The 57,671-nt window shown below is 40.9% G+C and carries 53 protein-coding genes, 1 tRNA gene and 7 pseudogenes (1 of these 61 running past the window's edge); 35 read left to right on the top strand and 26 right to left on the bottom strand.

Annotated elements, in window-relative coordinates; all coding sequences use genetic code 11:
* From groL to NWP25_RS08620, 7 genes are all read left to right on the top strand, one after another.
* A protein-coding gene (groL, locus tag NWP25_RS08650; protein ID WP_280652786.1) for a chaperonin GroEL crosses the window boundary here: on the top strand, positions 1-1,172 show its 3' portion. 466 nt of this gene lie to the left of the window's left edge; only the last 1,172 of its 1,638 coding nucleotides appear in the window; its start codon lies off the left edge, out of view; its stop codon occupies positions 1,170-1,172.
* Positions 1,173-1,578: 406 nt separating this feature from the next.
* Entirely contained in the window at positions 1,579-1,704 is a 126-nt protein-coding gene (locus NWP25_RS08645) for a hypothetical protein (RefSeq protein WP_280656569.1), read from the top strand.
* A 12-nt stretch (positions 1,705-1,716) separates the two neighbouring features.
* Complete coding sequence (locus NWP25_RS08640; protein WP_280652784.1) at positions 1,717-1,950, top strand: hypothetical protein; 234 nt, start codon at positions 1,717-1,719, stop codon at positions 1,948-1,950.
* A gap of 213 nt (positions 1,951-2,163) precedes the next feature.
* On the top strand, positions 2,164-2,697 hold the full coding sequence (locus NWP25_RS08635; RefSeq protein WP_280652783.1) for a MinD/ParA family ATP-binding protein: 534 nt from the start codon (positions 2,164-2,166) through the stop codon (positions 2,695-2,697).
* A 536-nt stretch (positions 2,698-3,233) separates the two neighbouring features.
* Positions 3,234-4,073 (top strand): urease accessory protein UreD, encoded by an 840-nt coding sequence (locus NWP25_RS08630; RefSeq protein WP_280657057.1) that lies wholly within the window; start codon positions 3,234-3,236, stop codon positions 4,071-4,073.
* 22 nt (positions 4,074-4,095) lie between these two features.
* Positions 4,096-4,398, top strand: a complete 303-nt coding sequence (gene ureA / locus NWP25_RS08625; RefSeq protein WP_280652781.1) for an urease subunit gamma — start codon at positions 4,096-4,098, stop codon at positions 4,396-4,398.
* A 21-nt stretch (positions 4,399-4,419) separates the two neighbouring features.
* Complete coding sequence (locus NWP25_RS08620) at positions 4,420-4,725, top strand: urease subunit beta (RefSeq protein ID WP_280652780.1); 306 nt, start codon at positions 4,420-4,422, stop codon at positions 4,723-4,725.
* A gap of 174 nt (positions 4,726-4,899) precedes the next feature.
* Here NWP25_RS08620 and NWP25_RS18530 read toward each other — a convergent pair whose 3' ends face one another.
* The gene (locus NWP25_RS18530; RefSeq protein WP_313959011.1) at positions 4,900-5,133 is read right to left on the bottom strand and encodes a GxxExxY protein; all 234 of its coding nucleotides are present in this window, start codon (positions 5,131-5,133) and stop codon (positions 4,900-4,902) included.
* Between the two features lie 13 nt (positions 5,134-5,146).
* Here NWP25_RS18530 and ureC point away from each other — a divergent pair, with 13 nt between their 5' ends.
* The 3 genes from ureC to NWP25_RS08600 all read left to right on the top strand — a co-directional run bounded on the left by ureC (position 5,147) and on the right by NWP25_RS08600 (position 10,070).
* A complete protein-coding gene (gene ureC, locus NWP25_RS08610) occupies positions 5,147-6,853 on the top strand; it encodes an urease subunit alpha (RefSeq protein ID WP_280657056.1) in 1,707 nt (568 codons plus the stop codon).
* A gap of 573 nt (positions 6,854-7,426) precedes the next feature.
* Entirely contained in the window at positions 7,427-8,539 is a 1,113-nt protein-coding gene (locus NWP25_RS08605; protein ID WP_280652778.1) for a hybrid sensor histidine kinase/response regulator, read from the top strand.
* 148 nt (positions 8,540-8,687) lie between these two features.
* Positions 8,688-10,070: an aldehyde dehydrogenase gene (locus NWP25_RS08600; protein WP_280652777.1), complete on the top strand. Its 1,383-nt coding sequence runs from the start codon at positions 8,688-8,690 to the stop codon at positions 10,068-10,070.
* A gap of 209 nt (positions 10,071-10,279) precedes the next feature.
* Here NWP25_RS08600 and rpmF read toward each other — a convergent pair whose 3' ends face one another.
* Positions 10,280-10,453, bottom strand: a complete 174-nt coding sequence (gene rpmF / locus NWP25_RS08595; protein ID WP_280652812.1) for a 50S ribosomal protein L32 — start codon at positions 10,451-10,453, stop codon at positions 10,280-10,282.
* A 126-nt stretch (positions 10,454-10,579) separates the two neighbouring features.
* Positions 10,580-11,077 carry a hypothetical protein gene (locus tag NWP25_RS08590; RefSeq protein ID WP_280699212.1) on the bottom strand — a complete coding sequence of 166 codons (498 nt, stop codon included), beginning with the start codon at positions 11,075-11,077 and terminating at the stop codon, positions 10,580-10,582.
* 229 nt (positions 11,078-11,306) lie between these two features.
* On the opposite strand from NWP25_RS08590, the gene NWP25_RS08585 reads away from it, so the two are divergent.
* Positions 11,307-13,265, top strand: a complete 1,959-nt coding sequence (locus NWP25_RS08585; RefSeq protein WP_280657054.1) for a caspase family protein — start codon at positions 11,307-11,309, stop codon at positions 13,263-13,265.
* A 94-nt stretch (positions 13,266-13,359) separates the two neighbouring features.
* Here NWP25_RS08585 and NWP25_RS08580 read toward each other — a convergent pair whose 3' ends face one another.
* From NWP25_RS08580 to NWP25_RS08565, 4 genes are all read right to left on the bottom strand, one after another.
* A complete protein-coding gene (locus NWP25_RS08580) occupies positions 13,360-13,737 on the bottom strand; it encodes a Mo-dependent nitrogenase C-terminal domain-containing protein (protein WP_280652774.1) in 378 nt (125 codons plus the stop codon).
* Positions 13,738-14,205: 468 nt separating this feature from the next.
* Positions 14,206-15,978 carry a ribonuclease J gene (locus NWP25_RS08575; RefSeq protein WP_280652773.1) on the bottom strand — a complete coding sequence of 591 codons (1,773 nt, stop codon included), beginning with the start codon at positions 15,976-15,978 and terminating at the stop codon, positions 14,206-14,208.
* A gap of 362 nt (positions 15,979-16,340) precedes the next feature.
* Complete coding sequence (dapA, locus tag NWP25_RS08570) at positions 16,341-17,225, bottom strand: 4-hydroxy-tetrahydrodipicolinate synthase (protein WP_280652772.1); 885 nt, start codon at positions 17,223-17,225, stop codon at positions 16,341-16,343.
* 148 nt (positions 17,226-17,373) lie between these two features.
* Complete coding sequence (locus NWP25_RS08565; RefSeq protein WP_280657053.1) at positions 17,374-18,426, bottom strand: aspartate-semialdehyde dehydrogenase; 1,053 nt, start codon at positions 18,424-18,426, stop codon at positions 17,374-17,376.
* Positions 18,427-18,588: 162 nt separating this feature from the next.
* On the opposite strand from NWP25_RS08565, the gene NWP25_RS08560 reads away from it, so the two are divergent.
* The 6 genes and pseudogenes from NWP25_RS08560 to NWP25_RS08535 form a co-directional block, all read left to right on the top strand.
* Complete coding sequence (locus NWP25_RS08560; protein ID WP_280699210.1) at positions 18,589-18,732, top strand: hypothetical protein; 144 nt, start codon at positions 18,589-18,591, stop codon at positions 18,730-18,732.
* A gap of 468 nt (positions 18,733-19,200) precedes the next feature.
* Positions 19,201-20,622: a trigger factor gene (gene tig / locus NWP25_RS08555; RefSeq protein ID WP_280657051.1), complete on the top strand. Its 1,422-nt coding sequence runs from the start codon at positions 19,201-19,203 to the stop codon at positions 20,620-20,622.
* 299 nt (positions 20,623-20,921) lie between these two features.
* On the top strand, positions 20,922-21,620 hold the full coding sequence (clpP, locus tag NWP25_RS08550; protein ID WP_280652768.1) for an ATP-dependent Clp endopeptidase proteolytic subunit ClpP: 699 nt from the start codon (positions 20,922-20,924) through the stop codon (positions 21,618-21,620).
* A gap of 9 nt (positions 21,621-21,629) precedes the next feature.
* On the top strand, positions 21,630-22,964 hold the full coding sequence (clpX, locus tag NWP25_RS08545; protein WP_280652767.1) for an ATP-dependent protease ATP-binding subunit ClpX: 1,335 nt from the start codon (positions 21,630-21,632) through the stop codon (positions 22,962-22,964).
* 126 nt (positions 22,965-23,090) lie between these two features.
* Positions 23,091-24,002 (top strand): alpha/beta fold hydrolase, encoded by a 912-nt coding sequence (locus tag NWP25_RS08540; protein ID WP_280652766.1) that lies wholly within the window; start codon positions 23,091-23,093, stop codon positions 24,000-24,002.
* A 6-nt stretch (positions 24,003-24,008) separates the two neighbouring features.
* Positions 24,009-24,245, top strand: a pseudogene (locus NWP25_RS08535) (zinc ribbon domain-containing protein); the annotation flags it as partial.
* A 107-nt stretch (positions 24,246-24,352) separates the two neighbouring features.
* On the opposite strand, the gene NWP25_RS08530 reads toward NWP25_RS08535, so the two are convergent.
* Entirely contained in the window at positions 24,353-25,339 is a 987-nt protein-coding gene (locus tag NWP25_RS08530) for a GntR family transcriptional regulator (protein WP_280652765.1), read from the bottom strand.
* 209 nt (positions 25,340-25,548) lie between these two features.
* Between NWP25_RS08530 and NWP25_RS08525 the strand changes: the two genes are divergently transcribed.
* Positions 25,549-26,298 (top strand): dienelactone hydrolase family protein, encoded by a 750-nt coding sequence (locus NWP25_RS08525; RefSeq protein WP_280652764.1) that lies wholly within the window; start codon positions 25,549-25,551, stop codon positions 26,296-26,298.
* A gap of 186 nt (positions 26,299-26,484) precedes the next feature.
* A complete protein-coding gene (locus tag NWP25_RS08520; RefSeq protein WP_280652763.1) occupies positions 26,485-27,387 on the top strand; it encodes a S1 RNA-binding domain-containing protein in 903 nt (300 codons plus the stop codon).
* 153 nt (positions 27,388-27,540) lie between these two features.
* Here NWP25_RS08520 and NWP25_RS08515 read toward each other — a convergent pair.
* Both NWP25_RS08515 and NWP25_RS08510 read right to left on the bottom strand, forming a co-directional pair.
* Positions 27,541-27,625 (bottom strand) — tRNA-Ser (locus tag NWP25_RS08515).
* A gap of 149 nt (positions 27,626-27,774) precedes the next feature.
* Positions 27,775-28,680: a TIGR04168 family protein gene (locus NWP25_RS08510; protein ID WP_280652762.1), complete on the bottom strand. Its 906-nt coding sequence runs from the start codon at positions 28,678-28,680 to the stop codon at positions 27,775-27,777.
* A gap of 150 nt (positions 28,681-28,830) precedes the next feature.
* Here NWP25_RS08510 and nadA point away from each other — a divergent pair, with 150 nt between their 5' ends.
* Positions 28,831-29,805: a quinolinate synthase NadA gene (nadA, locus tag NWP25_RS08505; protein ID WP_280657050.1), complete on the top strand. Its 975-nt coding sequence runs from the start codon at positions 28,831-28,833 to the stop codon at positions 29,803-29,805.
* A 447-nt stretch (positions 29,806-30,252) separates the two neighbouring features.
* Here nadA and NWP25_RS18825 read toward each other — a convergent pair.
* Positions 30,253-30,601 (bottom strand): annotated as a pseudogene (locus NWP25_RS18825) (IS701 family transposase); the annotation flags it as partial.
* Here NWP25_RS18825 and NWP25_RS08500 point away from each other — a divergent pair.
* Both NWP25_RS08500 and NWP25_RS08495 read left to right on the top strand, forming a co-directional pair.
* A pseudogene (locus NWP25_RS08500) lies at positions 30,600-30,806 on the top strand (hypothetical protein); the annotation flags it as partial. The pseudogenes NWP25_RS18825 and NWP25_RS08500 sit on opposite strands and share 2 nt — an antisense overlap.
* Positions 30,788-30,931 (top strand): hypothetical protein, encoded by a 144-nt coding sequence (locus tag NWP25_RS08495; RefSeq protein ID WP_280699208.1) that lies wholly within the window; start codon positions 30,788-30,790, stop codon positions 30,929-30,931. The pseudogene NWP25_RS08500 and the gene NWP25_RS08495, both read left to right, overlap by 19 nt.
* On the opposite strand, the gene NWP25_RS08490 is transcribed toward NWP25_RS08495, so the two are convergent.
* Positions 30,924-31,283, bottom strand: coding sequence for an ArsR/SmtB family transcription factor (locus NWP25_RS08490; protein ID WP_280652811.1), 360 nt, complete (start codon positions 31,281-31,283; stop codon positions 30,924-30,926). The genes NWP25_RS08495 and NWP25_RS08490 overlap by 8 nt on opposite strands.
* Before the next feature lie 79 nt (positions 31,284-31,362).
* Between NWP25_RS08490 and trxA the strand changes: the two genes are divergently transcribed.
* The 5 genes and pseudogenes from trxA to NWP25_RS08465 all read left to right on the top strand — a co-directional run bounded on the left by trxA (position 31,363) and on the right by NWP25_RS08465 (position 36,750).
* A complete protein-coding gene (gene trxA, locus NWP25_RS08485) occupies positions 31,363-31,692 on the top strand; it encodes a thioredoxin (protein ID WP_280652760.1) in 330 nt (109 codons plus the stop codon).
* Between the two features lie 130 nt (positions 31,693-31,822).
* Positions 31,823-32,485, top strand: coding sequence for a nitroreductase family protein (locus tag NWP25_RS08480; RefSeq protein WP_280657049.1), 663 nt, complete (start codon positions 31,823-31,825; stop codon positions 32,483-32,485).
* A 258-nt stretch (positions 32,486-32,743) separates the two neighbouring features.
* Positions 32,744-34,076, top strand: a pseudogene (locus NWP25_RS08475) (IS701 family transposase).
* Between the two features lie 401 nt (positions 34,077-34,477).
* Positions 34,478-36,244 (top strand): arginine--tRNA ligase, encoded by a 1,767-nt coding sequence (argS, locus tag NWP25_RS08470; RefSeq protein ID WP_280652758.1) that lies wholly within the window; start codon positions 34,478-34,480, stop codon positions 36,242-36,244.
* Positions 36,245-36,468: 224 nt separating this feature from the next.
* Complete coding sequence (locus NWP25_RS08465; RefSeq protein ID WP_280652757.1) at positions 36,469-36,750, top strand: hypothetical protein; 282 nt, start codon at positions 36,469-36,471, stop codon at positions 36,748-36,750.
* A 33-nt stretch (positions 36,751-36,783) separates the two neighbouring features.
* On the opposite strand, the gene NWP25_RS08460 is transcribed toward NWP25_RS08465, so the two are convergent.
* Positions 36,784-37,200: a Lin0512 family protein gene (locus tag NWP25_RS08460; RefSeq protein ID WP_280699206.1), complete on the bottom strand. Its 417-nt coding sequence runs from the start codon at positions 37,198-37,200 to the stop codon at positions 36,784-36,786.
* 275 nt (positions 37,201-37,475) lie between these two features.
* A pseudogene (locus NWP25_RS08455) lies at positions 37,476-37,972 on the bottom strand (IS701 family transposase); the annotation flags it as partial.
* A 141-nt stretch (positions 37,973-38,113) separates the two neighbouring features.
* Between NWP25_RS08455 and NWP25_RS08450 the strand changes: the two are divergent.
* A pseudogene (locus NWP25_RS08450) lies at positions 38,114-38,337 on the top strand (thiol:disulfide oxidoreductase); the annotation flags it as partial.
* A gap of 431 nt (positions 38,338-38,768) precedes the next feature.
* Here the strand turns inward: NWP25_RS08450 and NWP25_RS08445 are convergent.
* Positions 38,769-39,707 carry an alpha/beta fold hydrolase gene (locus NWP25_RS08445; protein WP_280699204.1) on the bottom strand — a complete coding sequence of 313 codons (939 nt, stop codon included), beginning with the start codon at positions 39,705-39,707 and terminating at the stop codon, positions 38,769-38,771.
* A 78-nt stretch (positions 39,708-39,785) separates the two neighbouring features.
* Here NWP25_RS08445 and NWP25_RS08440 point away from each other — a divergent pair, with 78 nt between their 5' ends.
* Positions 39,786-40,664, top strand: a complete 879-nt coding sequence (locus tag NWP25_RS08440; protein WP_280649976.1) for a shikimate dehydrogenase — start codon at positions 39,786-39,788, stop codon at positions 40,662-40,664.
* A 42-nt stretch (positions 40,665-40,706) separates the two neighbouring features.
* Here the strand turns inward: NWP25_RS08440 and NWP25_RS08435 are convergent, their stop codons facing one another.
* Positions 40,707-41,318 (bottom strand): hypothetical protein, encoded by a 612-nt coding sequence (locus tag NWP25_RS08435; protein ID WP_280649977.1) that lies wholly within the window; start codon positions 41,316-41,318, stop codon positions 40,707-40,709.
* A gap of 231 nt (positions 41,319-41,549) precedes the next feature.
* Here NWP25_RS08435 and NWP25_RS08430 point away from each other — a divergent pair, with 231 nt between their 5' ends.
* Positions 41,550-42,059, top strand: a complete 510-nt coding sequence (locus NWP25_RS08430) for a biotin carboxylase (protein ID WP_280656158.1) — start codon at positions 41,550-41,552, stop codon at positions 42,057-42,059.
* Positions 42,060-42,250: 191 nt separating this feature from the next.
* Here NWP25_RS08430 and NWP25_RS08425 read toward each other — a convergent pair whose 3' ends face one another.
* The 3 genes from NWP25_RS08425 to upp all read right to left on the bottom strand — a co-directional run bounded on the left by NWP25_RS08425 (position 42,251) and on the right by upp (position 43,734).
* Entirely contained in the window at positions 42,251-42,529 is a 279-nt protein-coding gene (locus NWP25_RS08425) for a YggT family protein (protein WP_280649979.1), read from the bottom strand.
* Positions 42,530-42,656: 127 nt separating this feature from the next.
* Positions 42,657-43,007, bottom strand: a complete 351-nt coding sequence (locus tag NWP25_RS08420; protein ID WP_280649980.1) for a hypothetical protein — start codon at positions 43,005-43,007, stop codon at positions 42,657-42,659.
* A 76-nt stretch (positions 43,008-43,083) separates the two neighbouring features.
* Positions 43,084-43,734, bottom strand: coding sequence for a uracil phosphoribosyltransferase (gene upp / locus NWP25_RS08415; RefSeq protein ID WP_280649981.1), 651 nt, complete (start codon positions 43,732-43,734; stop codon positions 43,084-43,086).
* An 826-nt stretch (positions 43,735-44,560) separates the two neighbouring features.
* Here upp and crtH point away from each other — a divergent pair.
* Positions 44,561-46,069 carry a carotenoid isomerase gene (gene crtH, locus NWP25_RS08410; protein WP_280699203.1) on the top strand — a complete coding sequence of 503 codons (1,509 nt, stop codon included), beginning with the start codon at positions 44,561-44,563 and terminating at the stop codon, positions 46,067-46,069.
* A gap of 58 nt (positions 46,070-46,127) precedes the next feature.
* Here the strand turns inward: crtH and NWP25_RS08405 are convergent, their stop codons facing one another.
* The 3 genes from NWP25_RS08405 to NWP25_RS08395 all read right to left on the bottom strand — a co-directional run bounded on the left by NWP25_RS08405 (position 46,128) and on the right by NWP25_RS08395 (position 49,204).
* Positions 46,128-47,252 (bottom strand): DUF1176 domain-containing protein, encoded by a 1,125-nt coding sequence (locus NWP25_RS08405; protein WP_280699201.1) that lies wholly within the window; start codon positions 47,250-47,252, stop codon positions 46,128-46,130.
* A 174-nt stretch (positions 47,253-47,426) separates the two neighbouring features.
* On the bottom strand, positions 47,427-48,596 hold the full coding sequence (gene purT / locus NWP25_RS08400; RefSeq protein WP_280649984.1) for a formate-dependent phosphoribosylglycinamide formyltransferase: 1,170 nt from the start codon (positions 48,594-48,596) through the stop codon (positions 47,427-47,429).
* A gap of 53 nt (positions 48,597-48,649) precedes the next feature.
* Positions 48,650-49,204, bottom strand: a complete 555-nt coding sequence (locus NWP25_RS08395) for a pyridoxamine 5'-phosphate oxidase family protein (RefSeq protein ID WP_280649985.1) — start codon at positions 49,202-49,204, stop codon at positions 48,650-48,652.
* 210 nt (positions 49,205-49,414) lie between these two features.
* Here NWP25_RS08395 and NWP25_RS08390 point away from each other — a divergent pair, with 210 nt between their 5' ends.
* A complete protein-coding gene (locus NWP25_RS08390) occupies positions 49,415-50,338 on the top strand; it encodes a 1-aminocyclopropane-1-carboxylate deaminase/D-cysteine desulfhydrase (RefSeq protein WP_280649986.1) in 924 nt (307 codons plus the stop codon).
* Between the two features lie 117 nt (positions 50,339-50,455).
* Here NWP25_RS08390 and aroB read toward each other — a convergent pair whose 3' ends face one another.
* Positions 50,456-51,547, bottom strand: a complete 1,092-nt coding sequence (gene aroB / locus NWP25_RS08385) for a 3-dehydroquinate synthase (RefSeq protein ID WP_280649987.1) — start codon at positions 51,545-51,547, stop codon at positions 50,456-50,458.
* A gap of 154 nt (positions 51,548-51,701) precedes the next feature.
* On the opposite strand from aroB, the gene petL reads away from it, so the two are divergent.
* The 3 genes from petL to NWP25_RS08370 all read left to right on the top strand — a co-directional run bounded on the left by petL (position 51,702) and on the right by NWP25_RS08370 (position 55,165).
* Positions 51,702-51,797, top strand: coding sequence for a cytochrome b6-f complex subunit PetL (petL, locus tag NWP25_RS08380; protein WP_280649988.1), 96 nt, complete (start codon positions 51,702-51,704; stop codon positions 51,795-51,797).
* A 297-nt stretch (positions 51,798-52,094) separates the two neighbouring features.
* Positions 52,095-53,462, top strand: coding sequence for an NAD-dependent succinate-semialdehyde dehydrogenase (locus tag NWP25_RS08375; protein WP_280649989.1), 1,368 nt, complete (start codon positions 52,095-52,097; stop codon positions 53,460-53,462).
* A gap of 59 nt (positions 53,463-53,521) precedes the next feature.
* A complete protein-coding gene (locus NWP25_RS08370; RefSeq protein WP_280649990.1) occupies positions 53,522-55,165 on the top strand; it encodes an acetolactate synthase large subunit in 1,644 nt (547 codons plus the stop codon).
* A gap of 223 nt (positions 55,166-55,388) precedes the next feature.
* Here the strand turns inward: NWP25_RS08370 and NWP25_RS08365 are convergent, their stop codons facing one another.
* The 3 genes and pseudogenes from NWP25_RS08365 to nadC form a co-directional block, all read right to left on the bottom strand.
* Positions 55,389-55,727: a hypothetical protein gene (locus NWP25_RS08365; protein ID WP_280649991.1), complete on the bottom strand. Its 339-nt coding sequence runs from the start codon at positions 55,725-55,727 to the stop codon at positions 55,389-55,391.
* 281 nt (positions 55,728-56,008) lie between these two features.
* A pseudogene (locus NWP25_RS18820) lies at positions 56,009-56,556 on the bottom strand (hypothetical protein); the annotation flags it as partial.
* A gap of 45 nt (positions 56,557-56,601) precedes the next feature.
* Positions 56,602-57,468 (bottom strand): carboxylating nicotinate-nucleotide diphosphorylase, encoded by an 867-nt coding sequence (nadC, locus tag NWP25_RS08355; RefSeq protein WP_280699198.1) that lies wholly within the window; start codon positions 57,466-57,468, stop codon positions 56,602-56,604.
* Positions 57,469-57,671: the final 203 nt, after the last annotated feature.

The raw sequence follows: 57,671 nt of genomic DNA, 5'->3' as shown, positions 1-57,671 counted from the left end.
AAGTCGGTCAGATGATTGCCCAAGCAATGGACAAAGTAGGTAAAGAAGGCGTAATTTCCCTAGAAGAAGGGAAATCTATGACCACCGAGCTAGAAATTACCGAAGGGATGCGCTTTGACAAAGGTTATATCTCTCCTTACTTCGCTACCGATGCTGAACGCATGGAAGCAGTATTCGATGAGCCTTTCTTGCTGCTAACCGATAAGAAAATCGCTTTAGTACAAGACCTAGTACCCGTTTTAGAGCAAGTAGCTCGTGCAGGTCGTCCCTTGGTCATCATCGCCGAAGATATTGAAAAAGAAGCTTTAGCAACTCTAGTAGTTAACCGCCTGCGTGGTGTACTGAACGTTGCAGCTGTTAAAGCTCCTGGTTTTGGCGATCGCCGCAAAGCTATGCTAGAAGACATCGCTATTCTCACCGGTGGTCAATTGATTACCGAAGACGCAGGTCTCAAGCTAGAAAACACCAAAATTGAAAGCCTAGGTCGTGCTCGCCGCATCACCATTACCAAAGACAACACCACAATTGTTGCCGAAGGTAACGAAGTCGGTGTTAAGGCTCGTTGCGAACAAATCCGTCGTCAGATGGATGAAACCGAATCTTCTTACGACAAAGAGAAGCTGCAAGAACGTCTTGCTAAACTCTCCGGCGGTGTAGCTGTAGTAAAAGTAGGTGCAGCTACCGAAACCGAAATGAAAGATAAGAAACTACGCCTAGAAGACGCAATCAACGCTACCAAGGCTGCTGTAGAAGAAGGTATTGTTCCTGGCGGTGGTACCACCCTAGCTCACCTGGCTCCCGGACTGGAAGAGTGGGCAAACAGCAACCTCACAGGCGAAGAACTAATTGGTGCAATGATTGTAGTTCGTGCATTACCTGCGCCTCTTAAGAGAATTGCTGAAAACGCCGGTCAAAATGGTGCTGTAATTGCTGAACGTGTCAAAGAAAAAGAATTCAACGTTGGCTACAACGCTGCAACTAACGAATTTGTTAACTTATTAGACGCTGGTATTGTTGACCCTGCCAAAGTAACTCGTTCTGCTCTGCAAAACGCTGCTTCTATCGCTGGTATGGTGTTGACAACCGAATGTATCATCGTTGACAAGCCAGAGCCTAAAGACGCTGCTCCTGCTGCTGGCGCTGGTATGGGTGGCGGTGACTTCGATTACTAATACTCTCTAAGTCACATAAACAGCTGCTTCCATCAGGAAGTAGCTGTTTTTTTGTTTCACGGAAAGGGAAGCAGCTCCAGGGGTAGAAAATCGGTTGGATATTGCTTTATGTTAAAAAAATCCTGGTTTAATAATATACTGATCAAGCTTCAACTTGAACTTTAATAAGTATGGAAGATTACCAGGTAGCTTTTCTTGAGCGCCATCTTGATACTGAAACACTAGACCCCATAAGTAAAATTAGGGCTATGCACTTTGGTGGTATAACCATTGAGTATCTGATAAAAGCAATTATTTGTAACACTCTACCAGGAGTTACAGGTCAGAACTTGAGGACACATAGTCATACAGAACTATTGATAATTTTTCAGAAGTCAGAAGATGGCTTGATCAAGTTGAGAATCCAATGGGACAGCACTTCATAGATATGCGTTATTCTGGCCTTGAGCCTGATGATGAAAGTTATCAACGCTGGTTAAAAGCTTATCGAAGTCTCAAAGGGTGGTTAAAGAAGCAAGCTATTCAACTTTAAAAAGGTGGGAAAATGCAGGAAAATTGGCAATCTTTACTCAAGCAGCACATTACAAGCCAATATGTCCAGAATCCACAGGAGTGGTTTGATGTAAATATTTCTACATCCGGCTTGATCAATCTGACTATTGTTAGCGATGGCTTTATTAATTTATCTATCCCTCAGCGTAAAGAACAAATATCAAGCTTACTTAAATCTCAGGTTCCTCATTTATCTCCTGGATTTCTTTCCTCATATACGCTTTAAGAAGCGAAGTCACCAAATCTTTCACCGCCACAGGTTTTAAATACAGCCTCAGTCAATACTTGGCAAGATTTAGCTATCCAAGCAGCAAACCTGCAAAATCAATCACCCCCACCCCATGGCGAACTTACTTTACCCAGGACAGTGACATTCTATTCCTTTAAAGGAGGAGTAGGACGCACTACAGCATCAACTCATGTTGCTTAGATTTTAGCAATGCGGGGACATGAGGTTGTAGCTGTTGATTTAGATTTAGAAGCACCGAGTTTAAGTACAGCACTTAACCTCAAACCACAACCAAAATATGGAATTGTTGATTATTTTTATGAGCGTTCCTACTTACCAGAGGGAATAGATCCTAAGATTTCAATTACTCAGATATTTGGTGAAGTGGGAATACCTAGAGCTACAGGAAGATTATTTGTTGTTCCTGCCGGCTCTCTAAATCTTGATTATGTATCTAAGGTTGATGATCTCCACGCTACTACTGTTATTGATGGAAATCAAAACCTTTGGTCTGTTTTCGAGGGTGAAATTTACGAACATTTAAAACCGCATATTATCTTAATTGATTCCAGAACTGGAATTAATCAATGGGGAGCTTTTTCTTTAATCAAACCAGCTGACGAAGCGATTATTTTTCTTTTCCCTACACATCGTATAATTCAAGGAAAATCTCTAGAATTTGGCTTGGAAAAAGCATCAGAAAAACGATGTAAAAAAAAATTAAATAAGAATACCCTGATTTGAATAAATTCTTTGATTTTCTAAAGGGTAAATTGGCATTCTTATCTAAATAACAGTGCCAATAATTATGGCAATCTTGATCCCAAGATATACCAAGCTTTGAAGAATTTGTTTCTTTTTTAAATGAGATTGGTATTATTGAATGGCGAGAAAAAGAGAACCGCTATAAATTTGCGGATATCCATGTATATGGTTTTGAGAGGATTCGTCAAGGCACAGTATAACAAAAAATTTAGATTTCTATCCGGTTTGGTTCAGCAATATGATTAATCATCTTGTGAAACGTGGTTTTGGTGATATTAATGATTCATTAATCACACAGGTAAGAAATTTATCTAGTGATGATTTATAAGATTTAGACGAAGCATTATTTTATTTTTCCGAAGTTGCTGATTTCGTAGCTTGGTTAGAACAAAAAAACCAGTAATTCATAAGTTTAATAATATTTAGAAATGTTACCTAGAACCTCTCTAAATATTTCATAATTTTTATATATTGAATGATAAAGTTAGAATGAGGGAGAGTTTATCCATTTATCAATGCTTGTTAACAGTCCAATAGATAAAACTTGGCATGGAAAACTAAACTTAGTTTACGCCCATCGCCTCAATAGCACCCAGTTAATACACAGCCACCATCAAGCACCTTTAAAAATACAAAAGCCATTTTATCCAGAAGGTGAAAAAATTTGTCATAGCGTCATTCTACATACCGCCGGCGGCGTAGTTGGAGGCGATCGCCTATCGTACAACCTCCACCTCCAACCCCATACACAAGCATTAATTACCACAGCCGCAGCCAGTAAAATATACCGCACCAACGGACTACAAGCCAGGCAAAACATTAACATTCAAATTGATGCAGGGGCTTGTTTAGAGTGGCTACCCCAAGAAACAATTTTATTTAACGGGGCAATTTATCGCCAAGATTTACGGGTAGAATTAGCACCGGGAGCCAGTTGGTTAGGTTGGGAAATTACCAGATTTGGTCGGACTGCGAGGGGTGAAAAATTTGTACAGGGAGAATGGCGATCGCACACAGAAATTTGGCAACAAGGTGTACCCTTGTGGATTGATCGCCAATGGTTACCAGGTAAAGAAGAAGTTTTCCACAGTCCTCACGGTTTAGCAGGACAACCAATAGCAGCGACCCTGACTTGGGTAGGAACCAGCGTTACTGAAGAAATTTTAGACAAAGCCCGAAATTTATGGCATGGTTCTGGACAAGTAGGTGCTACTCGGTTAGAAAATGGATTTTTGTGTCGATATCGTGGTTCTTCCACCTCTGAAGTGAGAAACTGGTTTACATCTGTGTGGGAGTTGCTGCGAGTGTCTTTTCTACATCGTGGTAACTGTGTCCCCAGAGTATGGCAAGTTTAAACTAACCACAGACAAGTGAAGAATGCAACTGACACCACAGGAAAAAGATAAATTATTGATTTTTACAGCTGCGTTATTAGCAGAAAGACGGAAAAATAGAGGTTTGAAATTAAATTATCCCGAAGCCGTCGCCTACATTTCCGCAGCTATTTTAGAAGGTGCTAGAGATGGACAAACAGTAGCAGAGTTAATGAGCTATGGCACAACGTTGTTAAAAAGAGATGATGTCATGGAAGGGATACCAGAAATGGTTCACGAAGTCCAGGTAGAAGCAACTTTTCCTGATGGTACAAAATTGGTAACTGTGCATAATCCTATTAGATAACTCTCAAAAAAAGCTAAAAAAATGATTCCAGGGCAAATTATCACACCAGATGGTCAAATAGAATTGAACGCCGATCGTCCTACCATGAAAATACAAGTTGCCAACACAGGCGATCGCCCAATTCAAATTGGTTCACATTTTCACTTTTATGAGGTCAATGCAGCATTGAATTTTAATCGAGAACAAACCCGGGGAATGCGCCTTGATATTCCCGCAGGAACAGCAGTAAGATTTGAACCAGGAGACGAAAAAGAAATTACCTTAGTACCTTTAGTTGGTAGTCGTGAAGTTTATGGTTTTAATGGCAAAATTAATGGCAATATTTAAACGCAAAAGTACGGGGAGTTAGAGTTTATGTGATACGCGTTTGATTCCTTATTTGAGGTGCAGAAGATTAAACTTGGGGAGGAGACGGAGTTTACGTTGTGCTAAGTCAATTGCTTGGAGAGATTCCACAAATTTGAATTCAATAATTACTGTATTTTCGAGTATTAAATCTCATCAATAAACACAATCCAATGCCACCTTTTCATACACAAGTGGTAATGGAACTTGCTTCCTCACATAAAACCTCTTACTCAACTCAAAACACAAATAATCCCCATAGGCGGACTCCAATAAACCCTGTTCCAACCCCCTATGCACCTGCATTCCACAACCAATTATTGCCTCACTCAAATCATTCCCATCTATAACTCCGCGTACCTTTGCGCCTGTCTTTTCGTTTAAACTCATCCCATACCGTATTATGTCTTACAGAATATCTCGTCAAGCCTACGCAGAAACCTATGGCCCCACAGTGGGCGATCGCATCCGACTAGCAGACACTGAAATATTTATACAAGTAGAACAAGACTTCACCACCTACGGCGACGAAGTGAAATTTGGTGGCGGTAAAGTCATCAGAGACGGAATGGGACAATCCCCCATATCTAACGCTGATGGCGCAGTAGATTTAGTCATTACTAACGCCCTCATACTCGATTGGTGGGGTATTGTCAAAGCTGATATTGGCATTAAAGACGGCAAAATTTTCAAAATAGGTAAATCCGGAAATCCTTATATTCAAGACAATATAGATATTATTATTGGACCTGGAACCGAAGCTTTAGCAGGCGAAGGAATGATTCTCACAGCAGGAGGTATTGATAGCCATATTCATTTTATTTGCCCCCAACAAATTGAAGTAGCCATCGCCTGTGGGATTACTACCATGATTGGCGGTGGTACTGGCCCCGCCACCGGCACAAACGCCACTACCTGCACCCCAGGCCCCTGGAATATGCACCGGATGCTACAAGCTGCTGATGCTTTCCCCATGAATTTAGGCTTTTTGGGTAAAGGTAACAGCAGTCAACCTCAAGGAATTGTCGAACAAATCTTAGCTGGCGCAATGGGGTTAAAACTGCATGAAGATTGGGGGACTACCCCCGCAACCATTGATACCTGTCTCAGTGTTGCCGATGATTATGATGTGCAAGTAGCAATACATACCGACACTTTGAATGAAGCGGGATTTGTGGAAGATACCATTGCTGCTTTCAAACATCGTGCCATACACACATACCACACCGAAGGCGCAGGCGGTGGACACGCACCAGACATTATTAAAGTTTGCGGACAAGCCAACGTTTTACCATCTTCCACCAACCCCACACGCCCTTACACCGTCAATACCTTGGAAGAACATCTAGATATGTTGATGGTGTGTCATCACCTCGACTCTAGCATTCCCGAAGATGTAGCCTTTGCCGAATCTCGCATTCGCCGAGAAACCATCGCCGCTGAAGATATTTTGCACGACTTAGGGGCGTTTAGTATGATTGCTTCTGATTCCCAAGCAATGGGGCGAGTAGGTGAAGTGATAATTCGCACCTGGCAGACATCCCATAAAATGAAAATCCAACGCGGTAGCCTTGATGGAGATGGACTTGCAGATAATAACCGCGCCAAACGATATGTTGCAAAATACACAATTAATCCAGCAATTACCCACGGAATTGCCCAATATGTAGGTTCCGTAGAGGTGGGAAAACTAGCAGATTTATGCTTATGGCGACCAGCTTTTTTTGGTGTCAAACCAGAAATTGTCATTAAGGGAGGGATGATTGCTTGGTCACAGATGGGTGATGCTAACGCCAGTATTCCAACACCTCAGCCTGTGCATACAAGACCCATGTTTGCTAGTTTTGGTGGAGCCCGTCACGCCACATCTTTAACCTTTATTTCTCAAGCCGCCTTAGAAAGAGAAATCCCCAGCCAATTGAGATTACAAAAAACTGCTGTGGCCGTTTCTGGGACACGTCAAATCACTAAACAAGATATGAAGCTAAATGACGCTTTACCACACATCGAAGTTGATCCAGAAACATATCAAGTCAGGGCTAATGGTGAGTTGCTAATTTGTGAACCCGCCAGTCTTTTACCAATGGCGCAAAGATACTTTTTATTTTAAAGAATTCCGGACAAAAAACTTCTCTAACTCTCATTCCTCCCTGTCTTGTGTGTCTCTGTAGTTCGTTTTTCACTTTAAGCTGATACCCAAAAACTCCAAAAAAGAAGGTAGAGATGTTCTATGAGACTCCTCTACAAAAATTCTCGTAACTTCTGAGGTAAGCCCATCATCAGTATATTCAGTAATTAAATTTTTGTCGTAGCTAAATCAAGAAATTCATTTCCTACCATATATGTATCTAATATATATTAAATATATGTTTAAGCTGGGTTTAAAATGGTGTTTTTTCAAATGGATTGAAGCAACAGTACCAGCCCTCACTTGCCATAAGTTGTTTCAAAATTTGCTAATTGTCATGTTAGACACTGATTGATCCTCCCAACCCCCCTGACCAACTCCAATTTCTCAAAGTCCCCCTTTTTAAGGCGGGATCTAGATGGGTCGAAAAGTTTTTGATACATCAGAAAAGACTTTTCAAACATCCTCCTAGTTTGCGGCAATGTTGATAATACAAATTATACAAGAGCATAATATCATTACTGGCATAAATGAATTTTTTAAACCTTCTTACCCATGAATTCCCAATCTTCTCACTTAGAAAAAATTCTCGTTGTCGATGACTCTCCTGATAATGTGTTTTTGATAAAAACGATTTTGGAGAAACAAGGCTACACCATTATCACTGCAAACGATGGTATTACCGCCTTAGCAGAACTAGAAGCATCACCTTGTGACTTGGTGTTACTCGACCTCATGATGTCAGGAACGGATGGCTACGAAGTCACTAAATGCATTCGTAGTAATATGAAGCTTCAATATATCCCCATTCTGCTGATTACTGCCCACGATACGCCCAATGTCGCTCATGGGCTAGACTTGGGTGCTGATGATTTTATCCGCAAACCTGTAACCCTAGATGAATTATTGGCAAGAGTGCGATCGCTTTTGCGGTTAAAGCGAAGTATGGATGAACGTGATCAAATTGCCCGCCAGAGAGAAGATTTTGTTTCTCGACTCACCCACGACTTACGCATACCTTTAGTAGCAGCTGATCGGATGTTGACGCTGTTTCAACAGGGTGCTTTAGGAACCTTATCGCCGCAAATGGAAGAAGTAATCACCATCATGGCTCGCAGCAATCTTAACCTGCTATCTATGGTGAATACTTTATTAGAAGTTTATCGTTTTGAAGCAGGTCGTAAAACCCTAGTATTTCAACAAGTTGATTTAATTCAATTACTCAAAGAAGCAGTGAGGGCACTTAAACCTTTAGCAGAAGAAAAAGCATTATCTATCAACCTGAATTTATCTCCAGATGCAACCACAACTATGGTGATGGGGGATGTCTTAGAGTTGCATCGTTTATTTACAAATTTAATCGGTAATGCCATCAAATTCACTGAATCCGGCTCAGTAAATATTAGGGTTAACCCTGGCAATTATAGTAGTGATAATAACTTACAATATATAAATATAGAAGTAGCAGACACGGGAATAGGCATTTCCCAACAAGAACAAGCCAGCTTATTTGAAAGATTTGCCCAAGGAAGTCATAAAACTTCTGGTACTGGCTTAGGATTGTACCTTTCTCGCCTCATTGTCGCAACACATCAGGGTGATATTCAGGTAAAGTCTGAGTTGGGTAAAGGTAGTGTCTTCATCGTTAATCTACCCATTAAACAGTAAAAAAAAGCACAGTTTTAAATTATCTTTATATAAAAATAAAATACATAGTACATAGGGTTTGAGATTAAGCAATTTTCAAATCACAATTAATTAAATATTAAGTATTTTATAATAGGGAGATTACCAAAAAAATAACAAAACAGTAAATATGATTAATAACGAATTAGCAAATGTAGCTGCAATTATCGGGAAACAGCGTGATTTTTTTAAGACGGGTAAAACAAAAGACCTTAGCTTCCGCCTGCAACAACTGAAAATTCTCAAACAAGCAATACTTGAGAATGAAAAAGCAATCATTCAAGCACTGCAAGCGGATTTACATAAACCAGAATTTGAAGCGTATGCCACAGAAATTAATGTAATCACTGAAATTGACTATGCTATCAAAAATCTGAAAAATTGGACTAAGACAAAAAAAGCAGCAGTTCCTTGGAAGTTTTTTCCATACTCAGCCAAAATTTACCCCGAACCGCTAGGAGTTGTTTTAATTATAGGCCCTTGGAATTATCCCTTGCAACTAATTATCTCACCATTAGTAGGTGCGATGGCTGCGGGAAATTGCACAATTCTCAAACCTTCAGAAATTGCAGGTCACACCTCCAGTGTTGTAGCTGAGGTGATCGGCAAATATTTTCCCCCCAATTATATTGCTGTAGTAGAAGGAGGTGTAGAAACAAGTCAAAAACTCCTAGCAGAAAAATTTGACCACATCTTTTTTACTGGTGGTACAGCCATCGGTAAAATTGTCATGGAAGCAGCAGCCAAACATCTCACACCAGTTACCCTAGAACTAGGTGGCAAAAGTCCTTGTATTATCGATACGGAAATTAACCTAGAACATGCTGCTAGACGCATTGCTTGGGGAAAATTTATCAATGCCGGACAAACTTGTATTGCGCCTGATTATCTTTTAGTTAATCATAAAATCAAAAAAGATTTGGTAGATAGCATAAAAAAATGCCTCACAGAATTTTATGGAGATAATCCCGCAACCAGTCCAGATTATGCCAGAATTATCAGCAAAAAACAATTTGATAGGTTAGCTAACCTCATCAAAAATGGCGAAATTATTATTGGCGGAGAAACCAATCCCCAAGAACTTTACATCGCCCCTACCATACTTGATGATGTTTCCTTAACAGATCCAGTAATGCAAGAGGAAATCTTTGGCCCGATCTTGCCCATAGTTGAATATACAGATATCAAGGAAGCCATCGCCTTAATTAACTCTAGGTCGAAACCATTAGCTTTATACTTATTCACTCAAAATAAGAACCTGCAAGAACAAGTTTTACAACAAACCTCATCTGGTGGAGTTTGCCTTAACGACACAATTATGCAAGTTGGACTCTCATCTTTACCGTTTGGCGGTGTAGGCGATAGCGGAATTGGCAGCTATCACGGTAAAGCGAGTTTTGACACCTTTTCCCATTACAAGAGCGTGTTAACAAATTACTTCTGGCTAGATTTAAACTGGCGATATGCTCCCTACAAAAACAAATTATCGCAATTAAAGCTAATTATTCGCTAAAACCCAAAAGCACTGATTTGACACTCCCCAGCCTAAAGGCGTGGGGATTCTTCATTATTTATAGACCCGACTTGCTCATGGAGGATTTCTGCAACATGAACCTGTAACTTAGGCAAGACAGGAGAAGAGAAACTGCACCTTTTAGCCGGCCTAATCGTTTTTCCTCCACTGGCTTCAAGCCAGTGGTTTCCAAACTCCCGCGAGGTTTTTTATGATTCTTCTTCCTCTTCTTCAGTAGTGGGATAGATAAAGGTAGAACGTCCTGACAAAATTGACTTGCCGAGAGAAAGAGCCTTCTGAGCTTCAACAGTAGCTTTATGCCTCCAAGTGGCGCGACGTTTATCTCGTTTGGATTTGGACGTTTTCTTCTTAGGAACAGCCATAATAGCGGACATCGTAATTCTTGACAGCCTTTCCATTCTAAGCCATCAATTCCATTTTATAGATAGAGATTTTCATTGGTTATTGGGAAACTACCTTCCCGCCTCACTCCCTTGCTTCTTTCCTACTTACCCCGCTAATTTGAGCAGATTGTAGGGGAAAGTTAACCAGTATGGGAAATTCCCGTTTGCTTGTCCAACAACAGCAGGGTTCGCGCCGTTTTGAAGTAAGTTGCCCAAATTTGGACGGCGTGTGCCCCACTGCTGAGAGCTAACTTCCAAAGCCAAAACGGGAGGGATCTCGCCATAACTTTCTGCAGTGAGGATTACTGAAACATTTGTACCTAATATGTCTTTGTCAAAGCTAAGTTGAGCAGATGCCTGTGAAATGGCTTCTGCTGTCCGCAATATGCTTTCAGAGCTTTCGTCTTCAATGCGGTTAATTTTCAGATCAATTCTGGCAGTATAAGCCCGAACTATTTGGAGCGAGATTGCCTCCGGCACTGCGCTCCGCGCAATCGCTTCTGTTAATATCCACAAAGAAATTGGACATAAAAGTAAAACAATTAACGGAAAGATCCGGATCTTTTTGGCAATTTGGCCAATAAATGGAAAAGAGATGATCAATGATCGTTAATGAGCAATAGTCTTGGTCATAACCTGATAACTACTTATTGACAACTTGTAACTTTATTTTTCATAAGTATGATTATTGAAGTATAATGTAATAAAAACTGCTCCTAATTCAGTAACTCGATAATATTATCCACAGATTATAAGACATAGGTTAGCTTTGTTTTTTCAGCAAAGGCAACCGCAATTTTAGGCAAAAAAACTACAACCTACAAAGAGCGGGATGGCAAATTACTGGGCAATTACAATTGGCATCAATCAATATCAGTCATTTCAACCTTTACGTTGCGCTCAAGCAGATGCCGAAGTACTAAACAACTTTTTGGTTCAAGAAGGAGGCTTGGTACAGCAACACTGTGTGTTGATAAGTGATTCTTCACCACCAATCAGGCAAAGATCCACCTATCCGACTAAGCAAAATATTCTCATGTTGCTGGAGGATTTGACAGCAACTTGTTGGCAACCGCAAGACCATCTGTGGTTATTCTTTAGCGGTTATGGGCTTAGTTACAACGGGAAAGACTACCTAATGCCAGTAGAAGCAAATCCAGAATTAGTGGAAGAAACTGGCATAGAAGTGCGCTCACTAATGCAAAGCCTGCAACTGGCTGAAATTAATACACTGCTGTTGTTTGACATCAATCGTGCTTTTGGCACTCAAGCAAGCAGTCCCGTTGGGCTAGAAATCATAGAGCTTGCTAAAGAACTACAAACAGCCACAATTCTTTCTTGCCAATCAGATCAATTCTCTCATGAAAGTAGCGAACTAGGTCACGGATTCTTTACAGCTGCATTACTAGAGGCTTTACGTTCTGGTAATGCCAGTAACTTGACTGATCTAGAAAACTATTTAAGTCTCCTCACCCCGGAACTATGTCAACACTACTGGCGACCTACACAAAACCCTGTAACGATATTTCCATCTAAATCACCACCAATACTGCCGCAGTTGGAGTTGCCTAAGTACAATCAACTAATTTCCAATGTTATACAAACCAGTGGAAGCGAACCAGTTATTTTTCCAGAGGAAACTTTTGCTGTTGCACTTACAGCCCCTCCTCTGGGGATAACAACCTCCAAAAATTTAGCCAAGACTCAAAAGACGACTGTCTGGGAAAAACATCAAGGTTTGGAAACTACTCTCGCTAATCAATCTCAGTCAGTGAATTTGTCAAACCTCATCCCAGCTATTGGCCAATTGGAAGAACAACCACTATCTACCTCGGCTCAACAGCAGGACTTGAAACAACAAAACCACGTCAACGGCGACAAGGCCACGGGGGCAAGATTCATTCCCAATGCGCGCCAACCTAATCCTTCGCGGTACTCTAATAATCAAGCAGACAGCCCACTATGGAAACAGTTTTTATTTTGGGGAGGCGGCACTTTATTGGTAGTAGCTTTAATTTCTGTGGTTGTTCTCCGCAATCAGGCGAAATTTTTGCAAGTTAAAGAAATATCACGCCCATTAGCCACTACTGCTGTCCCTGAGCCCAATGCTGGCTCTGTTTCTGAAACATCACCAACCACCCTGAGGGCAGAAAACCAATCTAATGCCCAAATCGCCTCTAATTCTGAATCTCAAAAGCAAAGTCAAGCACTGTTAGACTTAGCAAAAATCTCTCTGAGACCAACTCAAGCTAGTGATTTAGCCCAGGCGATCGCTACCGCCAGTAAAATTCAACCAGGTGAACCACTTTACGAACAAGCTCAGGACAATATTAAAATTTGGAGTCGTATGATTCTAGACTTAGCAGAAAGTCGCGCCCAGGAAAAAGAATATACAAATGCTATTGCCGCTGCTCAATTAGTTTCCCCAGACCAAGCCCTTTATCCTGAAGCACAAGCAGCAATTAGCCAATGGCAATTAGAAGCTCAACAATATCTGGGTAATCAAACTGTTTTAGATGCAGCTCAAGCCTTAATTCGTCCCGGACAAGCATCAACATATAATCGTGCTATCGAAGTCGCTAGAAGAGTTCCACCGGGTCAACTAGGATTTGATAGCGCCCAAAAATATATTAATGAATGGAGTGAAAAAATTTTGGACTTGGCTAAGAGTCGAGCTGACCAAGGCGATATTCAGGGAGCAATTGAAACGGCTACTTTAGTCCCAGAACTCACGGCCGTTTACGAAGACGCTCAAGAAGCCATCCAAAAATGGCAACTTAGAAAAAATTAAAAATTACAAATTAAAAATGCAAACGAGTTAGGAGTTAATTATCAACTCCTAACTCTTAACTTTTGATTCAGGATATTTTATTCAACACTTAGTATTAGCAGTAATGCGATATATCTTCACCACATTGGTCCGCAAGGTAGCACAGCGCTCGGAAGCGTAAACCAACCACTTCTTCAAACAAAGGATTGAGTTTACACATAGGCGGAATGTGAAACAGAGTTTTCCCGAATAATTTGACATCACGCTCAAAGGGACATTGAGCAGGAATGAGTTTGCACAAGCGGTGAGCTAGTTGAGGATTATTAATTTCAATATTTTCTATCCTCTGCCGCAGGGGTTGGAGAATATCACCGTTAGACTGAGGAGCCGAATGGTGTAACTGGGTCACAGGAGCTTTACTAGTCTCTGTTTGATTAACCGATACCCAGCTTGCCAAAAAAAACTTTTTTGTGGTATTGTCAAATACCTTCATGATCAATCCTCTATGTTAATGAGGTTATTCACCTTTCTGATGAATGTATACAACCTAATAATTACCTTTCCCGAAAAAATTGTTTACTGACCGAGTTACAATAGGTTTTACAGTAGCCACTTACGTCAGAATCCAATTTATTACTACGTCAAGTTAATCGCAATTTTCGCAGCATCGGGGGTGTAATCATCTAATCTTGTTTATAACTTGACACACTTTAAATTTTAATGAAGTCATCTGTCATTGGACAGGTTTAAATCTAATTGTTACATAACTTCATATACACAAATTCTACAGGGCTTGGGCTAGGTAGAAATATCAGAAATAAAAATAGTCGTTGTAATGTGTGAAGGTAATAGCAGTCTAGGGTTTTTGTTTGCCTTCACGCTAAATGTCATGACGAAAAAAGCCTGTCTAAGCAGGCTTTTTTCGTACAGATGCACCCTTGAGGGTGACGCTAATTATTGATTAAGATGCTACCTGAGCAGTAGTGCGAGTGCGCCGTCTTCTACCATCGGCAACTTTTACAGGTGGTTCTTCAGGAATTTGCATCAACAATGTCACAGTTGCTTGGCATTGTAATTCCCGACGGATAGAACGTTGCAATTCTCGTTCTAACATTCCCTGCAATCCACCCCAGTCTACTTCTGTTCTTTCGCCTTCCCGAGGCTGGGCGAATTCTGTCCAACGCACAGTGAGTATTTCTTCAATTCGCTGTTGTACCCATTTTTGGATCAGCGATCGCTCTACACTAGTCACCACACCCCGGAGATGAGTTTCTGGTTTCGCCAGAAGTTTGCCATTCCAATCAATGGCTGCGGCGATAGTGATAATGCCTTCTGCTGACATCTGTTGCCTTTCTTGCAACACTTTGGCGCTGACCATGCCAGAACTAGTAGTATCCACAAGTTCTATGCCAGATGGTACTGTACCTGCAACACTAATAGAATCTTGTGTTAGTTCTACTATGTTGCCATTTTGGATAATTACGATATTTTCTGCAGGAATGCCCATACTCTGAGCCGTTTCCGAGTGCTTCACTAGCATGCGATGTTCACCGTGAAATGGCACAAAGAACTTGGGACGGGTTAAGGCAATCATCAATTTTTGGTCTTCCTGACAGCCGTGACCAGAGACATGAATACCTTTTTCCCGTCCATAGACCACTTTTGCTCCTTGAAGCATCAATTTATCGATGGTGTTGACCACAGCGATAGTATTACCAGGAATTGGGTTCGCAGAAAATAGTACCGTATCTCCTGGCCGAATTTTGATTTGGGAATGTTCTTTGTTGGCAATGCGGGTCATAGCTGCCATTGCCTCACCCTGAGAGCCTGTGGTCAAAATAACTACTTTTTCATCTGGAAGATTACGCGCTGCTTGCAGTGGCTGGAATAGACTGTCATCACATTTGATGTAACCTAAATTGCGGGCATGAGCAATCAAATTCAGCATAGAACGACCAACAACCGATACCACACGGTTATGCTTCTGTGCCAACTGCAAAATAATATTGATGCGATGCACGCTGGAAGCAAAAGTGGTGACAAATAAGCGCCCGGTAGCTTGACCAAATTCCCGGTCTAGATTGGGGTAAACTGAGCGTTCCGAAGGTGTATATCCTGGTACTTCTGCGTTGGTTGAATCACTCAATAAACAAAGTACACCTTGTTCACCGTGTTCTGCTAACCTTTGCAAGTCAAAGTTTTCGCCATCTACAGGTGTATGGTCAATTTTAAAGTCTCCTGTGTGGATGACTACACCTAAAGGCGTATGAATCGCCACTGTAAAGCTATCTGCAATGGAATGGGTATTGCGGATGTATTCCACAAAGAAATGTTGACCAATACGCACTACATCACGCGGTTTAACTGATCTTAATTCAGTGCGATCGCGTACCCCTGCTTCTTCTAATTTACCCTCTAGCATTGCCATTGCCAGTCTGGGTCCATAAATCACAGGTATGTCAAATTGCTTGAGATGAAAAGCGATACCACCGATATGGTCTTCATGACCGTGGGTGACTATCATCCCTTTAATTTTCTGCCGATTTTCCCGTAGATAAGTTGTATCTGGTAGGACAATATTCACCCCCAACATTCCTTCCGTCGGAAAGGCTAATCCCGCATCTAAAAGGACAATTTCGTCTTCGTACTCAAAAACACAGGTATTTTTGCCAATTTCATGCAAACCGCCCAACGGAATAATTTTGAGGGCAGACTTAGTTTCGTTACTTACCATTTTCTCCTTAGATTGTTCTTGGTTTTTCAGCTTTAATAAATTAAAAGTTAGCAATCTTTTTATCAAAGAAAATTCTAGCTTTTGATGTTAAAACAGCTAATTTTGCCTTGATATATTTAGTTTTTTCTTTAATAAAACGGTTTCACATATACAACTCTACTCATTTTCATCAAATACAAATTTATTTTATCTGTCTCCATCTGTTGATTATTAAATCTCATACCTTACTCAACTACAAAATAATAATACATTTATAACAGTTTGAACCTACAAATTTAAAGTGCAAACCAGTTAGAATTATTTTCATTGCTGATATACATATTTAGCAACTACAAACTGGTCAGTATTCAACGAACTACTGTCTAGGTTAAATCAAGTTTTTCCAGCACTGCCTTTAACTTATCAGTAACATCTGAGTCAGCTTTGCATAGCGGCAGACGAGTTGAGCCAACTTCCCAACCTTTAAGTTTCAATGCTTGTTTAACCGGAATGGGATTTGTAGTTAAAAATAAAGCTTTAAACAACGGAAATAGTTGTAGATGAATTTGGCTGGCAATGGCAATTCCTCCGGCACTAAAAGCTTGGATCATCTGCTGTAGTTGATTGCCTACCAGATGAGAAGCCACACTCACAACCCCGGTTGCCCCGATTGCTAACAAGGGCAAAGTCAGAGAATCATCTCCAGAGTAAATCTGAAATTCTTTTGGTGTCAAGCGACGAATTTCACTTGCCTGATCTAGATTTCCACTAGCTTCTTTAATGCCAATAATATTGTTAATTTCCGCCAACCGAGCAACAGTTTCTGGACTGAGGTTTTGACCTGTACGTCCAGGGACGTTATATAACAGTAATGGTAATTCTGGACAAGCTTGGGCTATTGCTTGAAAATGCTGGTAGAGACCTGCTTGTGGAGGTTTGTTGTAATAGGGTACAACTTGTAATGAACCATGTACTCCTATCTTAGCAGCTTTTTCGGTAGCTGTGATCGCTTCTTTGGTGGAATTAGAACCACATCCTGCTATCACCTTAGCCTTCCCTGCCACGGACTGCAATACTTCCACAAACAACTGGTATTCCTCTTCCCAAGTCAGGGTGGGGGATTCTCCTGTTGTCCCACATACCACCAATGTATCTGTGCCGTTGTTAGCTAGATGTGCTGCCAGTTCTGCGGCTACATCATAATTGACACTACCATCTGCTTTGAACGGCGTAATCATAGCGGTTAAAACTCTGCCAAATTCTCCCACCCTGTTTTCACTCCTAATTAGCCTCTTGGTTTTTGATTTCTCGGTGGTTCTCTATTTTGATAACCTATTGCTCAATTTGTTTCAATGGTATTTTACAGATATGTATTTTATCTATCTTCATAGCGTTAAATACCTAAAATTTAATTGGCTATTCTGTTTCACTCGAAACGTATGCTTTTGCGGGTTTGAGTAGATTTCTTTCTACTAATAACTCGGCGATTTGTACTGCATTCAGCGCTGCGCCTTTACGGATTTGGTCACCACACAACCAAAGTTCTAAGCCGCATGGATGAGAAATATCTTGGCGAATTCTACCCACTAGAACCTCATCTTGACCGGTAGCTTCCATAGGCATGGGAAAGTAATTATTTTTCCAATCTTCTATTAATTTTACTCCAGGAGCGCAACTTAAAATTTCTCTGGCTGCATCTGCACTAAATGGACTTTCAAATTCCAGATTAATTGCTTCCGAATGGGCACGCAGTACGGGAACCCGGATACAAGTAGCACTAATTCTAACCTGTTGGTCGCCAAAAATTTTACGAGTTTCGTTGACCATTTTCATTTCTTCCTCACAATAACCTAAATCATTTAAGGGCGAGTTATGTGGAAATAAGTTAAACGCCAACGGATAAGGCAAAACTTCAGCCAGTGGCTCCTGTCCCTGTAAGATAGCCCTTGCTTGGGTTTTCACTTCTGCCATTGCTTTGGCACCTGCACCACTGGCTGATTGATAGGTTGAGGCTACAATCCTTTTGATGGGACTTATTTGATGCAATGGCCAAATTGCCACCGTCATCAAAATTGTTGTGCAGTTGGGGTTGGCGATAATACCTTGGTGGTTAGCAGCCGCTAAGGGATTCACTTCTGGGACTACTAAGGGAACTTCCGGTTTCATCCGAAAGGCGCTGGAATTATCTATTACCACTGCGCCTTTTTCTACGGCAACGGCTGCCCAAGTCTTAGATGTGGAACCACCAGCACTAGCTAGCACTAAATCTAAGTTTTCTAAGGTGCGATGGCTGACTAATTCTACTGGCAAATCCTCACCTTTAAACCGCAGCCATCGCCCCACACTCCGCTCTGATGCCAATAGCTTCAATTCTGCCACCGGAAAGTTACGGCTTTCCAGTAATTCCAGCAACTCTGTGCCAACAGCACCAGTGGCTCCCAAAATAGCTATACGATAGGATTTCGACAAACTGGCTTTCTCCTTTAAGCGGTCACGTGTAACTGTTCTCAACAACTTACAATTTATACTTACTTATCCAAATACTGATTGCAGATTTTCAATAATTTTTTAATTTTTGGTTACTTTTACGAATATAGTCTTTTTACTTTCTAGATTACCTTAAGTTAAACAATGTTGAAACTTAGTAGCATTGATGCCATTGTTTCCCACCTATATATAGAAGTATATAATGCTATTGTACAACAACCTCGTCTCCAGTGGAAAAAAGGAGTATCTACACTTCAGCATGGTGTAATTGTCAAGGTTTTCAAATAAACAAATATTTGGTTAAAGTGGGTTGTCAATTGCCTTGGATGTACTGTGATGCAGATGGACTGCAATCAGCACGGTTAAAGTGTGGCTTCGTGCTAGGGTAGCACTCATTCTACGTCCCACAAGGCAGACAGTTCCAAGAGCAGAAGAATTCATAGCAAGGGTCCCTAGTTGAAAACCAGGATATCACGGTGTTAGACCTTTAAAGTGAGAAAAACAAGATTGCTTAAGTTATTGTAACGAGTTGGAGTTTGAATAGGTAAAGTTATTGCGGTAAATTGTCAAGTCCTTTGCCATTGGCGGTAAACTGGATATCTACTGAAGGCACTCATCCATGTAATATATTGGATTTTAACAAATAAATTGTGGGCACCTTCCATTCCCAACCCAAGAGCAATCAACCCACAGAAGCGGTAAATCGCCTCTTGTGAGTGCTTGGAGCCAAAAAAAACAGAAACATAGAGACGAAGCATGAAAGTTACCCAGGAAAAACTTCCCGCCAGCCAAATTGGTCTGGAAATCGAGATTACGCCGGAAATTACCCGGCAAACTTACGAACAGGTAATTAAAAACTTAGCTAGTACTACAACTATTCCTGGGTTTCGTAAAGGCAAAGTACCTCGACCGATATTGCTACAGCGCCTGGGTGTAACCCGCATCAAAGCAGCAGCACTGGAAGAAATAGTTCAAAATGGCCTAGAAAAAGCGCTCAAACAAGAAGAAATTAGGGCAATTGGACAACCACAACTGCGGACTTCCCTTGAGGAGCTAATTAGTAATTATGAACCAGGAAAATCTCTGACTTTTTCAGCAGCCGTAGATGTAGAACCAGAAGTTAATCTGCTACAGTACAGCGGTTTAGTAGCCAAAGCCGAGGAAGTTAAACACGACTCTAGTCGAGTTGATCAAGTCCTGGAAAAAGAAAGGCAAGAATTAGCAACGCTGATTCCTGTGGAAGGACGTGCAGCCCAAATTGGGGACGTCGCCGTAGTGGATTTTAAAGGTGTGCTAGCTAAAGGCGAAGGCGAAGATGAAACAGGCGAGCCTACTCCAATTCCTGGATCTGAAGCTACAGATTTTCAACTGGAATTGCAAGAAGATAAGTTTATTCCTGGTTTTGTATCCGGGATGGTGGGGATGAATGCTGGAGAAACCAGAGAAATTTCGGCTCGTTTCCCAGACCCTTACGCCAATCAGGAGTTAGCTGGAAAAGCAGCAATTTTCACAGTGACACTCAAAGAACTTAAAGAAAAAGAACTACCGGAATTGAACGACGACTTTGCCCAAGAAGTCAGTGACTTTAATACCTTGGATGAACTGCGTGCTTCTTTAGAAGAACGATATCAAAAGGAAGCTGAGGAAAAAACTAGATCGAACCAGCAAGAAGCTTTGTTGGGAGAACTGCTCAAGTACGTGGAAGTTGACCTACCACAAACTTGGATTGACAAAGAAATAGATGCCATGCTGACGCAAACAGCAATGCGGCTTTCTCAGCAAGGTTTGGATGTGAAAAAGCTGTTTACCCAAGATATTATTCCCCAATTGCGGGAGCGATCCCGTGATGAAGCCATTGAACGCCTGAAACGGTCTTTGGCTTTACTGGAAGTCAGTAAACGGGAATCCATCAAGGTCACACCAGAACAGGTGGAAAACAGAGTTGCCGAACTGATGCAGCAATATGCAGACCAAGACCTTGATCCTGAAAGAATGCGTTCGATGGTGGAAAATGAACTTTTAACCGAAAAAATCGTTGATTGGTTACTAGAGCATTCATCAGTCGAACTTCTGCCCGAAGGTTCTCTCAGTTCCGCAGTAGAAACAGCAACCGAATCCGACAAAACCGAAACTCAGATTGAGGAGCAAAGCGTCACCCCTAGTACAGAATCCATATAATTTGTGCTGAGACGCGATTAATTACGTCTGTCCAAAACCTGCTGAGTCAAAATTTTCCAACTCGGTAGTTTCTTGCTGAGACCTGATTAATTGCATCTCAACACCAAATTTCGCGTACATCTTTAAGGAATCTTAAAGAAATAGTCCATCTATCATGGCTTTAGCTTGATCTTCTGTACCGAGAGCTATATCCATAAGGCATAATGGTTAACAAATAGCTCAAATAAAATTGCATTCGTTAAAAAGGCAGCAAGAACTGCTGGCAACCCTCTACTAACTTAATTCTCAATTCTTCTTATATGCTTCTATCCCACTGGGGAAATCATCCCATCCATAGTTTAAGTAGAATCAAAATTAGCTCTCACAGAAGCGAACCCACCAACATTGTACCGATGGTGGTGGAGCAGTCTGGCATGGGAGAAAGGGCTTTCGACATTTACTCCCGCCTGCTGCGTGAGCGGATTATCTTTTTGGGTACTCCCATAGATGATACTGTAGCCAATTCAATTGTTGCTCAATTACTGTTCTTAGACGCGGAAGACCCAGAAAAAGATATTCAACTGTACATTAATTCTCCTGGTGGTTCCGTCTACGCAGGGATGGCAATTTATGATACAATACAGCAAATCCGTCCCGATGTTGTTACCATATGTTTTGGATTAGCCGCCAGTATGGGGGCATTTCTCTTAGCAGCAGGTTCTGCTGGTAAACGCATGTCTCTACCGGACTCTCGCATCATGATTCACCAACCACTCGGCGGTGCTCAAGGTCAGGCTATTGATATTGAAATTCAAGCCAGAGAAATTCTTTATGTGAAGGCTCAGTTGAATCAGCTACTGAGTCATCATACTGGTCAACCCCTAGAAAGACTTGAGGCAGACACTGAACGCGACTTCTTTATGTCGGCAGAAGAGGCAAAAAATTACGGTTTAATTGATCAAGTCATCTCCAGACAAAACATTCCCACTGCAAGGGAAAACGTCACCATTCTGAAATAAGAGGCTGGTATGTCTAAGTACGACTCCCATTTAAAGTGTTCCTTTTGTGGCAAGTCTCAAGAGCAGGTGCGTAAATTAATCGCAGGTCCGGGAGTCTACATCTGCGATGAATGCGTTGACTTGTGTAATGAAATCCTAGATGAAGAGTTACTTGACACAAATACTGCTGCGTCGCAACCAGCACCAAGGTCAGAACCACCTCAAAAACGTCGTCCCCGCTCTTCTAATTTTTCATTTAACCAAATTCCCAAGCCTAGAGAAATTAAAAATTATCTAGACGAACACGTTATCGGTCAAGACGAAGCCAAGAAAGTATTGTCAGTAGCGGTTTACAATCACTACAAGCGTCTCGCAGCCCTTCAGTCGAAAGGCAAAAATGGCGCAGATGATGCTGTAGAATTGCAAAAGTCTAATATTTTGTTAATTGGCCCGACTGGTTGCGGTAAAACCCTCTTGGCGCAAACCTTAGCATCAATCTTGGATGTGCCCTTTGCCGTTGCTGATGCCACCACACTGACAGAAGCAGGGTATGTTGGTGAAGATGTGGAAAATATCCTGCTGCGACTGTTACAAGTGGCAGATTTGGATGTAGAGGAAGCCCAACGGGGAATTATCTACATTGACGAAATAGACAAAGTAGCTCGAAAGAGTGAAAACCCCTCCATTACACGCGATGTTTCCGGTGAAGGCGTGCAGCAGGCTTTGCTGAAAATGTTGGAGGGAACAATCGCCAATGTGCCACCTCAAGGCGGACGTAAGCATCCTTATCAAGATTGTATCCAGATTGATACAAGTAATATTCTGTTTGTCTGTGGCGGAGCCTTCGTAGGTTTAGAGAAGGTGGTAGAGCAAAGAATAGGCAAAAAGTCAATTGGTTTTGTGCAGCCGGGCGAAAACCAATCCAAAGAAAAACGGTCTGCTGATATTCTCCGTTATCTAGAACCCGACGACCTAGTGAAGTTTGGTATGATTCCCGAGTTTATTGGACGAGTGCCAATGATAGCAGTGGTAGATCCCTTGGATGAAGAAGCCCTAATGGCAATTTTGACCAAACCACGCAGTGCTTTGGTGAAACAGTACCAAAAACTTCTCCACATGGATAATGTTCAATTAGATTTTAAACAGGATGCTCTGCGAGCCATCGCTCAAGAAGCCTACCGACGTAAAACGGGCGCTCGAGCGTTGCGAGGCATTGTGGAAGAATTGATGCTTGATGTCATGTACGAATTACCATCCCGTAAGGATGTCAGTCGCTGTATGGTTACCAAAGAAATGGTAGAGAAGCGCTCAACATCCGAATTGATAGTGCATCCATCTTCCTTACCTAAGCCAGAATCAGCTTAGTAGTCATTAGTCATTGGTCATTAGCTTTTGACTTTTGACTTTTGACTTCTTCCGAGTTCGGTAATCACTCATAAGGAAAACTTCTAAGACTATGCCGAGTCACTCTTGATTTTTGAATTTGGAAAAATGCCTTATATTTCTGTCCGTGGTGTCGAGCATTATTATCAATGGGTGAAAAAACCGTCTGCCTGCTTCGTAAAGCCAGTAATGGTTTTTATTCACGGTTGGGCTGGTTCAGCTAGGTACTGGAAAAGTACTGCTGATGCTTTAGTAGACCAATTTGATTGTTTACTCTACGATTTGCGGGGTTTTGGGCGTTCTCGTGGAAAACCCACCATCACCCAAGCCAGTGAATATGTTGCGGAGTCTCAGTCTACCCAAGCAAAATCAGCAGCAATTAAAGAGTTAACTTATGAATTAGAGGAGTATGCTGAGGATTTAGCAGCTTTACTAGATGAGTTACAACTCCAACGCATTTATATTAATGCCCATTCAATGGGTGCATCTATTGCTACATTATTTATCAACAGCTATCCCCAACGAGTAGAACGAGCCATTTTAACTTGTAGCGGCATTTTTGAGTACGACGAAAAAGCTTTTACTGCTTTTCATAAATTTGGTGGTTACGTAGTCAAATTTCGCTACAAGTGGTTGGGTAAAATACCGTTTGTTGACAGAATATTTATGGCTAGATTCTTGCACAGCCCCATTCCCAGTTCCGAACGCCAGGCTTTTTTACAAGATTTTCTCGCAGCTGACTATGATGCGGCATTGGGCACAATTTATACTTCAGTCAGTAAAGCACAGGCTCAATTAATGCCTCATGAGTTTGCCAAGCTCACAGTACCGACTTTGCTCGTAGCTGGTGAGTATGACCAGATTATTCCTGCGAAAATGGGGTGTCAAGCGGCGGCAAAGAGTGACAACATTGAGTTTGCCATTATTCCTAATACATCCCATTTTCCTATGTTGGAAGATGCGCGAACTTACTTACAACGAGTGCAAGAGTTTTTGCAAGTCAACAAGTTGTCTATATAGATCCCTATAGATCGATGGTATCCCTCTAGTAAAACTTCTTCTCATTGTGGGGATATCTTGGCAAGTCTCGATTTATATGTTGGAGGATGGCGTTGTCCATCTTGTAATTCTGTAAACGGACTGGATGAAAACGCCGCATTTACTATTCAAATGGTTGGGGCATCAACCATTGGCTTGGGTCATGTTACACGGGCTATGCCAGCGATCGCGCGAAGCTCAGTACCCGAGGCAATTGCTGTTTGACCCCAGAACCCCCACACTTCTAGGTGCAGAGTATGTCAACATTTACTTAATTTGCAAACCGAAAAGACTTTGCAGGTTCACCCCTGAGGCTGCCGGGTTGATCTTCTTTAACCTAAACCTAGTTCACGTTTTAACAAACTAATTGACGTAGCCCCAATATAGTTTTCTACCTTAATTAGTTTAGGTGGACGAATAATGTCCTCCACAGATGCTTGTACTGCTGCATGTACAATAGGAAAACTCGCTTGATCGCTGATGATTACTTCCGCCCGTTTGACAATCGCTTGCAGCTTGTAGGTGTTTTTTGGTTGTGAAGTCATTATTAATAGCTCATCTCCCCGTAAACCGTGAAGAATCACTTCTGCTGCACGGGCAATTCCTGAACTCAGACTAACTATACCCACACAATTTTCTTTGGGCAAAGTTTTTAATAAATTTAGTTCTTTGCTGTAGTCGTAGATATCCAGAGGAATCACACGTACAGCTTTTGGGGCTGCGAGCGCTTCTACATCGCTAATGAAATAACGACTTGTCACCACCGTTGCCGAGTTAGTTTTATCGAGTATGGCCGTTAATTCTTCCATAGCTACTAACTGCACAGGTATGTTGAGAGCCGTTTCTAATTCATATACCATCAATTCACCGGCACCCATATCATGAGATGGAACTGCAACCAACACTTGGGCGCTACAACGTAACCGCCAATCAATTTCACCTAAAAATAGTTCCCGCGCTTGATTGAGTGAATAGCCTTGAGAAAGCATCTCATTCAGTGCTTTTTGCACCAGTTTGTACCCATCTTCGTTGTGTGGTTTGACCATAGGCGATTGTAGCTTGCTACCGCCTTCATGACCTTGGGTGCGGACATAAATTCCCGAACCTGCCAGACTTTCCACAAACCCGTCTTCTTCCAATTGACGGTAAACTTTGCTAATGGTATTGCGGTGTAAACCTGTTTGTATGGCTAATGCCCGTGTACTCGGCAATTTATATCCAGGCGGATATTGCCGCGAAGCGATCGCAAACCGAATTTGATTAAACAGCTGGTTTGAGGCAGGAATTTCACTGTCTGGCTGAATACGGAATTGAATCATTACCAAACCTGTTGATATTAGTAGAGGCAACTAACTAAATGCGTTGATTACATATCAGGTATTTTATATACACAGGGAACTTTTGCCGGACAAATTTTTCATCTCCGCACTTCATCTCGTCAACTGTGCTGGGAAAATAGTCTCCAGTTAGTGGCATGGTTATATCAAAGAATCACATATCTAATCACACAGCACGGGTAAAAATTCTTATGACAGAGCAAATAATAAATACCACAACCGTTCATCTTTCGCAAGATAATCTGGAAATATCGGCTTATTTAGCCCACCCACAAGCATATGGTTCTTACCCAGCAATTGTAGTATTACAGGAAATTTTTGGTGTCAATATTCACATTCGTGAAGTTACAGAACGAATTGCTCAACAAGGATATGTAGCTATTGCTCCGGCACTTTTTCAACGTCAAGCTCCTGGTTTTGAAACAGGCTACACCCCGGAATATATTGAAATTGGCAGAAAATATGCTTGGACGCAAACTCAAGTATCAGAGTTATTGAATGATATTCAATCAGCTATCGACTATCTCAAAAATTTACCCCAGGTGAAACCACATAGCTTTGGCTGTATTGGCTTTTGTTTTGGGGGTCATGTAGCATATTTAGCTGCTACCCTACCAGATATTAAAGCCACTGCGTCCTTCTACGGTGCAGGTATTGTGACTCGCACACCAGGAGGTGGCGCTCCCACCATCACTCGTACTCCAGAAATAAAAGGCACAATCTATACTTTCTTTGGTATGGAAGATGTGAGCATCCCCAGCGAACACATAGATCAAATTGCTGCAGAATTAGAAAAATGCAAAATTTCTCATCGTGTGTTTCGCTACGATGGAGCTGACCACGGATTTTTCTGTGACCATCGCGCCAGCTATAATCCTAAAGCCGCAGGTGATGCTTGGGAGCAGGTAAAACAACTTTTTCACAGTGTGTTAGGAGCCTAGACAAAAAGTATTGGCAAGTCCCCAAACTCGAAACTATTCGAGTTATTTTGGCTTGTTTTGCCAAGCAAACAATCATGCCATAATTACAGGCATATTCAATTAACACTCCCACTAGCTTGGAATTTGTTAGGCGTTTAGTAAAACTCCAGTGGCATCACGTCAAATAATAATTTATCTTCTATCGTCATGAACTCCGAATCGAAAGTTTCTCAACCAGCCAATTCTTCTTTTACAATGGACGATTTTGCCAAAGCACTAGAAGTACACGACTACCAGTTTCAAAAGGGACAAGTTGTACATGGAAAAGTGTTTCAACTTGACTCCAATGGAGCCTATGTAGATATTGGTGGCAAGTCATCCGCTTTTCTTCCCCGTGATGAGGCTTCTTTGAGAGCAGTGACGGATTTATCAGAGGTGCTGCCATTGCAAGAGGAACTGGAGTTTTTAATTATCCGAGACCAGGATGCAGAAGGCCAAGTCACCCTTTCGCGAAAGCAACTGGAAATTCAGCAAATCTGGGAACGACTGACACAAATGCAAGAAGCTGGCCAGACAGTGCAAGCGAGGGTAACTGGTGTGAATAAAGGGGGTGTTACCGTTGATTTGCTCTCCTTGCGAGGATTTATCCCGCGATCGCACTTAGCAGACCGTGATAACCTAGAAGCACTTAGGGGACAAAACTTAACTGTAAGTTTTTTAGAAATTAATCGTAGTAACAACAAACTTATACTTTCTCAGCGCTTGGCGACTCGTTCTAGTAACTTCAGCTTATTAGAACTAAATCAGCTGGTAGAAGGTAAAGTCACTGGTGTTAAACCTTTTGGAGTATTTGTAGATTTAGATGGACTTAGTGCCTTGCTACATATTAAGCAAGTCAGTCAAAAGTTCATTGAATCTCTAGAAAAAGTTTTTCAAGTTGGTCAAACAGTTAAAGCTGTAATTATTGACCTAGATGAAGGGAAAGGCCGGGTAACTCTTTCTACCAGGATTTTAGAAAACTTCCCTGGAGAAATCTTAGATAACTTTGATGAAGTTATGGCTTCAGCCGAAGCGCGTGCCAACCGAGCTATCAACAAACCTGCTGAATAAGTGCGGAGTTTCACGCCAATTCTTTGTCCCTTTGTGTTTTGGCGTGATACATTTTTGTTTCTCAACAGCTAACCATGACTGAGATTAAACAACTTCAGCAAGTAATTAGAACTTGGGAAGTTAAAATTAAAAACACTCCTTCAATTAGCCCAACGGAGAGGGGGAGATTCGAACTCCCGGAGGTTTTAGCCTCATCCGATTTCAAGTCGGACGCAATCGACCACTCTGCCACCTCTCCAATAAAACTGTCGAGCTTTTAACTAACCCACAACAAAATGCCATTATAGTCTTTTTTGTCGAACATTAACAAGCTGACAGACATTAATACTATATCTCATTATCTAGGCAATTTGCACTCCTGAAAGCAACTATTTCCGCCAAGGTTCGCTATTGCTGGTACAAAATTTCCTCCACAACTACCTGGAAATCATAGCCTACCCACACTAAGGAGACCTGGGACACCTCACCTGCTTCTAAGGAAACAATGGAAAAATTACGCAACTTCTCACCCTGATTTTCCAAAATTCTGGGTACAGTTGCCCCGTTTAAGTAAATTGTTCCTTCTGGACTTTTAAATACAGTTTTGCGCTGCACTTTTTTGGTGTGTCTGAGGGTACGGTGCATATGACCAAATGTCACCAAAGGAATGTTTTTACCAGCCGTGAGAGCCTGAGAAATGGCCTCGCCGAGGTCTGGATCGCCAAAGTCACCACCGATGGGATGCCAGTCCTTACCACAGGGATCTTCAGGGCGATCACCTAAACCACTAGGGCCGTTGTGACCGAGAAAAATAATCGTTTCATGAGCGGCACTTTTTACGGCTTTGAAGATGCGCTCGGCGGATTGTTCCATACTTGTCACACCATAACGTTCTTGCACAATGTCCGCAAATTTCCACTCTGGCCCGCCCCATGTAAAGGGACGCCCCCCCACGACAGTTAAATTCCAGGCGGGAAAATCTAATTTACCGTAACCTACATGGGCAGATCCCAATAAATCCAGTTGTTCCTGTACCCAATCTGACTGGGAACGGTCATATGGACATTTCCTGCGTCCCCATTCCGTGGCACTGTACCAGGCATCGTGGTTTCCCATCACAGCTGCTTTGGGAATATCGAGGGAGGCGATCGCTCTGACCACATCTACCGATTCATTGCCAAAATCACCGACAAACAGCACCAAGTCAACAGCCAGATACTTGAGTGCAATGCCATCTTCTAATTCCCATTGGTCGTGAACATCTCCAACTACAGCAATTTTTAGGGTTATTGATTTCGTTTTCTGACTGGTCATGCCACTTTCCTTGCAGTCTATCTCCAGCATATGAAACTCCGCCGGATTTGGATATAACTAGCAAGAGATCTACTGCCTACTATTTTTGGTAAAAACTACTATAATTGAATCCACAGAACAAAAACTTGCAACTTAAAGCAACTCCTAATTGTGTTTACCACTGCAATACCTCAACTAAACAAAACCCCACAGGGTGAACTACCACTAGATTTATTTACTGCCATTGCGAATCTGAAAAAGGAACTCAATGCGGTTATCCTAGCCCATTACTATCAAGAACCGGATATTCAAGATATCGCCGACTTTATTGGTGATTCATTACAATTAGCTAAAGCTGCAGCCAAAACCAAAGCAGATGTAATTGTCTTTGCTGGTGTTCACTTTATGGCAGAAACAGCAAAAATACTAAATCCCGATAAATTGGTGCTTTTACCAGATTTAGATGCTGGTTGTTCTTTAGCAGATAGTTGTCCACGAGAAGCATTTGCAGCTTTTAAAGCAGCACATCCAGATCATCTCGTAGTTTCTTACATCAACTGCTCTGCTGAGATTAAAGCAATGAGTGACATTATCTGCACTAGTTCCAACGCTGTGAAGATTGTGCAAAAAATACCGCAATCAGAGCCGATTATTTTTGCCCCAGACCGCAATTTGGGGCGATATGTCATGGAACAAACCGGACGAGATTTGCTTCTATGGGGGGGTAGCTGTATTGTCCATGAAACTTTTTCAGAAAAGAAAATTGTCCAGTTAAAAATTACTCAACCGGAAGCAGAGGTGATCGCTCATCCAGAATGTGAAACTAGTGTATTGCGTCATGCCAGTTTTATCGGATCAACAGCAGCTTTACTCAAATATTGTCAAAGTAGCCCTACAAAAGAATTTATCGTGGCTACAGAGCCAGGTATTATTCACCAAATGCAAAAACTGGCTCCTGGTAAGCACTTCATTCCTGCTCCACCATTGAATAACTGTGCTTGCAACGAATGTCCATTTATGCGATTAAATACTCTGGAAAAGTTATATTTAACGATGAAAAATCGTACCCCTGAAATCACCATGTCAGAAGAGATTCGCATTGCGGCACTGCGTCCGATTGAGAGGATGCTAGAAATGAGTGTTTAGATTTGGTTTCAATGGGGCTAAAGGCCCTAATCGCGTACATTCCTATGCTTAGAAAGCAGAAGTTTTGACTCGCTTTCCGGTAGTCTTGTAGACTTAACTATGCTTAGGATTTGCTGAAAAAGTTATTTGTGAGCAAAGGAAACAGAAAACACAAAAGAGTGAGCAGGGTTTTGAGGATTTATATTTGTGAAAATATTTGCCTATGGAATCAATCGGTGCATAGGTTTTGAATATTTTTTACTTCTGTGAGCCTTTACAGCCTTGATACATAAATGTTTCAGCTTTATTCGGCAAGCCACAGTTAAGAACCTCGCTTGTTTGAAAAACGGGGGTTTTTGATTGCAACGGATAGTTTTTAATATTGCTATAAGTAAAGCTTTAATTTTAACTTAAAGCAATTGAAAAAACTATCACAATCAATAAAACTCTGCTACGGGAGAATTTAAATTAAACCAAGCACATAGGAATACTTGGGAGTTTGCCTTGCAACAATTAAATAATTAGACAGAAAATTATGCTTGTTTTAATAAACAGTTTGAAGGGTTTGATAGGCTAAATTCTTTAATCTAATCCAAACCAACATTGCAGAAGTAATATAATTTTTTTCAAGCCTATTTTTATGACATTGACAAGATTCAATGCTAGTTAGTTGTTTAATATCTCAGTGAAACTAGCCGATTTTTCAAGAAATTTTACACACCCAGTGTACAACATTCGTGGAACTTTGAGATAAATCGTTAGTGGCGACATAATGCGTTTCGTTGGTAGAAACAGCGACCCGGAGGAATTTCACTTTTGCGCCTAATTACCCATAACAAAATCCTATTGAAGATATTTGTTTACAAGCAAAAACCTGGGTTGTCCGTTTTTGTGCTTTAATTCCAATATTATCTCATTTAAAGTCGATGTTTAAGTGGTTCATTAGAAACACTACCTTTGATTGTATGTCTCTTGTACGGAGTCTTTTCATAAAAAAATACTATTGCTATATATCTGTCTGAAGAATAAAGCAGAAAGTTTGGGTAAAAACCAAGGAGCGACTTTTATAGTGAAAATACCCCTGATGGCAGAAAACAAAAATCTCAAAGATAATCAAGAAACAGCACAAGAAAATCCCACTAACTAACTAAGGACTGTTCATCATCAATGGTTGATGTTTTTGTATACAGTCGCAATGGTTGTGCGGAGCGTAACACTGCATCCAGCAAACCTGGAAACAGAGCCTCTAAATCTTCATGTCTTAATCTATTGATATGTTGTGTACCTTCCTTATGAGTTAACACAACTCCCGACTCCCGTAAGATTTTAAAGTGATTGGACATAGTTGACTTGGCAATGGCAAAATTAAATTTACCACAACACTGCTCACCCTGAGTGGCCAGTAAACGCACAATCTCTAGCCGCACTGGGTCGCCTAAAGCATAAAGCACTCCTGGTAAGGAAATATGTTTTCGGTCTGGGTGATATAAGAATTTCATCATTGCATTATCTCTTGAAATAGCGTATATTTTGTTTATTCGATAAAATCGAATAACAGAATTAGATGAGGAGGCTATTATGTCATCCGTAACAAATGTCACAGAAGCCACATTTAAGCAAGAAGTGCTAGAAAGTGAAATTCCAGTGTTAGTGGACTTTTGGGCACCCTGGTGTGGGCCTTGTCGGATGGTAACTCCAGTTATAGATGAGGTTGCTAGCGAATACCTAGGACAGGTAAAAGTGGTAAAATTGAACACCGACCAAAACCCCACTGTTGCCAGTCATTACGGAATTCGGAGCATTCCCACACTGATGGTATTTAAAGGGGGAAGACAAGTGGATACAGTGGTGGGTGCAGTGCTGAAAACTACTCTAGTCAAAACTTTAGAGCAGCATATTCAACAATGATAACTTAGGGTTGGTAACTATCAGGAATTGAGTAGAATAAAAACTCCTAAGTCCTTGGTAGTACTTAATAATTAGAACTAGAATCAAGCTGAAAAGACAAGTTCAATATCGTACTTATCAGGAGAATCTCATGAATCCTATTACCCAAATTCAACCTTTAGATGTACCTACAGCCATCATCCAACGTCGTTCTATCAAAACTTTTAAAACGGACCCTCTTGACCCGGAATTACTGAAGGAACTGGTAGAGTTAACTGTGGCTGCGCCAAGTAGTTTTAATATCCAAGATTGGCAAATTGTTCTAGTCCAAGATGAGGCGCAAAAAGCAGCATTAGCAGCAGCAGCTTGGAATCAAAAGCAAATTATTCAAGCACCAGTCACCTTTGTTTTTGCTGCCGATCCCAGGGCTGGAGAACAAGATTTAACCCCAGTTTTTGAACAGGCCATGGCTACTGGAGCCTGGAACGAAGGCACAGTAAATTACTTTAAAAGCGCCATTCCCCAATTTCAAGCAGCGCTGGGAGACAAACGCCGAGAATATGCCGTTAAAGATGCCATGATTGCTGCTACTCATTTAGTATTAGCGGCGGAAAGTTTAGGGTTGTCTACCTGCTTTATGAATGGCTGGATTGAGGAACAGGTTAAAGAAGTAATTGGTGCAGACGATCCTGATTTAGCAATCGCTGTTTTAGTACCTGTGGGCTATCCAGCAGAGCCGCGCTTAAACCCTGGGCGCTTACCACTATCTCATAACGTGTCTGTTGGTAAGATAGGTAATCCCTATTTGGGATAATGGAAAATTGACACTCTCACGCGCTTGTAGCCGTGAGAGTGTTAACTGCACACAACATATCCACATATTTATAACCAAAATATTTTCACCAAATACGGAAAATTTACCAATTAAGATTACAGGTTGTCGTAAAACCAAACTATTTGCTGGTAGTGACGTAAAGAATTTTTATTCCATAGCCGATATTATCCCTCTTATGTCACTTTCCGAGAATAAAGAATATAATATTTAAAAGAAAAAACTCTACAAGGTAGAGCAATGGATGTAAATTTGCAAATCCTGAAAGATTTATTTCGAGATGCTCACCCGACAGAGGGAGTCATAGATGAATATTGTGAGGAGTACAGAGAAATATTCAAAGAAGTAAGGAATTATGAATGCTTCAAATATTCACATTTGGGAATAATTTCAACAATCAAAAGAAAATCATTAACGGAGATAGCAAAAGTAGTAAATATCAACTCAGCCCAATCATTACATCATTTTATCGCCAAGTCAGAGTGGCCAGTAGAAAAAGTAAGGAACCGAAGATTAGAGAAAATCAAGAGAGCATTAAATGGAAAAGCAATTACCGTAGTCATCGATGAAACAGGAGATAGGAAAAAAGGTAAAAAGACTGATTACGTAGTCAGACAATATTTAGGAAGTGTAGGGAAAATAGATAAGGGATAGTGTGAGTCAATCAATACCTATGGAGTTTAGGATAACATAACATTTCCGTTATTGTTCAAAGTATTCAAACCCCAAGGGAAGCTAAAAGCAGAAGAGAAATATAAGACCAAGATAGAATTAGCGACACAAATAATTACATAATTAATCGAGTTTGGCTTTACTATTGAGTTAGTATTGGCAGATAGTTTATATGGTGAGAGTGGGCAATTTATAATAAAATTATTAGCATATAAGTCAGCTTATGTAGTAGCAATTAAAAGTAATCATGCAGTCTGGGTAGGAGCCAATGAGAGGGTTAGGGCGAATAAGTGGTGTAAATTCACAATAAAATTTAGTAACCAAAAATCAAAGACAAGATATATCAGGGAAATAATTTATGGTAAAAGAAGAGATATAACTTACTGGGAATCAACTACAGACCCAGAAACAATGCCAGAGAATTCTAATTCTTTCGTCATCACCAATCTTAAAGGACAGTTCAAGAAAAATCTAGGGGACTTTTATGGATTAAGAACATGGGTAGAATATGGTTTTCGCCAGTGTAAACAGGAATTAGGTTGGACAGATTATCGGGTTACTCATTTCCAGCAATTGAGAGATGATGGGAAATTGTTTTTTGTGTTTACACAATGATTAGTTTAAACTCTCCAGGGTTTTTATCCTCCCTTCAATCTCATCAGCTTGGGCTTGATATACCAGAAATAAGTTCAGTTGATTTCACTACACATCAACAATGGAATCATCAAAACGGATGGAAGAATACTCTCAATAATATGCGCGCTTAATTGTCAAAACACTTTTAATCTTTTGGTTGATTTGTCCCTGGCTTGATGTTTTTCCCAATTCCAATCTGCTGCTTGGATTTAACTACATCATTAGTGCTATGAATGACTTCAAACCCTTTTATTCCTCTGCATAATTTACTATATTTACTGCTTGTTTATTTCGCAAAGTGTAAAAGAGGAATAAATCTATATTCACCATAGTTTCAAAGTTTTAGAAACAAATGCGTCACATACACTAAGATTTATCTGACCCAGAGAGAATGAGGAAATTGAGACTTTAATTTTCAAGATTTGTTTACATATTACAGTCCGCAATTTTTTTGCTGTGTTGTACTAACTGTTGTGGTGCCAGTAATTTTTCTACTGCTGGCTAATAGCATGACAACCTCCTGGGCTTGCTGGACAGAATGGTCATGTATCATGACGGTAGTCAGTTGGATTGGGTAACTATACTTTCAGGTTAAAATAATCAAGCCCTTGGGAATATCTGACTATCAGCCAGAGCATAGCAATCTCAAACAAATAAAATTTATATATGAATGCTACACAAGAACAACTAAAACTTAAACTTGAGCAGGCTTTGGTGGCTGCTTTTGGCCAGGAGTATGCTGGAGTAGATCCGATTTTGGTACCTGCTAGTAATCCTAAATTTGGTGATTATCAGGCGAACGTGGCTTTGTCTCTGAGTAAAAGGTTGGGACAGCAACCAAGAGCCATCGCCTCTGCTATTGCTGAAAAACTAGATGTATCTGACTTTTGCGAAACACCAGAGATCGCTGGACCCGGTTTTATCAACTTTAAACTCAAGATTACACACCTAGAAGCACAACTCAATGCTATTCAAGCAGATTCTCGACTAGGAATTCCTAAAGCAAAAACGCCAAAACGAGAAATTGTGGATTTTTCTAGTCCGAACATTGCTAAGGAAATGCACGTGGGGCACTTGCGTTCTACGATTATTGGTGATTGCATCGCCCGGATTTTGGAATTTCGCGGACATGATGTCTTGCGGTTGAATCATGTGGGTGATTGGGGTACGCAGTTTGGGATGTTGATTGCTTACCTGCGGGAGGTTTACCCAGAAGCCCTCACCACTGCTAATGCTTTAGATATTAAAGATTTAGTTAGCTTTTATCGTCAAGCTAAACAGCGTTTTGATGAAGATCAAGCTTTTCAAGAAACAGCGCGACAGGAGGTTGTTAGATTACAAGCAGGTGCAGAAGATACACTTCATGCTTGGAAACTGTTATGCGAACAGTCACGGCGAGAGTTTCAAGTAATTTATGACTTGCTAGATGTGCAAGTAACTGAACGCGGAGAATCTTTCTATAATCCTCTACTTGCCGCAGTGGTGGAAGATTTAGCAAAATCCGGCTTATTGCTGGAAAATCAGGGAGCTAAGGTTGTTTTTTTGGAAGGTTTTGCCAACAGAGAAGGCGAACCTTTGCCTTTGATTGTGCAAAAATCCGACGGTGGTTACAACTACGCCACAACAGATTTAGCAGCTTTGTGTTACCGCATTCAAAAAGATGAAGCTAAACGCATCATTTACGTGACTGATGCTGGACAAACTAACCACTTTGCCCAATTCTTCCAAGTCGCACGCAAGGCTGGATGGGTTCCTGATGATGTAGAACTTGTTCATGTTCCCTTTGGTTTGGTATTGGGGGAAGATGGTAAAAAATTTAAAACTCGTTCTGGTGATACTGTCAAGTTACGAGATTTATTAGATGAAGCAGTGATTCGCGCCCGTGCTGATCTAGAACGTAGATTACAAGAAGAAGAACGTGAAGAAACTGAAGCATTTATTAGTAAAGTTGCTCAGGTAGTTGGTATCAGTGCTGTTAAATATGCTGATTTAAGCCAAAACCGCACCAGTGATTATATTTTCAGCTACGATAAGATGCTGGATCTCAGGGGTAATACTGCACCCTATATGTTATACGCCTATGCAAGGATTCAGGGGATTAGCCGTAAGGCTGGAATTAATTTTAGTGAGTTGGGAGAGAATGTTCAGGTTCTGTTGCAGCATGAAACAGAATCAGCGTTGGCTAAGTATTTGTTGCTATTAGATGAGGTTATTAGTAGTGTAGAGCAGGAATTACTACCTAATCGATTAGGTGAATATTTGTATGAGTTGAGTAAAAAGTTTAATCAGTTTTATGATCGTAACCAAGGGGTACGGGTGCTGGAAACCGAGGAACCACTGAGAACATCCCGTTTAGTTTTGTGTGACTTGACTGCTAGAACTCTGAAGTTGGGATTATCTTTGTTGGGGATTCCGGTGTTGGAGAGGATGTAGCAAGAGCATATTTTTAACTAAACCCGGGGTACACGGAGGATTCTTGGCTGTGTGTACCTTTGCATTTTTTGTACATATATAGCTGCTGGCTGGCCTGAATTAGTGGTGAAACTTGCTGTAATAATAAGTAATATTACTAATATCAAGGTACAATAACCATAAATGATAAAGAAATTAAATAATTATATGATAAGTAATAATACTAATGTCAAAGTAAAATCGCCATGAATGATAAGGAAATTAAACAGTTAATGGAGATTAATGCTAAAACAGCCCAGGCTATGTTAGATGAAGTAGCTGATGCTCGTCAGGAACGACAAGAACTCCGGGAAGGAATGGTGCAACTCCAAAATGCTGTGTCAAGATTAACCAACATTCAAGAATTAATCGCTAACTTACTAGTTTCTTTAGATGGCGATCGCCCGACTATTTTGAAGAAACTCATGGCTATTGAGTGTAAGCTGGATCGGCTGTTGCCACAAGAACAGAAAGATGAAGTTGAATAAACCAGTTGCAGATGGAGAAGTAGCGCAATACAGTTAACTTTCAATCAAAACTTTCACAGCGGCTACAGCTATGAACATTTCGTCATTTTTGTTGTTGAAAGGCGCCATTTCCTTCGGTACTGAGGTGGGCGCAATTCCTCGCCCGTGAACTACCATCCCCCCAGATCCTACGGTTAAGGTTTTATGCCCAAACGGTAGTACAGCTGGTGCTTCCTCTTGTTTAACTTGTTCTGGATAGGGAACAGCTATCTGAACTTCTACAAAGATCTTATTGGGATCGCTTAAACCAGCAACTTCCCAAACACGAGGTAAGGGGTTGTGAGCGATGGCCTTCGCCACTACCCTCGGCGCAATGGCATTACGCACAGGTCTGGCAGCTGCTACTATGGGTTCCTGTCCATGCTGATCTATTCCCATTCCCATTTCAATGATTAAGCGTTTACCCGCCACAGTTACTTCCTGAGCATCTTCATTTTCCCACTGTATCGCTCAACAGCGCTACAAGCAGTCATTTAATCTGATGAAATTTGTTCTTCTTCTTCGGAAAACCAAATTTCTGCTAATAAACTTAAGCCAATAAGCCAAAGAAAACCGAAAACTGAAAACCAAAATACTCCCATCATTGCTATTACCTTCCACTAAGATAATGTCATCAAACAAGCTTTCTTATGACACTTACCCTCTTTTATCACTTTGCGAAATAAACAAGCAGTAAATATAGTAAATTATGCAGAGGAATAAAAGGGTTTGAAGTCATTCATAGCACTAATGATGTAGTTAAATCCAAGCAGCAGATTGGAATTGGGAAAAACATCAAGCCAGGGATAAATCAACCAAAAGATTAAAAGTGGTTGGACAATTAAGAGCGCATATTATTGAGAGTATTCTTCCATCCGTTTTGATAATTCCATTGTTGATGTGTAGTGAAATCAAATGAACTGATTTCTGGTATATCAAGCCCAAACTGATGAGATTGAAGGGAGGATAAAAACCCTGGAGAGTTTAAACTAATCATTGTGTAAACACAAAAAACAATTTCCCATCATCTCTCAATATGCTGGAAATGAGTAACCCGATAATCTGTCCAACCTAATTCCTGTTTACACTGGCGAAAACCATATTCTACCCATGTTCTTAATCCATAAAAGTCCCCTAAATTTTTCTTGAGATGTCCTTTAAGATTGGTGATGACAAAAGAACTAGAATTCTCTGGCATTTCCTGTATGACTCCCTCTGTCGGGTGAGCATCTCGACATAAATCTTTCAGGATTTGCAATTTTACATCCATTGCTCTACCTTGTAGAGTTTTTTCTTTTAAATTATATTCTTTATTCTCGGAAAGTGACATAAGAGGAATAATACATACCCATGGATTGTCCCCATGAGAGCTAAAGCCAGAAAATAGAGGATTTTCCTCATTTGCAGCACTGGTTTGCAACAATTCAGGCTCGTCCAGTAACTGTTCGCGCTTACGAAAAAGCCGAAGCATTGAAAACTGAAAGATTTAATTTCGTAAAATCACGAGATTTGTTATTTAACCATTCGGCAAATACAGTGAAAATCCAGTTGCTCTCGGATTGGTGTTAAATTTCCTTAAAAAGCGGGACTTTGAGTAATTTATCCTTGGTTCTTTAGGGATGATGTTCTAGATTTTATTGCAAAGTCAAACAAAAGGTCAAGTTTAGTAAATTAAGTTTTGAGGATCAGGAAGTGAGTGATAAGTTAAATAGTAGGACACAAAACAACAAACTAAACCCAATGGGTAAATGACTATGTGTCCCCTGTCATCCGCCCAGGCAAAAATCAGCATATTCATAATAAGTGTCAAAAAACCTAACATTGCGGTTTCAACCAAATTCTTAACTGGAAAAAGTGGGATATCTGATGTTGCTAACTGTTCTGTAAACCCTATTTGTTGAACCTTACCATCATTAACAAGTTTAATAATTCCAAAACTGTGAACCTATAAAAACCTGGTCAACCCCCCACCAGGTTTTTCGGTTTTGTAATATTTTTTTTTATTTAGCAATGGACAATACCCAATCACGTAAAAGCGGGTTCACCTGTTCTGGTACTTCGTCATGGGGACAATGACCCGCAGTGAGAAAATGCTCTGTGAGATCAGGATAGTATTGACGGAATTTTTGAGAACGTTCTCTTGCATTCATCCAAGGATCAGCTTCTCCCCACAATAGCAACAGAGAACAAGTTAATTGTTTTAGCAACACATCAACTTTTTCTCCTTGGGGAGTGGTAAATACGGAAATAAATACATCTAAAGCACCAGTATCGTAAGCAGGACGAGCAATTTCATCTATTAATTGGTCTGTAATTGCACTTTTATTCAAATAAACTTTTTCTAGGGTTTGGCGGATTACCCAGCGTTGTCGTACATATTGAAATAGAAGAAACTGGCTCAAAGGTTGTTGAAAAATCCACTTAACAGAATCACCTAAAAGTCTTTGTAAACCAGAGGGAGGTTTCGGGGGTTGAATTTGGGTTTGTAAGGCTTCTGGTTCAGAGGTGGGTTGGTTTTGGCTAAATGGTCCGGCACTATTGACTAAGACTAAGCCAGCCGCAGCATCAGGATATTGTGCAGCTACACACAAAGAAGCATATCCACCGAGGGAGTTACCTGCTAAGATGGCTTTTTGACCAATAACTTCACTGATAAAGTCAGAAAGTTGATCACGCCACAAATCACCACCATATTGCAACTTCGGCTTTGCTGAACGGCCAAATCCTAAAAGGTCGATGGCAAACACTTCAAAATCTGGGTACAGACCTGTGATATTCTTGCGCCAGTGGTCTGTGGATGCGCCAAAACCATGCACTAACAGCAGGGGTGGACGTTGCGCTTGTTTTTCTCCGGCACGCACGTAATGGATATTGTGACCTCGCCACTGCCAATATTGACCAGGAATTGGAGATGTGGAGGAAGTTGTGGTTACTTGCATGATATAAAGAAAACTTAAATGACTTTCAATAATTGTAATTGTATCCCCCACCAGTCCCAGAACTAATCCTAATAACCAATGACTAAATTATTTATTACGGGTAAGACTCAACTTTTGGGCGTAATTGGGCATCCAGTAGAACATTCTTTGTCACCTGTGATGCATAACGCAGCGATCGCCGAATTAGGATTAAATTATGTTTATTTGCCTTTTCCCATCAAACCAGAGAATTTAGAGGTAGCGATGGCGGGATTCACTGCCGTAAATGTTGTGGGTTTGAGTGTGACTATTCCCCACAAACAGGCAATCATACCCTTGTTATCAAAAATTACTCCCATAGCCCAAGCCATAGGCGCAGTGAATACAGTTAGTTGCGAAAATCAACGGTGGTTAGGTACAAATACTGATATAGAAGGTTTTATTGCTCCCTTGCAAACAACATATCAGCAAGATTGGAGTGACAAGGTAGCGGTAATTTTAGGTAGTGGTGGCGCTGCTAGGGCAGTTGTGGCAGGTTGTCAGCAGCTAGGGTTTGCCCAAATTCATGTTGTGGGGCGCAATATGCAGAAGTTGATAGAATTTCGTAATAGTTGGGGAAGTTCACCCATGGCTGAGAAATTACAAGTTAATACATGGGATTATGTAGCAAAACTTATTCCCCAAGCCAACTTGTTAGTAAACACAACGCCTGTGGGTATGTATCCTCTGGTGAATGAGTCACCCATAAGTGCAGCAGATATGCAGAAATTATCTCCAGATGCCATCGCTTACGATTTAATATATATTCCTAACCCTACCCAATTTCTCCAGGAAGCGGAAAAACAAGGGGCAATAGCCATTAATGGTTTAGAAATGTTAGTTCAACAAGGAGTAGCAGCTTTAAAAATTTGGTTACAAAGAGAAACTTTACCTGTAGATGTGATGCGCCAAGCATTGAAAAATTACCTGGGACTGTAACAATAAAGGTGATTTCGCCAAAATTTTTACCTGTTGCTGTTTTTATTTCTGCGGCCACCGCCAATTATAACGATTCCATTGGTAGATACCTTGAATTTCGTACTCAGAGCCATTGTAGAGGCGAACAAGACAATTACTGGGTAAACTGTGGCAATCATCAATTTCATCAATTTGGAGTACGATGCAGGGAAACCATTCACGCTTGCAGGGTCCATCGTCTTGGACCCATTCCCATAGTCCATTGCAAATTTCAATGCGATCGCCCACCCTCAGTTTGAGTGCATCGTCAATGTGAGAATACTTATTAAAATGATATGGTTCCACACGATTCAACCAAGGCAAACCGTAGTGTTGGCGAATAAATTGTACATTTCCAGAATCGTTTTCATGCAGCCAATCATTGAGCAATTCAACCTTCCAAGTGCGGTTTTGTTCCCCTTTAATCTTGACAAACTGTAAAAAAATTGCCAGTTCATCCGAGGAAAGCTCGTCTAAGGGGTTAGCTACATCTGATATTTTCGAGTTAGAATCTCCCTGAATTTGCTTGATCACTCGCAGTAATATCTGCTTCTGCATATCAGTGAGAGGACAGCTAGCTGCATGACAAATATTAAAGGCTGCTTGCAAGGCTGTTTCAATCTCATCTGGAGTCATAAGTTGATAGCAACTGAGGGGTGGTTTCCCTAATTATTACAATAGTTTAATTAAAGTCTCCAACCTCCCAGTGATGAAATTCAGGTAAGCTGAGGTTAAAAACAGTGCTCAGGAACCAGTACCAATTGATGTCTCTCTGTTGTCGTAAATAGCATTCTTGAATTTTGAGATACTGAGAGTGGTTTCCTGGGTATAAAGTTGAGTTAAGTCGTCTAATCACGGTGTTTAGATATGGAAAATAATCCCAGGATAGCATTTTTATTCAATTTGCCGATTTTAGTGAGGGAAAAATATTTCAAAACCGTTACTCAGTATGCAAAACTAATTACTGTGGTTTTTGTATCCTGCTTGATTACAGTTTTCTCATGGGTATATACTCCAAAGGCCGTAGCACTGACACAAATTAAACTATTTGATATTTCTTATCGAGATTGTCCACCTGAACTGGCACAGGGATCTGTGATTAGTGGTGGTAGTGCGGCAGCTAATTGCTTTATTGTCATTGGTAAGGCAGAAAATAGCACCTACAAAATGGTCTATGATGCAGATATCTTTGGACGTATTTATGATGCCAACAATAATCCAGTGATGCAAAACCGCACCCGTCTTGGTTCTATTCCTGAAGTTCCGCCGGGTGTTAGTGATTTTGAATTAAGAATTTCTGTCGCTGCAAATCAGCCAGAACCTTTAAAGCTGAAGCAATTTAAAGCGGTTGGATTCAGCGGCAAAGTTCGCAGGTAATCGGTGATTTGTAATTAAAGGATCTTGGGTAGTTGGATGAGAATTTGGGGGTGTTACTGTTGTGTTTTTTATCTACTGATCAGCATATTCCCTATTCGCCAATACCTACCTATAAAGCAACGTAGAGACGATTTTATTCCAAACGTCTCTACAAAACTCTTTATTTAATTTGATTTTAGGTACTGTGATAACTAAAACGCCTGTGCAAATGACAGAACCGTGAGGCTTCTGAGTAAGCCACCAACTAGATTTAGTGCCATGAAGGCTAAAATAGGGGAGAAATCCATACCACCCAATGGGGGAATAATTGAGCGGAAAAGATTGAGATAAGGATCAGTTATTTGACCCAATGCCACAAATGGCTGATTGTACCAGTTGATTGTGGGGAACCAGGTTAATAAAACTCGAATAATGAGCAGGTAGCTATAGAAATTGACAAAAGTTGACAAAGTTGTAAACAGTAAATTCATGGATAAGTTGGTTTCCTGCTAAGTGTCAAAAATGGTCTTATTATTGATTTTAATTCAGTCGATGTCATCAAGCGTGCGGTTTGCCACATTAACCACCACTAGCACCTTAGCTAAATATCAACCACCCTTAAGAATCTTGAGTGAGAGATCTGTCATTCACTGATTGAGTTGAATTGCCATTGACATTTCCCAACTGCTGTCTCACTTGATCAATTGCGGCATTAAGTTGGGCAATTTTATCTTCGAGGGATCTCCTGGCTGTTTCCATTTCCATAGTTTCGTTGTCTAGGGCGAACATCTGTCGGCGTTTGGGAGATACTTTTTTAGTCCCCGGTTGCCCATTGGGCAGTTCGGTCTCTTCCGCTGTCAATTCTTCGTTGCGCCGAGAAACAATGGCAGCGCCAAGTACACCACCAAGTATACTACCAAAAATCGTCCCTGCCAAAAAACCACTGGCAAAACCATCACGTTGACTCATAACATTACCGCCTTCAAGAAACTTTGCAACTTTTACATATGGTTCAGCTATTTTCCTTCCCTAGCTGCATACTAGCTTATGTCCCAAAGATGCGATCGCCTGCATCTCCCAATCCTGGTACGATATATCCCTTGTCATTGACTATTTCATCAATAGTGGCGGTGTAAACATTTAAACCAGGATATGCAGCACTCAGTTTTTGTAAAGCTGGAGGTGCTGCCACTACAGAAACGATTCGTGTCAAAGCCGGGTCAATACCCCGTTGTGTTAATTCTTTCATTGCCAACATAATTGACCCACCGGTTGCTAACATCGGATCGGTGATTAAAACTCTCGTTTGCGGGTCAAATTTTTCCGGTAATTTATTCAAATAACAGGTTGGTTCCAGAGTTTCTTCATTACGAACTAAGCCCAAATGGTAAATTGAAGCCAAGGGCAACAAAGATTGCGCTCCTTCCAGTAGTCCCAGGCCTGCTCTGAGAATCGGTACAACCGCCACAGGTACTTGTGGGTCAATCAGAGTGGCTGAACAATAATCTAAGGGACTCTGCACTTTTGTTTCCAGAGTGGGTAACCACTCTCTCGCCGCTTCGTAGGTCAGCCATCTTCCCAACTCGGTTATAGCAGTACGAAATAATACTGAAGGCGTGGCAACATCACGGGCAACTGCCAGCCAATGCTTGATTAAGGGATGGGGTGGAACATAAACACGCAGTTGTAGCGTCATAGCCGGAAATAGGCGCTTTTATTCTAGAACTGAAACATCTTGACAATCTCCGGTCTAAGACACGGAGATTCTTGGTTCAAGGAGTCCACTTAGGTTAAATGCCTTGCGTTACTCAATCCAGAGGTGGTTCTCTCCCCAAGGGTTAACTTTTCGGCTCCCCCTCGGTAGTTGGATTTCTCCAAAATTGACGGGAACTTAATTGCTGATTGTGTAGCTCCTGTGAATCTTTTGCCTACTTTCAGGTTGTGCAAGGGCACTACTAGAACAACTTGTAGAACCAAGAAAATTCAGTTATTAGGTACTACTTAGAGCCTTTAGCCAACATCGGGTTTAAAGACCAGGTTGATTACCCTAACTGCTCCAAAGCATTTTAACATCAAAGCATCCTCAAGAGTAGACCTAGCTTTCATCCCGAACAAAAGCTGGGCAACCGCGGCCTTGTTGCTCTTTTATTGGAGATTTGGGTATTTTTCTCATCATACTCTTTCTTTTTGGCATGTACTGCTGACAGCTAAAAAGCTAGTAATTGAAATTATTGAAAATATTTTTCATTAATAGTTGACATCTATTCTCAATCAAAGCTATATTGTTTTTAGTGTTCTCCTCTCTTTAAGGATCGGCAGACGGGATTAGCCAGCGGTAGCAGGCTTGTCCCTCTTTTTATGGAAAAATTATCAAATCAAAACCTGAAACTAAGTTGTAACAGTTGTCTTGGCTGGTAAATACCAACCATAGGAACATAAAAAATAAATTCTGTAAATTTTTCTGAATATAAAGTTATATAAAATACTAATTTGTTGGTTAAATTTATTGAGCATCTGTCCCTATGTCTTCATCTCTTCATCCTGTATTTGACGTAATCGTGATTGGCTCTGGAATTGGCGGTTTGGTGACAGCAACACAGTTAGCGGCAAAAGGTGCTCAAGTGCTGGTACTGGAACGTTATTTAATTCCAGGGGGTAGTTCTGGCTATTTTGAACGCCAAGGCTATCGATTTGATGTTGGAGCATCAATGATCTTTGGATTTGGCGAAAAAGGTACTACCAACTTACTCACCCGTGCTTTAGATACTGTGAACGTCAGCCAAGAAACAATAACTGACCCTGTACAGATTCACTATCACTTACCCAACGAATTAGACCTAAAAGTTGAACGAGTTTATGAAAAGTTTTTGCAGAATCTCATTGCTTATTTTCCCCAGGAAGAAACAGGTATTCGTCGTTTTTATGACGAGTGCTGGAAGGTGTTTAATTGCCTAAACAGTATGAATTTGCTGTCTCTAGAAGAACCTCGCTACTTGCTGCGGACATTTTTGCAGCATCCTTTAGCCTGTCTTGGTTTAGTCAAACACTTTTTTCAAAATGTTGGAGATGTAGCAAAACGCCATATCAAAGACCCCGAATTACTGAAATTTATTGATATGGAATGTTATTGCTGGTCAGTGGTAAGTGCCGATATGACCCCCATGATTAATGCTGGGATGGTCTTTTCTGATAGGCACTATGGCGGAGTTAACTATCCCAAAGGGGGGGTAGGAAAAATTGCCCAAAAATTGGTAGAAGGTTTAGAAACTGCCAAAGGTAAAATTGAGTACCAAGCCAGGGTGACCAAAATTATCACAGAACAAGGAAAAGCCGTTGGTGTGCAATTAGCTAATGGAAAAGTTTATCGTGCTCAACGGATAGTTTCTAATGCTACACGTTGGGACACTTTTACCAAATTACTACCTGGAGATAAAATACCAATTAATGAGATAAAATGGCAACAAAGCTATGAAAAGTCCCCAAGCTTCTTGAGTTTGCACATGGGGGTCAAAGCAGCAGTAGTACCTCATGGGACACACTGCCATCATATAATTCTGGAAGACTGGCAACACATGACTGTACCTGGTGGGACACTTTTTGTTTCAATTCCCACATTACTTGACCCAGATTTAGCGCCAACAGGATATCATATCATTCATGCCTTTACACCTCAGTGGATTGATGATTGGCAAGGATTGTCTCCAAGTAAGTATGAAGCTAAGAAAGAAGCAGCAGCTTGGCAAATTATAGACCGACTAGAGAAGATATTCCCAGGTTTAGATGCTGGGTTAGATTATCTGGAAGTAGGAACACCCCGCACCCATCAACGCTTTTTAGGTCGTGAAGATGGTACTTATGGGCCAATTCCTCGGCGCAAGTTACGGGGATTGTTGGGTATGCCATTTAATCGCACTGCTATTCCTGGACTTTATTGTGTAGGAGACAGTACTTTTCCAGGTCAGGGGTTAAACGCGGTAGCATTTTCTGGTTTTGCTTGCGCTCACCGCATAGCCGTAGATTTAGGATTTTAAATTTTGGCGTTGCTGAATCTAAATATATTGATATGCAAATTCCGCAATATCTGAAATCCTACTGTTTGATGGTTATTGAACCAATACCTGCATGCTCATGGTACTTTTGGGTTTGGTTGAATTCAGCTTTAGTATCAAGATAAACACCAGCATATTGTGTAATTGTCCACTGATTTGACCTGATTAACACCTGAGGATCTTCACCTAGTCCCCGCTCAAATTTAATATATTCTCGTGCTTCATTATTCAAATTGTAGAATAACTTTGCCTCTCCGTAGGCTGCAACAGCTGCTTTCAGGGGAGTACCCGGCCCTACCCCATCTTTAGTTCTGTAATCTGCGTTTTCAACCGTTATCATAGTAATTTGAGAGTTATTTGTGATGGGTTGTTTATTTCCTGTTTCCAAGTTATTTTGATCGGCAAAACCCAGGAAATATTGCACATTACCATCTTGACTTACCTGAATTCCTTCCCCCACATCAACCCCCAGAGAAATCGGTTCAAATTTTGTATCCTCACCTAAAACTTGCTTAAGTTCCCCTAAAGTCATACCCAGTTTCGCAACCCCAACATTTTTGTTAGTAATCACCTGATTTGGTGAAGGGGTCAGCGCCCCCAACTCCTGACAAGCATTGGGAACTTGACTGATAAGTTGAGAACTAACCAACCTGAGCTGATCACCACTCCAATAGTGTTGAGTTTCCTGGATACAAGTTCCTGCACCAACTAATTTATAAGTATTAGAGAGAATCTTAGTTTTAGGCTCATATGCCGGTAAACCCGCCATTTCTAGTTTCAGAGACTTAATTTTTAGTTCCTGCTCAGATGTATCTACTTCTAAGAAAGTAAATGCACCTTGATAAGCAGCCATAAAACAAAGTAACTGTACTAGATACTTATTAATACCTCCAGGATAGACTTGTGATAATTTTTTTGCAGCTTCTGGATTAAACTCAAAATTGCAAACCTGCAAATTTTTCTGACGGCTAATCACTTCATTGAGGATAAATTCTGAACTAGGCTGATTTTGATCAGCAACAGATGATTCTGGAAAACCGACACTATTACTATTGTCTTGTTTGGGCACACTTGTAGATGTATTCGAGCTACTTAGAGATGCACAAGACATGAGACTAAATGCAATAATTGCAGTTAATGGTAGGAGCAATTTATCTTTCAGCATAGAATGTCAACTAGATTTTTGATTGTGCTTGGATTTTTACAGCATCAAAGCAATTAATTCATCGGATTAAAGTTCCACAATCACCTTGACTAATCTATTTGGAATAATTGGTCAAAGATACCACAGAATTCTCCGCGCTGCTTAGCGATTTTATCTGGTTTTTTGCGTTCAAAATTAAATCATTTGCACCTGATTAGCAGCTCTTTTAGCCTTTTCCCGGGCGTCCAAAATATTATCACCCTTAGCTAAAGCCACTCCCATACGTCGATAAGGATGAGCGGTAGGTTTACCAAAGAGCTTAATATCGACATGAGGAACAGACAAAGCCTCAGCCACACCTGTAAAAGCTACGGCATCAGAATGTTGGTTAGCTAAAATCACCGCACTAGCTGAAGCACCTAACTGTTCTATATGAGGAATTGGTAAGCCTAAGATAGCCCGTAAATGTAACTCAAATTCATTCAAATTTTGTGAAATTAACGTTACCATACCCGTATCATGGGGGCGGGGAGAAAGTTCTGAAAAAATGACTTCATCCTTCGTAATGAAAAATTCCACACCAAATATGCCGGCTCCCCCCAAAACATCGGTTACTTTTTTCGCTATTACTTGAGCTGCTAATATTTGTTGTTCAGAAATACCTGCTGGTTGCCATGATTCTTGATAATCGCCTCTTTCTTGACGATGACCAATAGGAGAACAGAAAATTGTCGGTGCATTCCACTGTTTAATTGTCAGCAAAGTTATTTCAATGTCAAAGTTGATAAATTCCTCAACTATTACTCTTCGACTATCACCTCTAGAATTAGCGATCGCACAATTCCAAGCTTGCTCAACTTCATCGTGATTTCCTACTACAGATTGACCTTTGCCAGAAGATGACATTACAGGTTTAACAACACTGGGAAAGCCAATTTCTTGAGAAACAGCAGTCAATTCTTCTAAAGTAGAGGCATAGTCATATTTAGCAGTTCTAATACCTAGTTCTTTATGTGCTAATTCTCTAATTCTATCGCGATTCATTGTATAGTTAGTTGCAGCAGCAGTGGGGATAACTATAATCCCACGGTGTTCAAATTCAAGCAGCTTTTCAGTTCTAATCGCTTCAATTTCTGGTATAATAAAGTTAGGTTCATGCTTTTTCACAACAGCTTCTAATTCCTCAGCACTCAGCATAGAAATCACTTCATAACAGTCAGCAACCTGCATAGCTGGAGCATTGGCATAGCGATCAACGGCAATTACATGATTACCAAGACGTTGAGCAGAAATCGCAAATTCTTTGCCGAGTTCTCCTGAACCCAACAGCATTAATTTTTGGGGTAGCTTAATTGAATTGCTCATGAATTTATCCCAATTAATTGTAGATGTTTATTGTCTGAAAAAACTTCTAGTTTTTATGAAAATTTACTCAGTGGAGTGGATAAACCATCAATACTGATGATATTTTTTTGCTGTTGATATTCTTGGATTCCCTGTTCACCTTTTTTACTTGCCCAGTTAATTAAATTCTGCCTCTGACCTTGATATTCATAAAGTGGTACACCAAAACCACAGGAAGTTTGCACCCGCTCAATATCAGCTACAACAATTTGACGAATTCCTTGGATCTGGGGAAACAGCGGGTACAAAGTGTTCCAATGTGGGGAATTTGGCAAAATTGTGTATCCTTGACCGTAAAGGCGCAGAATACAGGGAGGTTCCTCGAAGGCGCAAAACATGAAAGTGATTCGCCCATTTTCCTGCAAGTGAGCTGAGGTTTCATTGCCACTGCCTGTAAGATCCAGGTAAGCTACTTGATAAGGAGAGAGGATACGAAAACTTTCCAACCCCTTGGGAGACAGGTTAATATGACCTGTAGCACTTAGAGGTGCAGAACCAACGAAGAAAATATGTTGGCTAGCAATAAAGTTTTGTAGTTCCTCAGTAATACAGTCAAAAACTTTAGCCATAGACTGTCGAAATTATTTGGCAAATATCCTATAGCAGTTTCCCTCTGAGTGTAGTACGTCACAAGATAATCAACCACAGATAAATCTGTAGTTCATCATCAGTGACGATTACTGTATACTCTCAGCCTATTTCTTAGCCGAGAATCAAGCAAGGCTGGAATTAAAAATCTTTTCCCTTTGCACCTCTGTGTCTCCGTATGAGTTTTGTTTATGTATTCACCCTTTCTTCCTCCTTTGATTCAGCAAATAGACAGCGAAATTACCCGCCACGCTGGTGTAGAATTTTTTGTGTTGCGCCTTGATTGTATGCACCCATTGGTTAACGGTAACAAATGGTTCAAGTTGAAATACAACCTTCTAGAAGCCAAGGAACAACATCTGACAACTTTGCTGACCTTTGGGGGCGCTTATTCTAATCACATCTTTGCTACAGCAGCTGCTGGTAATTTGTTCGGCTTCCGCACTATTGGAGTAATTCGTGGTGAAGAAAGATTACCACTTAACCCGACACTGAGTTTTGCTGTACAGCAAGGTATGGAGCTTGTGTATCTCCATCGCGAGACTTACCGACAAAAACACACAAGAGAATTGCAAGAAGACTTAAAACAACGTTTCGGTGACGTGTTCATTATTCCTGAAGGTGGTAGTAACTTGAACGGTGTGCGCGGTTGTACAGAAATACTTGGATCTGGAGAGGCATTTGATACGGTTTGCTTGGCTTGTGGTACAGGTACTACACTAGCTGGTATTGTACTTTCCCTTAATCCAAGGCAACGAGTGATTGGTTTTCCTGTATTAAAAAATGGGAAATTTCTCACCCAGGAAATTGAGAGCTTATTGAACAATTATCTGCACTCTGGGCTACCTGTACCCAATTACTCTCAAGCACCTTGGGAATTGATGTGTGATTATCACTTTGGTGGTTATGCAAAGGTGAATGATGATCTGCTCATTTTTAGTCGCCAATTTCAAAAACAACACAAGGTTTCCCTCGATTACGTATATACTGCAAAAATGTTTTATGGGGTAATGGATTTGGTACAGCAAAAAGTTTTTCCCCAGGGCCATCGCTTGCTTTTAGTACATACAGGCGGCTTGCAGGGTAATATCGCTAAAGTAATAAGTTACCCATAATCGGAGTATTCAAGAAAAAATGCACATTTATTAACGTTTGAGCTAAGAATACCCGCGCTTCTGTCCCGGGGAAGTGTCAATTATCCTCAATGGATATATCTGACCATATTTGACTATTTACATCCTCTGTAAAACTTGTTGGATAGTTTCAGATAATACTTCATCTGTCACTGTTACCACACCCATCTCTGTGGGCAAAACAAACCTAACTTTACCGTCTTTGACTTTTTTATCCAGTTGTAGTGCATTAATAATCGCTTCAATATCTAGACCTTCTGGTAGCTGAGTTGGTAAACCAGCTTTTTGAATTAGGGCATTTTGCCGTTCTGTATCTTCCTTTTGCCACATTCCTAGCTCGACGGCAATCTGACCCGCTGCCACCATGCCAATGGCCACAGCTTCCCCGTGTTTGAGTAAACGATAACCTGTCAAGCTTTCCACTGCATGACCAATAGTATGTCCATAGTTGAGAATTGCCCTTAGTCCTCCTTCCTTTTCATCCTTGGCAACAACATCTGCTTTTGCTTGACAAGAACGTGTTATTATGTATTCTATAAATTCTGGCTTGATATAGCGGAGTTGATTCAGGTGTTTACTCGCCTCCATCTGGGCGAATAATTCGGCATCCCAAATCACACCGTATTTAATTACCTCTGCCATTCCTGCCCTAAATTCACGCATCGGTAGAGTTTTCAGAACCTCTGGGCTAATCAACACTAAACGCGGTTGATGAAAAGCCCCAATCAAATTTTTGCCGTGGGGATGATTCACACCAGTTTTGCCACCAATTGCCGAGTCTACCATTGCTAACAGAGTGGTAGGTACTTGCACGATGTTAATACCTCGCAACCAAGTAGCAGCAGCAAAGCCAGTCATATCGCCAATTACACCCCCCCCCAAAGCTACCATTGTAGAAGAACGTTCTAAGCGGTTTTTTAAAGCAATATCGTAGAGTTTTTGGATAGAGTTGAGGGTTTTGTAGCGTTCACCAGGTGGTAGGTTGTGAGTAGCTACTTCAAAACCAGCCGATGTCAGAGATTTAATCGCTCTTTCGCCGTAATACTTAAAAATACTTGGATTAGAAACAACTAAAACTTTTTTGCCCAGGCTCAGATTAGCCATTTGTTGACCCAGCTGGTCTAAGCTTGAAGGTGCAATAGCAATCTCGTAGGACTGCTGCGGTAGATTTACATGAATTACGGAAGTCATTACCCAAACCCAAATAAGCGCCGTGGGCTGTATTCTATCGCAATGTGTGGAGATAGGCGAGATGAGGCAGCATTTTTCTACTCTGCATCACCCATTCCCCATTTCCTATTCCCCGTGATTCAATAGATTAGTTAACTATTGTGGAGAAAAATCAATGTTGGGAGTAATAGCTTATATTGGCTTTTTGACTTTGTTTATGGGCATAGCCGTAGGTCTGTTGTTTGGTTTGCGTGCTGTCAAACTAATTTAGTTTTGTTTAATTTTCTCTAATTTTCTCCTCTCCTCCCCAAGGAGAGGGGTTAAAGGTAAAGTTTGATTTTAATGAAATCGCAGCGGTCAAAGATATCAAGTGCGATTTTATATTGTGTCTAATTTAACAAATTACATTTATACGGCAGGTATATTTAAATATAAAAATAATTACGGCTATTTAACTATTGAAAAATTACCCTTGAGCAAAAGTCTAAAATTTGGATATAGCTTCCTCACTAGATCTGTGTAACACTAGGAAGCTACCTCAAGCTATTTTTGAACGGGAGGTCAGGTCATGGCTATCGCCACCATTAATCCCGCTACTGGGGAGACGATTAAAATCTTTGAGCCTCTCAAAGATGCAGAAATTGCCTCTAAACTAGATTTGGCTGGTCAGACTTTTCAACACTATCGTCAAACCAGTTTTTATCAGAGATCGCAATGGCTAGAAAAAGCGGCGATAATTTTAGAGCAAGAAAAAGCCGATTTCGCTAAATTAATCACTCTGGAAATGGGTAAGCCCTATCAAGCGGCGATCGCAGAAGTTGAAAAATGCGCTCTCGTTTGTAACTACTACGCTGAATACGCACCTAGTTTCCTGGCTGATGTGACTGTTAAAACCGACGCTAGCCACAGTTTTGTGCGCTATCAACCTATGGGCGTAATTCTCGCCGTCATGCCTTGGAACTTCCCATTTTGGCAAGTGTTTCGTTTTGCCGCACCTACGCTAATGGCGGGAAATGTCGGCTTGCTCAAACATGCTTCTAACGTACCACAATGCGCTTTAGCTATTGCAGATATTATTCATCGGGCAGGTTTTCCTCAAGGCGCTTTTCAAACACTATTAATTGGTGCAGCCAAAGTTGCCGATGTTATGGCTGATGACCGGGTGAAAGCTGCTACCTTAACTGGTAGCGAACCCGCCGGTGCATCCCTGGCAGCCGCGGCCGGAAAACAAATTAAAAAAACTGTTTTGGAATTGGGAGGTAGTGACCCGTTTATTGTGTTAGAAAGCGGTGATCTAGAAACAGCAGTGGTCACTGCTACCACAGCCCGGATGTTGAATAACGGGCAATCTTGCATAGCAGCAAAACGGTTTATCATTGCAGAGTCCATCGCTACTGAATTTGAAAAGTTATTGTCAGAGAAATTTTTGGCCCTGAAAGTGGGCGATCCCATGGAACCAGATACTGATCTAGGTCCACTGGCTACCCCTGATATTCTCCAAGATTTAGACCAACAAGTGCAAAGTGCTATTAACAGTGGTGGTAAAGTCCTCATTGGTGGAAGTCCTTTATCACATCGTCCCGGCAACTTTTACCCACCGACGATTATTACAGATATCCCCCCAGATAGTGCGATTGCACAGGAAGAATTTTTTGGACCAGTGGCACTATTATTCCGTGTGCCAAATATTGATGCAGCTATTCAATTGGCTAATGCCACACCCTTTGGTTTAGGTGCAAGTGCTTGGACAAATAATCACCAAGAACGCGATCGCCTAATTGCCGAAATTGAAGCAGGTGCAGTATTTATCAACAGCATGGTTAAATCTGACCCCCGCTTACCCTTTGGAGGCATTAAGCGTTCTGGATACGGCAGAGAGTTGAGTATTCAAGGGATACATGAGTTCGTCAATGTGAAAACTGTGTGGCTAAAGTGATTAGTCATCAGTCAATTCCCTAGTCCCTAGCCTTAATTGATAACCAGTGAAGAAATCAAATGAATACAGCTGAATTGTTGGTGCAGTGTCTAGAAAATGAAGGCGTGCAATATGTTTTTGGTCTTCCCGGTGAAGAGAACCTGCACGTTTTAGAAGCGTTAAAAAATTCTTCTATTCAATTTATTACTACTCGTCATGAACAAGGTGCAGCATTCATGGCGGATGTCTACGGGCGCTTAACAGGAAAAGCTGGAGTATGTCTTTCTACTTTAGGACCTGGGGCAACAAACTTAATGACCGGAGTAGCAGATGCTAACCTAGACGGCGCGCCTTTGGTGGCAATTACTGGTCAAGTGGGAACTGATAGAATGCACATCGAATCCCATCAATATTTAGATTTGGTGGCTATGTTTGCCCCAGTTACTAAGTGGAATAAACAGATTGTCCGTCCCAGTATTACACCAGAAGTTGTCCGGAAAGCATTCAAGCGATCGCAAACTGAAAAACCCGGTGCAGTCCACATCGATTTGCCAGAAAATATTGCTGCTATGCCCGTAGAAGGAAAGCCGTTACAAAAGGATAACATCCAAAAAACCTATGCTTCCTTTGCTTCTATTCGGGCTGCTGCCGCAGCAATTTCTCAAGCAGTTAATCCGATTATATTGGTGGGTAATGGAGCAATTCGAGCTGAAGCTAGCGATGCGGTGACTCAATTTTCCACGCAAATGAATATACCTGTGGCGAATACTTTTATGGGTAAAGGTGTAATCCCCTATACTCATCCCTTAGCTTTGTGGTCAGTGGGATTACAACAAAAAGATTTTATTAACTGTGGCTTTGACCATACAGATTTGGTAATTGCTATTGGCTATGATTTGATTGAATTTTCTCCCAAGAAATGGAATCCTCAAGGCGATATTCCTATTATTCATATTGCAGCCAATCCCGCAGAAATTGATAGCAGTTATATTCCCAGTGTTGAAGTAATAGGAGATATTTCTGATTCTCTGAATGAAATTTTGAAATTGGCAGATAGACAGAATAGACCCAATCCTTATGCCATCAGCTTACGGGGAAATATTCGTGCTGATTACGAACAGTATGCTAATGATGATTGTTTTCCCATTAAGCCGCAAAAATTAATTTACGACTTACGGCAAGTAATGGGGCCAGATGATATTGTCATTTCCGATGTTGGCGCGCATAAAATGTGGATTGCCAGACATTATCACAGTCATAGTCCTAATACTTGTTTGATTTCTAATGGTTTTGCCGCCATGGGTATTGCTATTCCCGGTGCTTTAGCAGCAAAACTGGTTTTTCCTAACCGCAAAGTTGTAGCAGCTACTGGTGACGGTGGCTTTATGATGAATTGCCAGGAATTAGAAACAGCTTTACGTGTCGGTACTCCTTTTGTCACCTTAATTTTTAATGATGGTGGCTATGGGTTAATTGAGTGGAAGCAAGAAAATCAATTTGGCAAAGGTAATTCATCCTTTGTCCATTTTGGTAATCCTGATTTCGTCAAACTAGCGGAAAGCATGGGTTTAAAAGGCTACAGAGTTGAATCCACTATTGACTTAATCCCAGTCCTGAAAGAAGCCCTCGCCCAAGATGTACCCGCTGTTATCGATTGTCCTGTAGACTACCGCGAAAATCACCGCTTTAGCCAGAAAGCTGGCGAGTTGAACTGCGGAGTTTAAGCTAATTTAGTGCAATTAACACTCCCCGTCCTTTTATAGGGCGGGGATTTTTGTTTTGTGACCGGGATTTTGCTCAGACTTCGGGGATTCTTGATCAGGTTAAGCCAAATATATCTATTGACCTCTTTCTTTATGCCCTTCGCGTCCTTTGCGGTTCATTGCAAATTCAGCGCACCTTCAAACATTGGTATACCTACCAAACAATAGAAAATTCTGCCAAACCCTAGTCTTCATCTAGTGCCGGGAAGGCTTCTTCAAACCGCCACAATTCATCTTTATTGTCGAGAAACCAAATTCTAGTTTCAGGAGTTAATTGACTCCAAATAATATCACTAGGAACGTGGGGGGAAGCATATTGATATTGCAGACCAAGTTCTTTGAGATTTTTTTCCACATTACGAGGAATGCCGAAATCCTGCCAATTAATTTTTATACGTCTACCTGTAAGTCCCGCCCCAGGGTCGAAAATTAATTGGGCTGCTCTAATTAAATCAGCAAAATGTTTTGGTCTAAGACTAGCTATCTGCTGAATCTGAATTGATTCGTTATTCTCTTGAGACATTGTTACTGAATTGGGTAAAAATTGGTCATTTCTTCAAATTATTGGCAGAGATTTTTACCCCAATGCCCCCATTTTAGCGCAGACACTTACAGGTAAATTGTTTATATTAAAATTAACTATATTTTCGTAGTGGTAACAGAAATAACTGCAATATAGATAAAATTAAGCTTTGAACAGGGGAATTTGTGCTCAGTTTCAGTTAACTTGCATACTGGTAGTACTGAAGTTGATACTTAAAGATAAGTGTGAAAAAATATATTTTTATAAAAAAAATTGCCTATTTAGCTGATTAATAGTAATAAATTATTCATTGTGGCAATTAAATGATTGAATCCCAGTAAAAAATCTGAATTCGGGGAAATAGTTAACCATGGATAAATTCACCAAAATAATAAAACTGGTTGGATAATAAGACGCAGATTATTTAAAGTATTCTTCCATCCAGAGTCATGATTCCATTGTGGATGATTAGAAAAATAAACATCAGTATTTTCTTGTGGGTCAGTGTCAAGTTGACAAGATTGATTGAAGCCTAAAAACACTGGAGAATTTAAACTAATCATTGTATAAACACTAAAAATAATAGTTCTTGCGTAGATTTTATGGTAATCGAGGATTGATAACAACAAAACCCTTACGGGTTAAGGGTTATAAACAATTATGCCCAATATTTTCAATGAAATGCCGACACAATAAGGCTTTCAATGATTTTGAACTGGGTTATCCATAAAAAGTACCGAAGAACGAAAATAATCTCCCACCATCTCTCAATATGTAGGAAATTAGTGAAACGATAATCTGTCCAGCCTAGTTCCTGTTGTTTATTTCGCAAAGTGAGAAAAAATGGGTACTAATGAGATGATGAGGATCAATTTTAAATCCTAATCCTCATACTCAAATCCAACCACTTAGACTGAGTAATGGGCGCACTACTAGATATATAGTCAACACCTGTTTCTGCAACAGCGCGAATAGTTTCTAAAGTCACATTTCCAGAAGCCTCTATTTTCACTCTACTATCCTCCTGGCGAATCAAAAGCACTGCCTGACGCATCATTTCCACAGGCATATTGTCCAACATAATCATGTCGGCTTGATGATTTAAAGCCGCTTTAACTTGGTTTAAACTTTCCGTTTCCACCTCAATTGTCAGAGGGTAAGGAATCTGGGAACGAATGTGGGTGATGGCTTCGCCAATTCCTCCAGCCGCAGCAATGTGATTATCCTTAATCATCACTGCATCATCCAAACCCATCCGATGATTCATCGCCCCACCCACAGCACTAGCGTACTTTTCTAATAGTCTCAGCCCTGGTGTAGTCTTGCGCGTGTCCACTAACTGAGCAGGTAAATCCGCAATTTGCTCTACATATATATTAGTGAGCGTAGCAATTCCACTCAAACGCATAGCTAAGTTAAGCGCCAGGCGTTCACCCATCAACAGCGCATCTAGGGAACCATGAATTTCGGCTATTACTTGTCCTGGTTCACATCTTGCACCGTCAGCCACAACAGGTACAAAACTCACTTTTTCATTGAGAAGCTGAAACACCCTGGCTGCAACTGGTAAGCCAGCAACTATCCCTGGTGCTTTAGCCACCCATTTGGCTGTTCCTGGAGTGACATTTTCAGATAGTAGGCTATTTGTAGTGCGATCGCCCCGACCGATATCTTCCAGCAACCAGCCACGCAGTAAAGGATCTAAAACCACCCTTGGCGGTAAAACACCAAATTTGTTCACAAATTATAGTCTCTTTTTGATTTCCGGGAATACTATAGCCTAAAATTATTACCCCATAAGGCTTTCAGAGGCATGAAAAAAAAGGAAAAATTTTTTTGGAAAAAGTGTTGACAAAGTTATGTAGACTCGCTATATTAAATAAGTGCCTGAGAGACAAGCGCAAAGCAGCGCAGTCCGAAGGAGCGCCGAACCTTGAAAATATT

Source organism: Umezakia ovalisporum Ak1311 (assembly GCF_029891685.1).
GTDB lineage: Bacteria > Cyanobacteriota > Cyanobacteriia > Cyanobacteriales > Nostocaceae > Umezakia > Umezakia ovalisporum.
This window is presented reverse-complemented; position numbering and strand designations above follow the sequence as displayed.

Bases quoted from the DNA above. Each gene is read 5' to 3' on its own strand.
- NWP25_RS08600 (WP_280652777.1), top strand. From the start codon at position 8,688: ATGATTAATAACGAATTAGCAAATGTAGCTGCAATTATCGGGAAACAG.
- NWP25_RS08585 (WP_280657054.1), top strand. From the start codon at position 11,307: ATGGCAAATTACTGGGCAATTACAATTGGCATCAATCAATATCAGTCA.
- tig (WP_280657051.1), top strand. From the start codon at position 19,201: ATGAAAGTTACCCAGGAAAAACTTCCCGCCAGCCAAATTGGTCTGGAA.
- NWP25_RS08435 (WP_280649977.1), bottom strand. From the start codon at position 41,318: ATGACTCCAGATGAGATTGAAACAGCCTTGCAAGCAGCCTTTAATATT.
- NWP25_RS08540 (WP_280652766.1), top strand. From the start codon at position 23,091: ATGCCTTATATTTCTGTCCGTGGTGTCGAGCATTATTATCAATGGGTG.
- NWP25_RS08425 (WP_280649979.1), bottom strand. From the start codon at position 42,529: ATGAATTTACTGTTTACAACTTTGTCAACTTTTGTCAATTTCTATAGC.
- petL (WP_280649988.1), top strand. From the start codon at position 51,702: ATGTTGGGAGTAATAGCTTATATTGGCTTTTTGACTTTGTTTATGGGC.
- NWP25_RS08620 (WP_280652780.1), top strand. From the start codon at position 4,420: ATGATTCCAGGGCAAATTATCACACCAGATGGTCAAATAGAATTGAAC.
- NWP25_RS08365 (WP_280649991.1), bottom strand. From the start codon at position 55,727: ATGTCTCAAGAGAATAACGAATCAATTCAGATTCAGCAGATAGCTAGT.
- rpmF (WP_280652812.1), bottom strand. From the start codon at position 10,453: ATGGCTGTTCCTAAGAAGAAAACGTCCAAATCCAAACGAGATAAACGT.
- NWP25_RS08635 (WP_280652783.1), top strand. From the start codon at position 2,164: ATGCGGGGACATGAGGTTGTAGCTGTTGATTTAGATTTAGAAGCACCG.
- NWP25_RS08375 (WP_280649989.1), top strand. From the start codon at position 52,095: ATGGCTATCGCCACCATTAATCCCGCTACTGGGGAGACGATTAAAATC.
- NWP25_RS08420 (WP_280649980.1), bottom strand. From the start codon at position 43,007: ATGAGTCAACGTGATGGTTTTGCCAGTGGTTTTTTGGCAGGGACGATT.
- NWP25_RS08645 (WP_280656569.1), top strand. From the start codon at position 1,579: ATGGGACAGCACTTCATAGATATGCGTTATTCTGGCCTTGAGCCTGAT.
- NWP25_RS08605 (WP_280652778.1), top strand. From the start codon at position 7,427: ATGAATTCCCAATCTTCTCACTTAGAAAAAATTCTCGTTGTCGATGAC.
- crtH (WP_280699203.1), top strand. From the start codon at position 44,561: ATGTCTTCATCTCTTCATCCTGTATTTGACGTAATCGTGATTGGCTCT.
- NWP25_RS08510 (WP_280652762.1), bottom strand. From the start codon at position 28,680: ATGACCAGTCAGAAAACGAAATCAATAACCCTAAAAATTGCTGTAGTT.
- NWP25_RS08395 (WP_280649985.1), bottom strand. From the start codon at position 49,204: ATGGCTAAAGTTTTTGACTGTATTACTGAGGAACTACAAAACTTTATT.
- trxA (WP_280652760.1), top strand. From the start codon at position 31,363: ATGTCATCCGTAACAAATGTCACAGAAGCCACATTTAAGCAAGAAGTG.
- NWP25_RS08640 (WP_280652784.1), top strand. From the start codon at position 1,717: ATGCAGGAAAATTGGCAATCTTTACTCAAGCAGCACATTACAAGCCAA.
- aroB (WP_280649987.1), bottom strand. From the start codon at position 51,547: ATGACTTCCGTAATTCATGTAAATCTACCGCAGCAGTCCTACGAGATT.
- NWP25_RS08530 (WP_280652765.1), bottom strand. From the start codon at position 25,339: ATGATTCAATTCCGTATTCAGCCAGACAGTGAAATTCCTGCCTCAAAC.
- NWP25_RS08465 (WP_280652757.1), top strand. From the start codon at position 36,469: ATGAATGATAAGGAAATTAAACAGTTAATGGAGATTAATGCTAAAACA.
- purT (WP_280649984.1), bottom strand. From the start codon at position 48,596: ATGAGCAATTCAATTAAGCTACCCCAAAAATTAATGCTGTTGGGTTCA.
- NWP25_RS08390 (WP_280649986.1), top strand. From the start codon at position 49,415: ATGTATTCACCCTTTCTTCCTCCTTTGATTCAGCAAATAGACAGCGAA.
- NWP25_RS08630 (WP_280657057.1), top strand. From the start codon at position 3,234: ATGCTTGTTAACAGTCCAATAGATAAAACTTGGCATGGAAAACTAAAC.
- ureA (WP_280652781.1), top strand. From the start codon at position 4,096: ATGCAACTGACACCACAGGAAAAAGATAAATTATTGATTTTTACAGCT.
- NWP25_RS08525 (WP_280652764.1), top strand. From the start codon at position 25,549: ATGACAGAGCAAATAATAAATACCACAACCGTTCATCTTTCGCAAGAT.
- NWP25_RS18530 (WP_313959011.1), bottom strand. From the start codon at position 5,133: ATGAGTTTAAACGAAAAGACAGGCGCAAAGGTACGCGGAGTTATAGAT.
- NWP25_RS08370 (WP_280649990.1), top strand. From the start codon at position 53,522: ATGAATACAGCTGAATTGTTGGTGCAGTGTCTAGAAAATGAAGGCGTG.
- NWP25_RS08575 (WP_280652773.1), bottom strand. From the start codon at position 15,978: ATGGTAAGTAACGAAACTAAGTCTGCCCTCAAAATTATTCCGTTGGGC.
- upp (WP_280649981.1), bottom strand. From the start codon at position 43,734: ATGACGCTACAACTGCGTGTTTATGTTCCACCCCATCCCTTAATCAAG.
- NWP25_RS08480 (WP_280657049.1), top strand. From the start codon at position 31,823: ATGAATCCTATTACCCAAATTCAACCTTTAGATGTACCTACAGCCATC.
- NWP25_RS08560 (WP_280699210.1), top strand. From the start codon at position 18,589: ATGTTGAAACTTAGTAGCATTGATGCCATTGTTTCCCACCTATATATA.
- ureC (WP_280657056.1), top strand. From the start codon at position 5,147: ATGTCTTACAGAATATCTCGTCAAGCCTACGCAGAAACCTATGGCCCC.
- NWP25_RS08440 (WP_280649976.1), top strand. From the start codon at position 39,786: ATGACTAAATTATTTATTACGGGTAAGACTCAACTTTTGGGCGTAATT.
- NWP25_RS08430 (WP_280656158.1), top strand. From the start codon at position 41,550: ATGGAAAATAATCCCAGGATAGCATTTTTATTCAATTTGCCGATTTTA.
- NWP25_RS08445 (WP_280699204.1), bottom strand. From the start codon at position 39,707: ATGCAAGTAACCACAACTTCCTCCACATCTCCAATTCCTGGTCAATAT.
- NWP25_RS08490 (WP_280652811.1), bottom strand. From the start codon at position 31,283: ATGAAATTCTTATATCACCCAGACCGAAAACATATTTCCTTACCAGGA.
- clpX (WP_280652767.1), top strand. From the start codon at position 21,630: ATGTCTAAGTACGACTCCCATTTAAAGTGTTCCTTTTGTGGCAAGTCT.
- argS (WP_280652758.1), top strand. From the start codon at position 34,478: ATGAATGCTACACAAGAACAACTAAAACTTAAACTTGAGCAGGCTTTG.
- NWP25_RS08580 (WP_280652774.1), bottom strand. From the start codon at position 13,737: ATGAAGGTATTTGACAATACCACAAAAAAGTTTTTTTTGGCAAGCTGG.
- clpP (WP_280652768.1), top strand. From the start codon at position 20,922: ATGCTTCTATCCCACTGGGGAAATCATCCCATCCATAGTTTAAGTAGA.
- NWP25_RS08520 (WP_280652763.1), top strand. From the start codon at position 26,485: ATGAACTCCGAATCGAAAGTTTCTCAACCAGCCAATTCTTCTTTTACA.
- NWP25_RS08405 (WP_280699201.1), bottom strand. From the start codon at position 47,252: ATGCTGAAAGATAAATTGCTCCTACCATTAACTGCAATTATTGCATTT.